58 protein-coding genes, 2 tRNA genes and 2 pseudogenes (2 of these 62 cut by a window edge) are annotated in these 54549 nt (G+C 66.8%); 30 read left to right on the plus strand and 32 right to left on the minus strand.

The window, feature by feature from the left end:
* The 4 genes from nudC to IMX13_RS05915 all read right to left on the minus strand — a co-directional run.
* On the minus strand, nucleotides 1-369 hold the 5' portion of the coding sequence (nudC, locus tag IMX13_RS05900; protein ID WP_164151968.1) for an NAD(+) diphosphatase. It extends 537 nt beyond the left edge of the window; only the first 369 of its 906 coding nucleotides appear in the window; its start codon is at nucleotides 367-369; its stop codon lies off the left edge, out of view.
* A gap of 118 nt (nucleotides 370-487) precedes the next feature.
* The gene (gene erpA, locus IMX13_RS05905; RefSeq protein ID WP_053515598.1) at nucleotides 488-880 is read right to left on the minus strand and encodes an iron-sulfur cluster insertion protein ErpA; all 393 of its coding nucleotides are present in this window, start codon (nucleotides 878-880) and stop codon (nucleotides 488-490) included.
* Nucleotides 881-911: 31 nt separating this feature from the next.
* On the minus strand, nucleotides 912-1376 hold the full coding sequence (locus IMX13_RS05910; protein WP_053515596.1) for a polymer-forming cytoskeletal protein: 465 nt from the start codon (nucleotides 1374-1376) through the stop codon (nucleotides 912-914).
* 4 nt (nucleotides 1377-1380) lie between these two features.
* Nucleotides 1381-2124 (minus strand): DUF6776 family protein, encoded by a 744-nt coding sequence (locus IMX13_RS05915; protein ID WP_053515594.1) that lies wholly within the window; start codon nucleotides 2122-2124, stop codon nucleotides 1381-1383.
* 179 nt (nucleotides 2125-2303) lie between these two features.
* Here IMX13_RS05915 and IMX13_RS05920 point away from each other — a divergent pair, with 179 nt between their 5' ends.
* Genes IMX13_RS05920 through IMX13_RS05930 form a run of 3 tightly spaced genes read left to right on the plus strand, consistent with a single transcriptional unit; the run spans nucleotide 2304 to nucleotide 7007 of the window.
* Nucleotides 2304-2921, plus strand: coding sequence for a DUF4126 domain-containing protein (locus IMX13_RS05920; protein ID WP_053515592.1), 618 nt, complete (start codon nucleotides 2304-2306; stop codon nucleotides 2919-2921).
* 44 nt (nucleotides 2922-2965) lie between these two features.
* Nucleotides 2966-4843: an EAL domain-containing protein gene (locus tag IMX13_RS05925; protein WP_128988417.1), complete on the plus strand. Its 1878-nt coding sequence runs from the start codon at nucleotides 2966-2968 to the stop codon at nucleotides 4841-4843.
* A 1-nt stretch (nucleotide 4844) separates the two neighbouring features.
* Nucleotides 4845-7007, plus strand: a complete 2163-nt coding sequence (locus IMX13_RS05930) for an ATP-binding protein (RefSeq protein WP_193396010.1) — start codon at nucleotides 4845-4847, stop codon at nucleotides 7005-7007.
* A gap of 1 nt (nucleotide 7008) precedes the next feature.
* Here the strand turns inward: IMX13_RS05930 and bfr are convergent, their stop codons facing one another.
* The 3 genes from bfr to IMX13_RS05945 all read right to left on the minus strand — a co-directional run bounded on the left by bfr (nucleotide 7009) and on the right by IMX13_RS05945 (nucleotide 8558).
* Nucleotides 7009-7479 carry a bacterioferritin gene (bfr, locus tag IMX13_RS05935; RefSeq protein WP_005414691.1) on the minus strand — a complete coding sequence of 157 codons (471 nt, stop codon included), beginning with the start codon at nucleotides 7477-7479 and terminating at the stop codon, nucleotides 7009-7011.
* 143 nt (nucleotides 7480-7622) lie between these two features.
* On the minus strand, nucleotides 7623-7832 hold the full coding sequence (locus IMX13_RS05940; protein ID WP_032951724.1) for a bacterioferritin-associated ferredoxin: 210 nt from the start codon (nucleotides 7830-7832) through the stop codon (nucleotides 7623-7625).
* Between the two features lie 108 nt (nucleotides 7833-7940).
* Nucleotides 7941-8558, minus strand: a complete 618-nt coding sequence (locus tag IMX13_RS05945) for an RNA pyrophosphohydrolase (RefSeq protein ID WP_053515586.1) — start codon at nucleotides 8556-8558, stop codon at nucleotides 7941-7943.
* A gap of 120 nt (nucleotides 8559-8678) precedes the next feature.
* On the opposite strand from IMX13_RS05945, the gene IMX13_RS05950 reads away from it, so the two are divergent.
* Together IMX13_RS05950 and IMX13_RS05955 are read left to right on the plus strand one after the other, a co-directional pair.
* A tRNA-Met gene (locus IMX13_RS05950) sits at nucleotides 8679-8755 on the plus strand.
* Between the two features lie 52 nt (nucleotides 8756-8807).
* Nucleotides 8808-8882 (plus strand) — tRNA-Gln (locus tag IMX13_RS05955).
* A 276-nt stretch (nucleotides 8883-9158) separates the two neighbouring features.
* Here the strand turns inward: IMX13_RS05955 and rpsI are convergent.
* Nucleotides 9159-9551, minus strand: a complete 393-nt coding sequence (rpsI, locus tag IMX13_RS05960; protein ID WP_053515585.1) for a 30S ribosomal protein S9 — start codon at nucleotides 9549-9551, stop codon at nucleotides 9159-9161.
* A 2-nt stretch (nucleotides 9552-9553) separates the two neighbouring features.
* On the minus strand, nucleotides 9554-9982 hold the full coding sequence (rplM, locus tag IMX13_RS05965; protein ID WP_005414692.1) for a 50S ribosomal protein L13: 429 nt from the start codon (nucleotides 9980-9982) through the stop codon (nucleotides 9554-9556).
* A 195-nt stretch (nucleotides 9983-10177) separates the two neighbouring features.
* Between rplM and coq7 the strand changes: the two genes are divergently transcribed.
* Entirely contained in the window at nucleotides 10178-10822 is a 645-nt protein-coding gene (gene coq7, locus IMX13_RS05970; protein ID WP_053515583.1) for a 2-polyprenyl-3-methyl-6-methoxy-1,4-benzoquinone monooxygenase, read from the plus strand.
* Between the two features lie 61 nt (nucleotides 10823-10883).
* Here the strand turns inward: coq7 and sugE are convergent, their stop codons facing one another.
* Both sugE and speD read right to left on the minus strand, forming a co-directional pair.
* Nucleotides 10884-11204, minus strand: a complete 321-nt coding sequence (sugE, locus tag IMX13_RS05975) for a quaternary ammonium compound efflux SMR transporter SugE (RefSeq protein WP_005411314.1) — start codon at nucleotides 11202-11204, stop codon at nucleotides 10884-10886.
* 167 nt (nucleotides 11205-11371) lie between these two features.
* Entirely contained in the window at nucleotides 11372-12166 is a 795-nt protein-coding gene (gene speD / locus IMX13_RS05980; protein ID WP_019661504.1) for an adenosylmethionine decarboxylase, read from the minus strand.
* 149 nt (nucleotides 12167-12315) lie between these two features.
* Between speD and crp the strand changes: the two genes are divergently transcribed.
* Complete coding sequence (gene crp / locus IMX13_RS05985) at nucleotides 12316-13005, plus strand: cAMP-activated global transcriptional regulator CRP (protein WP_010482649.1); 690 nt, start codon at nucleotides 12316-12318, stop codon at nucleotides 13003-13005.
* Between the two features lie 62 nt (nucleotides 13006-13067).
* Complete coding sequence (locus tag IMX13_RS05990) at nucleotides 13068-13829, plus strand: sulfite exporter TauE/SafE family protein (RefSeq protein ID WP_065181533.1); 762 nt, start codon at nucleotides 13068-13070, stop codon at nucleotides 13827-13829.
* Nucleotides 13830-13981: 152 nt separating this feature from the next.
* Here IMX13_RS05990 and IMX13_RS05995 read toward each other — a convergent pair whose 3' ends face one another.
* The 9 genes from IMX13_RS05995 to IMX13_RS06035 all read right to left on the minus strand — a co-directional run bounded on the left by IMX13_RS05995 (nucleotide 13982) and on the right by IMX13_RS06035 (nucleotide 21630).
* Nucleotides 13982-14698: a haloacid dehalogenase-like hydrolase gene (locus IMX13_RS05995; RefSeq protein WP_053515578.1), complete on the minus strand. Its 717-nt coding sequence runs from the start codon at nucleotides 14696-14698 to the stop codon at nucleotides 13982-13984.
* Complete coding sequence (trpC, locus tag IMX13_RS06000) at nucleotides 14695-15489, minus strand: indole-3-glycerol phosphate synthase TrpC (protein ID WP_065174378.1); 795 nt, start codon at nucleotides 15487-15489, stop codon at nucleotides 14695-14697. Before trpC ends, IMX13_RS05995 begins: the two co-directional genes overlap by 4 nt.
* Nucleotides 15490-15563: 74 nt before the next feature.
* Nucleotides 15564-16595 carry an anthranilate phosphoribosyltransferase gene (gene trpD, locus IMX13_RS06005; RefSeq protein ID WP_193396011.1) on the minus strand — a complete coding sequence of 344 codons (1032 nt, stop codon included), beginning with the start codon at nucleotides 16593-16595 and terminating at the stop codon, nucleotides 15564-15566.
* An 18-nt stretch (nucleotides 16596-16613) separates the two neighbouring features.
* Complete coding sequence (locus IMX13_RS06010; RefSeq protein WP_065181530.1) at nucleotides 16614-17201, minus strand: aminodeoxychorismate/anthranilate synthase component II; 588 nt, start codon at nucleotides 17199-17201, stop codon at nucleotides 16614-16616.
* 108 nt (nucleotides 17202-17309) lie between these two features.
* Entirely contained in the window at nucleotides 17310-18785 is a 1476-nt protein-coding gene (trpE, locus tag IMX13_RS06015; protein ID WP_065174375.1) for an anthranilate synthase component I, read from the minus strand.
* Nucleotides 18786-18960: 175 nt separating this feature from the next.
* Nucleotides 18961-19890, minus strand: a complete 930-nt coding sequence (yegS, locus tag IMX13_RS06020) for a lipid kinase YegS (protein WP_193396012.1) — start codon at nucleotides 19888-19890, stop codon at nucleotides 18961-18963.
* A 208-nt stretch (nucleotides 19891-20098) separates the two neighbouring features.
* Nucleotides 20099-20581: a GNAT family N-acetyltransferase gene (locus tag IMX13_RS06025; protein ID WP_065174518.1), complete on the minus strand. Its 483-nt coding sequence runs from the start codon at nucleotides 20579-20581 to the stop codon at nucleotides 20099-20101.
* Between the two features lie 12 nt (nucleotides 20582-20593).
* Nucleotides 20594-21271, minus strand: coding sequence for a ribulose-phosphate 3-epimerase (gene rpe / locus IMX13_RS06030; RefSeq protein WP_065174373.1), 678 nt, complete (start codon nucleotides 21269-21271; stop codon nucleotides 20594-20596).
* Nucleotides 21272-21300: 29 nt separating this feature from the next.
* On the minus strand, nucleotides 21301-21630 hold the full coding sequence (locus tag IMX13_RS06035) for a DnaJ domain-containing protein (RefSeq protein WP_005411327.1): 330 nt from the start codon (nucleotides 21628-21630) through the stop codon (nucleotides 21301-21303).
* Nucleotides 21631-21771: 141 nt separating this feature from the next.
* Here IMX13_RS06035 and IMX13_RS06040 point away from each other — a divergent pair, with 141 nt between their 5' ends.
* The 8 genes from IMX13_RS06040 (at nucleotide 21772) to IMX13_RS06075 (ending at nucleotide 29543) form a co-directional block, all read left to right on the plus strand.
* Complete coding sequence (locus IMX13_RS06040) at nucleotides 21772-22698, plus strand: phosphoribosylaminoimidazolesuccinocarboxamide synthase (RefSeq protein ID WP_053515559.1); 927 nt, start codon at nucleotides 21772-21774, stop codon at nucleotides 22696-22698.
* Nucleotides 22699-22816: 118 nt separating this feature from the next.
* The gene (locus IMX13_RS06045) at nucleotides 22817-23302 is read left to right on the plus strand and encodes an Mpo1-like protein (protein ID WP_053515557.1); all 486 of its coding nucleotides are present in this window, start codon (nucleotides 22817-22819) and stop codon (nucleotides 23300-23302) included.
* 333 nt (nucleotides 23303-23635) lie between these two features.
* Nucleotides 23636-26464, plus strand: coding sequence for a monovalent cation/H+ antiporter subunit A (locus IMX13_RS06050; RefSeq protein WP_065174372.1), 2829 nt, complete (start codon nucleotides 23636-23638; stop codon nucleotides 26462-26464).
* A complete protein-coding gene (locus IMX13_RS06055) occupies nucleotides 26464-26841 on the plus strand; it encodes a Na+/H+ antiporter subunit C (RefSeq protein ID WP_053515553.1) in 378 nt (125 codons plus the stop codon). Before IMX13_RS06050 ends, IMX13_RS06055 begins: the two co-directional genes overlap by 1 nt.
* The gene (locus IMX13_RS06060; protein ID WP_065174371.1) at nucleotides 26838-28373 is read left to right on the plus strand and encodes a monovalent cation/H+ antiporter subunit D; all 1536 of its coding nucleotides are present in this window, start codon (nucleotides 26838-26840) and stop codon (nucleotides 28371-28373) included. The genes IMX13_RS06055 and IMX13_RS06060 overlap by 4 nt, the downstream gene beginning before the upstream one ends.
* A complete protein-coding gene (locus IMX13_RS06065) occupies nucleotides 28370-28876 on the plus strand; it encodes a Na+/H+ antiporter subunit E (RefSeq protein ID WP_053515550.1) in 507 nt (168 codons plus the stop codon). The genes IMX13_RS06060 and IMX13_RS06065 overlap by 4 nt, the downstream gene beginning before the upstream one ends.
* Entirely contained in the window at nucleotides 28873-29157 is a 285-nt protein-coding gene (locus IMX13_RS06070; protein ID WP_053515548.1) for a K+/H+ antiporter subunit F, read from the plus strand. The genes IMX13_RS06065 and IMX13_RS06070 overlap by 4 nt, the downstream gene beginning before the upstream one ends.
* Complete coding sequence (locus IMX13_RS06075) at nucleotides 29154-29543, plus strand: Na+/H+ antiporter subunit G (protein ID WP_053515546.1); 390 nt, start codon at nucleotides 29154-29156, stop codon at nucleotides 29541-29543. The genes IMX13_RS06070 and IMX13_RS06075 overlap by 4 nt, the downstream gene beginning before the upstream one ends.
* Before the next feature lie 64 nt (nucleotides 29544-29607).
* Here the strand turns inward: IMX13_RS06075 and IMX13_RS06080 are convergent, their stop codons facing one another.
* Both IMX13_RS06080 and IMX13_RS06085 read right to left on the minus strand, forming a co-directional pair.
* Nucleotides 29608-30573, minus strand: coding sequence for a sodium:calcium antiporter (locus IMX13_RS06080; RefSeq protein WP_065181526.1), 966 nt, complete (start codon nucleotides 30571-30573; stop codon nucleotides 29608-29610).
* A 73-nt stretch (nucleotides 30574-30646) separates the two neighbouring features.
* A complete protein-coding gene (locus tag IMX13_RS06085; RefSeq protein WP_053515542.1) occupies nucleotides 30647-31303 on the minus strand; it encodes a hypothetical protein in 657 nt (218 codons plus the stop codon).
* 121 nt (nucleotides 31304-31424) lie between these two features.
* Between IMX13_RS06085 and IMX13_RS06090 the strand changes: the two genes are divergently transcribed.
* Nucleotides 31425-31949, plus strand: a complete 525-nt coding sequence (locus IMX13_RS06090; protein ID WP_065181524.1) for a hypothetical protein — start codon at nucleotides 31425-31427, stop codon at nucleotides 31947-31949.
* Between the two features lie 3 nt (nucleotides 31950-31952).
* Here the strand turns inward: IMX13_RS06090 and hmgA are convergent, their stop codons facing one another.
* Entirely contained in the window at nucleotides 31953-33251 is a 1299-nt protein-coding gene (gene hmgA / locus IMX13_RS06095; protein ID WP_065174368.1) for a homogentisate 1,2-dioxygenase, read from the minus strand.
* Nucleotides 33252-33334: 83 nt separating this feature from the next.
* Nucleotides 33335-34447 (minus strand): 4-hydroxyphenylpyruvate dioxygenase, encoded by a 1113-nt coding sequence (gene hppD / locus IMX13_RS06100; protein WP_227255313.1) that lies wholly within the window; start codon nucleotides 34445-34447, stop codon nucleotides 33335-33337.
* Between the two features lie 129 nt (nucleotides 34448-34576).
* Here hppD and IMX13_RS06105 point away from each other — a divergent pair, with 129 nt between their 5' ends.
* A complete protein-coding gene (locus tag IMX13_RS06105) occupies nucleotides 34577-35071 on the plus strand; it encodes a MarR family transcriptional regulator (protein ID WP_193396013.1) in 495 nt (164 codons plus the stop codon).
* A gap of 43 nt (nucleotides 35072-35114) precedes the next feature.
* Here IMX13_RS06105 and IMX13_RS06110 read toward each other — a convergent pair whose 3' ends face one another.
* From IMX13_RS06110 to IMX13_RS06125, 4 genes are all read right to left on the minus strand, one after another.
* Complete coding sequence (locus tag IMX13_RS06110) at nucleotides 35115-36254, minus strand: hypothetical protein (RefSeq protein WP_193396014.1); 1140 nt, start codon at nucleotides 36252-36254, stop codon at nucleotides 35115-35117.
* A 131-nt stretch (nucleotides 36255-36385) separates the two neighbouring features.
* Nucleotides 36386-36985 carry a thioredoxin family protein gene (locus IMX13_RS06115; protein ID WP_193396015.1) on the minus strand — a complete coding sequence of 200 codons (600 nt, stop codon included), beginning with the start codon at nucleotides 36983-36985 and terminating at the stop codon, nucleotides 36386-36388.
* A gap of 16 nt (nucleotides 36986-37001) precedes the next feature.
* On the minus strand, nucleotides 37002-38501 hold the full coding sequence (locus IMX13_RS06120) for an oligopeptide:H+ symporter (protein WP_053519850.1): 1500 nt from the start codon (nucleotides 38499-38501) through the stop codon (nucleotides 37002-37004).
* A 179-nt stretch (nucleotides 38502-38680) separates the two neighbouring features.
* Complete coding sequence (locus IMX13_RS06125) at nucleotides 38681-39556, minus strand: tryptophan 2,3-dioxygenase family protein (protein WP_053519851.1); 876 nt, start codon at nucleotides 39554-39556, stop codon at nucleotides 38681-38683.
* A 335-nt stretch (nucleotides 39557-39891) separates the two neighbouring features.
* Between IMX13_RS06125 and pdhA the strand changes: the two genes are divergently transcribed.
* The 5 genes and pseudogenes from pdhA to IMX13_RS18870 all read left to right on the plus strand — a co-directional run.
* Nucleotides 39892-40974, plus strand: a complete 1083-nt coding sequence (gene pdhA / locus IMX13_RS06130; protein ID WP_053519852.1) for a pyruvate dehydrogenase (acetyl-transferring) E1 component subunit alpha — start codon at nucleotides 39892-39894, stop codon at nucleotides 40972-40974.
* A complete protein-coding gene (locus IMX13_RS06135; RefSeq protein ID WP_053519853.1) occupies nucleotides 40967-42034 on the plus strand; it encodes an alpha-ketoacid dehydrogenase subunit beta in 1068 nt (355 codons plus the stop codon). The genes pdhA and IMX13_RS06135 overlap by 8 nt, the downstream gene beginning before the upstream one ends.
* A 1-nt stretch (nucleotide 42035) precedes the next feature.
* The gene (locus tag IMX13_RS06140; protein ID WP_193396016.1) at nucleotides 42036-42389 is read left to right on the plus strand and encodes an SH3 domain-containing protein; all 354 of its coding nucleotides are present in this window, start codon (nucleotides 42036-42038) and stop codon (nucleotides 42387-42389) included.
* Nucleotides 42386-43771 (plus strand): dihydrolipoamide acetyltransferase family protein, encoded by a 1386-nt coding sequence (locus IMX13_RS06145; protein ID WP_053519855.1) that lies wholly within the window; start codon nucleotides 42386-42388, stop codon nucleotides 43769-43771. The genes IMX13_RS06140 and IMX13_RS06145 overlap by 4 nt, the downstream gene beginning before the upstream one ends.
* A 121-nt stretch (nucleotides 43772-43892) precedes the next feature.
* Nucleotides 43893-44165, plus strand: a pseudogene (locus tag IMX13_RS18870) (Arm DNA-binding domain-containing protein); the annotation flags it as partial.
* A 138-nt stretch (nucleotides 44166-44303) separates the two neighbouring features.
* Here the strand turns inward: IMX13_RS18870 and IMX13_RS06150 are convergent.
* A complete protein-coding gene (locus IMX13_RS06150; RefSeq protein ID WP_227255314.1) occupies nucleotides 44304-45209 on the minus strand; it encodes a LysR family transcriptional regulator in 906 nt (301 codons plus the stop codon).
* 252 nt (nucleotides 45210-45461) lie between these two features.
* Between IMX13_RS06150 and IMX13_RS06155 the strand changes: the two genes are divergently transcribed.
* The 4 genes from IMX13_RS06155 to IMX13_RS18880 all read left to right on the plus strand — a co-directional run bounded on the left by IMX13_RS06155 (nucleotide 45462) and on the right by IMX13_RS18880 (nucleotide 48534).
* Nucleotides 45462-46259: an NAD(P)-binding domain-containing protein gene (locus tag IMX13_RS06155; RefSeq protein WP_193396017.1), complete on the plus strand. Its 798-nt coding sequence runs from the start codon at nucleotides 45462-45464 to the stop codon at nucleotides 46257-46259.
* 92 nt (nucleotides 46260-46351) lie between these two features.
* Nucleotides 46352-47224: an NADPH-dependent F420 reductase gene (locus IMX13_RS06160; RefSeq protein ID WP_227255315.1), complete on the plus strand. Its 873-nt coding sequence runs from the start codon at nucleotides 46352-46354 to the stop codon at nucleotides 47222-47224.
* A gap of 64 nt (nucleotides 47225-47288) precedes the next feature.
* Entirely contained in the window at nucleotides 47289-48056 is a 768-nt protein-coding gene (locus tag IMX13_RS06165; protein WP_193396018.1) for an SDR family oxidoreductase, read from the plus strand.
* A gap of 295 nt (nucleotides 48057-48351) precedes the next feature.
* On the plus strand, nucleotides 48352-48534 hold the full coding sequence (locus IMX13_RS18880) for a hypothetical protein (RefSeq protein ID WP_227255340.1): 183 nt from the start codon (nucleotides 48352-48354) through the stop codon (nucleotides 48532-48534).
* Here the strand turns inward: IMX13_RS18880 and IMX13_RS18885 are convergent.
* A pseudogene (locus IMX13_RS18885) lies at nucleotides 48516-48700 on the minus strand (HTH domain-containing protein); the annotation flags it as partial. The gene IMX13_RS18880 and the pseudogene IMX13_RS18885 sit on opposite strands and share 19 nt — an antisense overlap.
* Nucleotides 48700-49335 carry an NAD-dependent dehydratase gene (locus IMX13_RS06175; protein WP_053519858.1) on the minus strand — a complete coding sequence of 212 codons (636 nt, stop codon included), beginning with the start codon at nucleotides 49333-49335 and terminating at the stop codon, nucleotides 48700-48702. The gene IMX13_RS06175 and the pseudogene IMX13_RS18885, both read right to left, overlap by 1 nt.
* A gap of 105 nt (nucleotides 49336-49440) precedes the next feature.
* On the opposite strand from IMX13_RS06175, the gene IMX13_RS06180 reads away from it, so the two are divergent.
* On the plus strand, nucleotides 49441-50967 hold the full coding sequence (locus tag IMX13_RS06180) for a GGDEF domain-containing protein (RefSeq protein ID WP_193396019.1): 1527 nt from the start codon (nucleotides 49441-49443) through the stop codon (nucleotides 50965-50967).
* Nucleotides 50968-51019: 52 nt separating this feature from the next.
* Here IMX13_RS06180 and IMX13_RS06185 read toward each other — a convergent pair whose 3' ends face one another.
* Complete coding sequence (locus tag IMX13_RS06185; protein ID WP_193396020.1) at nucleotides 51020-51946, minus strand: DUF808 domain-containing protein; 927 nt, start codon at nucleotides 51944-51946, stop codon at nucleotides 51020-51022.
* Nucleotides 51947-52156: 210 nt separating this feature from the next.
* Between IMX13_RS06185 and IMX13_RS06190 the strand changes: the two genes are divergently transcribed.
* A complete protein-coding gene (locus IMX13_RS06190; protein ID WP_227255316.1) occupies nucleotides 52157-53800 on the plus strand; it encodes an AarF/UbiB family protein in 1644 nt (547 codons plus the stop codon).
* Nucleotides 53801-54083: 283 nt separating this feature from the next.
* Nucleotides 54084-54549, plus strand: partial view of a phosphoglycerol transferase I gene (locus IMX13_RS06195; protein WP_193396021.1) — the 5' end (the start) only. Its footprint extends 1640 nt past the window's final position; only the first 466 of its 2106 coding nucleotides appear in the window; the start codon lies at nucleotides 54084-54086; the stop codon falls past the right edge of the window.

Raw genomic sequence — 54549 nt, forward strand, 5'->3', positions numbered from 1 at the left:
GGACATGCCGCGCGCGTAGCTGAAAGCGGTCGCATCGGCCACCGGCCACAGCAGTGCCGCCTGGCGCAGGTCGAGCCGGCCAGGCGCAGTGACGGCAACCGCGGACGCTTCCACCGAGAACCAGGCCTGCTCACCCCGCAGACCCAGGAAGATCGCGGCACCGGGGCCGCCCCCGATGTCGGCGCCGGTCAGCGCCAGTGGCTGGTCATCAGCACCAGTGAAGGCACTGCCGTCCTGGTCAAGCACGAGAACCCGCGCATCCGGCCACAGGCGTGCCAGCACATCGGCATCTTCGCGCAGGGCATCGGCGCGCTCCAGCGGTTCGCCAATGAAGGCGAAACCGGACAGCGGCGAAAGAATATTGGACATCCAGCAAGCCTGCCGCCATTCGATGCGGGTGGCAAGGTCGGCGCTGTGCGCATTCTGCTGTGAGGTGTGGAGACCGCTCGACACACCTGGCGCGGAGCGCAGGCCCCGCGCCCTGCAATCACATGCTGAAGCTGCTGCCGCAACCGCAGGTGGTCTTCGCGTTCGGATTGCGGATCACGAACTGCGCGCCGGTCAGGCTCTCGGTGTAATCCACTTCAGCCCCCATCAGGTACTGCAGGCTGAGCGGGTCTACCAGCAGGGTCACCCCGCTGGTCTGTACCGCCAGATCGTCCTCGGCACGGTTCTCGTCGAACTCGAAACCGTACTGGAAGCCCGAACAGCCGCCACCCTCGATATACACACGCAGCGCCAGATCGGGGTTGCCCTCTTCCTGGATCAACGACTTGACCTTGGAGGCCGCTGCTTCGGTGAAGTTCAGCGGCCGCTCCAGCGACTGGTAATCGGGCGCGGCCGCCGTGGGGGCGCCGGGCAGGGAGACTAGCGTGCTCATGGCATCAGCATGGGGGCACCGGCGGTGGCTTTCAAGCCATCGCTTCGGCCAGCTTGCGTCGGGCCGCGGTGTCGCCCTTGCCACTGGCGGGATCCCCGCTTTCGGGTGCAGGCAGGGCCGCCAGCGGTGCGCTGGCATGGATCAGGCGTCCATTCAGCTGGGCCCCGGCGTTCATCTCCACCACCTCGTAGTGGACATTGCCGTTGACCCGCGCGCTCGGGGTCAGTTCGACCTTTTCGGTGGCGTGGACATCCCCCTCCAGGCGGCCGCTGATGACCACCACCTGGGCACGGATCTCCCCTTCGATCACGCCATGCTCGGCGAGCGTCAGGGTCGCGGTGCTGGCGCCTTCGGCGGCGATCACCTTGCCATGGATGCGACCTTCCACGTACAGGCCACCACTGAACTCCACATCACCGCGGATCACCACCTGGTTGCCGATCAGGGCATCCACCACCAGCTGGCCGTCACGGTTGGATTTGCTGTTTCCGAACATCTGCCTACTCCCCTTTGCTGGCCGGCGCGCCGGCCTGTTTCCAGTCGAATACCTGGGTGGCGCCCCCCGCACCACTCCCCAATGTCACCCGCACGCGTTGCGGAGTGAAGTCAGCCGGCAGCATCACGCTGCCGGTGAGCTGCTGGAAGTACCGGAACGAGTAGTCCTGTCCCGGCACCTTGCTGCGCTGGTGCAGATCATCCCAGCTGATCGTGGCCAGCTTGCCGTTCTTCACGCCTTCCACGGTGAAACGCATCTGCCCCTGGCTGATGGCCCCGCGGTTGAGGTTCTGGGTCAGCACGGCGGTGTACTGCCAGGTGCCGGCCGATTCCGGGCTGAACTCGATCGAGTGGGTGTTCAGGCCCTTGCGCTGGCTGGTCGAACCGACCAGGCGCTCATAGAAGGCGACGTCCGCGCGCAACCCGGCGATCTCTTCGTCGCGCTCGGCGAGCGAGGACTGCACTTCGTTGTTGGCGGCGCGGCTGATGCGGTCGGAGGCTTCCAGCGTGGCCTGCTTCTGGCGCAGTTCGGTCAGCTGCGCCTGCAGGCTCTCGGCACGCTTCTCGGCCGCCTGCAACCGTTGTCCCTGCTCGCCACGCGGCGCCCCCATCCAGCAGCCTCCGATCGTGGCCAGCACCAGGCTGAGCAGCCAGATGCCTCCAATCACCCACAGGCGACGGCGGTCCGCGGGCGGATGTGACGCGCCGGGCAGGCGGACCTGCACGCGCATGGGAGGACGGTTGGTCATGGGTAGATCCCGTGGCATCGCGGGCGCGACACCGGCACGGCCCGTGTGGCAAACGACGGGCTAGTGTATGACAGGATCGGCAGGATTCCTGCGCTGGAGGCGACCGAGGTCTGTGGCGTTCAGGCACGCCATCGTCGATAGTGTGGCCCCTCGCACAGTTCCGCCATCGGAGCATCGCCATGACCGAAGCCCACCTGTTCGTGATCGGCATCCTGCTGGCCTGGCTGGCCGGCATCCGTGTCTACCTCACCGTCTTCGGTGTCGGCCTGGCCGGCCTGCTCGGCTGGGTCGACCTGCCGCCCGCCCTGCAGGCGACCGAGTCGTGGTGGGTGCTGGGTACCTCAGCGGCGCTGGCCGTGACCGAGTTCTTTGCCGACAAGATTCCCGGCGTGGATTCGGTCTGGGACCTGGTGCAGACCCTTGCCCGGGTCCCCGCCGGCGCCTTCCTCGCCGCCGCCACCCTGTCGCCGGATGGGCAGCTGGGTACCGGTGCGCTCGCTGCCGGCGCCGGCGTAGCCCTGGCCAGCCATGGCCTGAAGGCGGGCACCCGTGCCCTGCTCAACACCTCGCCGGAGCCGGCCAGCAACTGGGTCGCCTCGATCGCCGAAGACACCGTGGTGGTTGGCGGCCTGGCATTGGCCCTGGCACACCCGTGGATCGCGCTGGTCGTGGTGCTGGCATGCAGCCTGGCCGGCGCATTGCTGGTCTGGCTGGCATGGCGCGCTCTGTGGCGCGGCGTGCGTTGGCTTGCCCGTGCCGGCAACGGCACTGACCGGCAACAGCCACGCACCGGATGAACGCCGGGCGTGTCGCATAATGGCTGCGATCATCAGGAGCCCCCATGGCCGCAATTGAATCCCCCGCAGGCGTCCGCCCGGGTCGCGCTGAAACGCCACCGGCCGATCATTGGCAACGCTGGGCCACTGCGGTGGTGGACGCGGGTGCCTCCCCATCGGTTCCGTCCAGCGTCGCTGACAGTGGGCCTGCCTCCGGCGGTGCTCCGCCGCCGCTGCCGGGCGTCACCTCACAGCCCGAGGCGGGCAACCACGACCCGGCACCGGCGCCGGCGGATTCACCCTACCGCGTGCTGATCGTCGAGGACGACCGTGCGCAGGCCCTTTTCGCGCAGAGCGTGCTGCACGGCGCCGGCATGCAGGCCATCGTGCTCAGCGATGCCGAAGGCGTCCAGCAATCGATCAAGGACCATCGCCCTGACCTGATCCTGATGGACCTGCACCTGCCCGGCCTGGACGGCATGCGGCTGACGGCGATGATTCGCCAGCAGCCCGGCCTGCAGTTGCTGCCCATCGTGTTCCTCAGCGGCGATCCCGATCCGGAGCGCCAGTTCGAAGTGCTCGACAGCGGTGCCGACGACTACCTGAGCAAGCCGATCCGGCCGCGGCACCTGATCGCGGCGGTCGCCAACCGCATCCGCCGTGCCCGCGCGCAGGCGGCAACCTTGCCCGGCGCCGCCGGCACGCCGGCCACCAGCAATCCTGAAACCGGCCTGCCGACGCGCCATCATGTGCTGCAGCAGCTCAATGCCGCCCTGGCCCACCATGATCGTGGCGGCCTGTTCTTCATCGAGGTGGCCAGCGCGCTGGGCCTGCGCGAGCGCTATGGCTACGCTGCGTTCGAACGGCTGATGGTGCAGGCCGGACAGCGCTTGGCCGAAGCCGGCCATCCGCACCTGCTGGCGCGCCTGAACGACAACAGTTTCCTGCTGCTGGCGCGTGATGCCGATGAGGACAGGCTGGAGAGCGTGGCCGCCACCCTGCGCGAGCAGCTCTCCGCGAGGGCCTTCGTGATCCGCGATGACGAATCGGTGCACCTGCGTGGCGTGGTCGGCTATGCACCGCTGTCGCCCGGCTTCGAGGATGCCGCCAGTGCGCTGGAAGCCGTCGAGCGCACGACCCTGCAGGCGCGCCTGCTCAGTGCCGGCGTGGCCGGCCACGTGCATCGGCAGGCCATCAGCGAACAGGAGCATCTGGCCCTGCTGGAAGGCCAGCTGGAACTGGCTTACCAACCCATCGTCGCCGTCGCCGGTGGAGGCAGCGCGCAGTACCAGGTCCTGCTGCGGCTGCGCCAGGCCGACGGCACCGTGCTGACCGCCGGCCAGGTGATTCCGGCCGCCGAAGCCGCCGGCCGCATCGCCGACCTCGACCAGCAGGTGCTCGATCATGCGCTGGGCCTGCTGGATCTGTACCGGCATGCCACCCAGCCGCTCAATCTGTTCGTCTCGCAGTCGCTGCGTACCCTGCAGCGCGACGCCTTCGCCGACTGGCTGCTGGAGTCGCTGCAGCAGCGCGACCTGCCAGGCAGTGCGCTGGTCATCGACGTGCGCCTGCCTGATGCGCTGATCCACACCGTGCCGCTGCAGCAGTTCTGTCAGCGCATGGCGCAGGCCGGCGTGCGCTTCTGCCTGAGCCAGTTCGAGCCCGGCAACGATGCCGACGCGCTGCTGGGCCAGCTGCCGCTTTCGTTCGTACGCATGGCTGCACGCTTCTCCAGCAGCCACGCCAATCCAGGCACGCGCGAAGAACTGCGCAGGGCGATCGAGCGGGCGCACGGCGCCGGTCTGCAGATCATCGGGCAGCAGATCGAAGATCCGCAGGCAGCGGCCGCGATGTGGGTGGGAGGGGTCGACTACATCCAGGGCAACATGGTGCAGTCCGCCGGCAGCGACCTGAACTTCGACTTCCACAACGCGGTGCTCTGACATGCCGCTGTGGGCGGTGCTGCTGGTGGCCCTGGCCGTGGCGGCCATCGCGCTGCTGCTGGCGGGGCTGCGCCTGCGCACGCGCAGCCAGGCGCTGGCCGCACTGCAACGGGATCGTGCCGCGCTGGCCAGCGAGCGCGACCAGCTGCGCCACACCACCGAGCGCCAGGGCCAGCTCGAACAGCAGTTGCTGCAGGCCAAGCAGGCGGCCGAGGCGGCGGTGCTGGCCAAGGGCGAGTTCCTGGCCACGATGAGCCACGAGATCCGCACGCCGCTCAACGGCATCCTGCCGATGCTGGAGCTGATCGCGCGTGGCCCGCTGGGCGAGGATCAGCGGCAGATGCTGGCCACCGCATCGGCCAGCTCGCAGCAGCTGCTGCGTATCGTCGACGACATCCTCGATTACTCGCGGTTGGAAGCACAGGCACTGGAGCTGGAGATCACCAGCTTCAATCTGCGCGAGCTGCTCGACGCCGTGGTGCAGCTGATGCAGCGCGCTGCCGACGCCAAGGGACTGGCACTGGTGCTGCAACTGGATCCCACGGTCCGCCTTCCCGTGCGCGGCGATCCGGTGCGCCTGCGCCAGGTGCTGAGCAACCTTCTGGCCAATGCCATCAAGTTCACGGCACGCGGCCAGGTGCAGCTGCGCGTGCAACGGCTGGGCGAAGGTCCGGCCCAGCACCAGTTGCGCTTCGAAGTGATCGACACCGGCATCGGCATCGACGAGGCCCAGCAGGCACGCCTGTTCCAGTCCTTCAGCCAGGCCGATGCGTCGACCACCCGCATCTATGGTGGCACCGGCCTGGGCCTGGCCATCTGCAAACGCATCATCGACCTGATGCACGGCCACATCGGCGTCCAGTCGACCCCCGGCCAGGGCGCCCGCTTCTGGTTCGAGATTCCGTTGTTGAAGGTTCCCGGCGACCTGCCGGCGATGGCACGCGCACCGGCCACCCTGCTGCTGTTCAGTGCCGACAGCCACCTGCAGGCGCGCATCGAACGCATTGCCGCCCATCACGAGCTGCAGGTGCAGGTCATCGACGGGATGGACGCGCTGGCCGAGCGGCTGCGAGCCGTGCCCCGCCCCGGGCACGCTGCGCCGGCCTGGCTGCTGATCGATGCGCCTGCGCGCCGCAGCGGCGGAACCCGCCTGCGGCAGGCGCTGGCTGCGCGCGGTGAGGACGACACGCTGCAGGTGCTGTGGCTGCAGGACGAGCCGCTGCCCGCGCAGGAGCGCCATCGCCAGCTGCCGGTCGCCTTCGAGGATGCCGCCCTGCACGCCCTGCTTGCCACGCCCACCGCCAGCGCGCGCCCGTCCGCCTGGCTGGCTGCCGCCGAAGAGGGCCAGGCACCGGCTGCCCTGCCAGCGCTCGGTCTACGCGTGCTGCTGGTGGAGGACAACACGGTCAACCGCATGGTGGCCGAACACCTGCTGCGGGTATTCCAGTGCGAGGTCCGCAACGCCGCCGATGGCGAGCAGGCACTGGTCGCGCTGCGCGAAGGCGGTGTGGACGTGGTGCTGATGGACTGCCAGATGCCGGTGCTGGACGGTTACGCCGCGACGCGCCAGTGGCGCGAGGAAGAGATCGCAGCCGGAGGCCGGCGCCTGCCGATCATCGCCATGACCGCCAATGCCATGGCCGGTGATCGCGAACGCTGCCTGCGAGCAGGCATGGACGATTACCTGTCCAAACCGATCGCGCGCGACACGCTGCACGCGCTGCTGCTGCGCTGGGGCCCCAAAGCCCTCCCCACGCCGGCAGTTCCGGCGGCGGCAGCGAAGGCCGGTCCAGAACCTGTCGCCCACCCGGTTCTGGACCGGAACGTGCTGGACGAGCTGCAGGCGGTCATCGGTGATGCCGCCACGCAGATCGTATCGGTGTACCTGGAAGACGCACCGGCGATGGTGCAGGCGCTGCAGCAGGCGGCGCAGGACCACGATGGCCAGCGCCTGCAGGCAGTCGCGCACAGCCTGAAGTCCTCCAGCGCGAATGTCGGCGCGATGTCGCTGTCGGCGGTCGCACAGCGGATCGAGCACGAGGCCCGCGCCGGCAGTCTGCAGCGCCCCGCCGTTGCGGTTGCGCTGCTGGTGGCCGAATTCGCCCGGGCACGGGTGGCGCTGGGCGGGTACCTGGCACAGCATCGCGCCGGCCAGGCGGGCTGACTCACTCTTCGAGCTTGCTCAGCAGGTACTTCGGTTCGCCGATGCGCTCGATCAGGTCCAGCTGCGTTTCCAGCCAGTCGATATGCTCTTCCTCCGAATCGAGGATCTTCACGAACAGCTGGCGGCTCACATAGTCGCCGACCGAATCGGCATAGGCCACCGCCTCGCGCAGGGTGACCACGCCATCACGCTCGAGCGAGAGGTCACACTGCAGGATCTCGGTCGGGTTCTCGCCGATGCGCAGCTTGCCCAGCGCCTGGAAGTTCGGCAGTCCTTCAAGGAACAGGATGCGGTCGGCGAGCATGTCGGCATGCTTCATCTCGTCGATCGATTCCTTGTACTCATGCTCGGCGAGTTCCTTGATGCCCCAGTTCTTCAGCATCTTGGCGTGCAGGAAATACTGGTTGATCGCGGTCAGCTCGTTGTAGAGGACCTTGTTGAGGAATTCGATGACCTTGGTGTCGCCCTTCATGGGGATACTCCTGCACGCTGAAAACGCAGGCACTTTACCGCCTTGCGTGCGGTCGTGAAGGAACGCGAATCGTGCGCATTGGCCTGTGCGGCCGCACGTGAGGGATGCGCAGGCGCGGTATCAACGCACCGCGGAAAAGACAGTCAGGCGACCTGGGCGAGACCGAGTACCGGCAGCGGCAGATCGTGGGTGGCGCGTGCCTTGGCCAGCAGCTCGCCGGCCATGTCCAGGCAGGACCCGCAGGTAGCGCCGCATCCGGTGCGCATGGTCAGCTCGGCCACCGACGTCACGCCATGGCTGGCGGCTTCGCGGATCTGGTGGTCGGTGACTCCGTTGCAGATGCAGACGTACACAGGCGGGAACCGGGCTGACAGGCCAGAAGCGGCCTGGTCGCTATTCCAATGGAAACGAGAATGGTTGTCAATCAGAGACCTGAACCATTCTCGATACCGTTCAGGCGGTCAGCTCGTCGGTCCTTCCTGCGCCTTTTTTGGCCAGTAGCCCCTGCTGCGCGGCCGCTTGCGCGGACGGTCGTGGCCCGCGGTGTTGCCGGGCATCCACGCTTCCGCTGCGCTCTTCGGCATGGCCGTGACGCCCTGCCCCGCCACCCCGCGCGCGAGCGGCGCCAGGTGTCGCAGCGCGCGCGCGTAGACGCCGCGCTTGAACATCACCACATGCTCCACCGGATACCAGAAATCCACCCAGCGCCAGTGGTCGAACTCCGGCGAATCGGTATGGTCCAGGCACACATGGGATTCGTCACCGGTCAGGCGCAGCAGGAACCAGACCTGCTTCTGGCCGATGCAGACCTGCCGTTCATTGCGGCGGACCGCCCGCGCCGGCAGCTTGTAGCGCAGCCAGCCGGGCGTTGCCCCCAGCACTTCCACGTGCTCAGGCAGCAGGCCGGTCTCTTCCTGCAGTTCGCGATACATGGCCTCGACGGGCGTCTCGTCGGTGTTCATCCCACCCTGCGGGAACTGCCAGCCATCCCGGCGCACGCGTCGTGCCCAGAACACCTGCCCGTCCTGCCGCATCAGCACGATGCCGACGTTCGGTCGATAGCCGTCCGGATCGATCACGATGCGGACTCCTAAAAAATCTACTGGTCAGGACTATCCCACGCCGCCTGTCAGGCGACAAGCGCGGCACAAATGTGTTGACAGTCCCACGGCGTATCAGCAGAATAGCGGGCTCACCAAGGCTATGTAGCTCAGCCGGTTAGAGCACAGCACTCATAATGCTGGGGTCGGTGGTTCGAGTCCACCCATAGCCACCATGCTGAAGTTGTTTTTCAGCGTGAAAAGTGAGAAAATAGTTACACGATACATTGCCCCGTCGCCAAGCGGTAAGGCACCTGACTCTGACTCAGGCATTCGGTGGTTCGAATCCATCCGGGGCAGCCAAATTAAACGCAGAAGGCCAGATCGAAAGATCTGGCCTTCTGCGTTTAATTTGGTCGCGCATTCCACCTTATCCCCGCGCCTGTCGGCGCACCCCCTTGAACATCAAGGGGGCTCCCCTCCAGAGAGAACCCTGGGGTCGGATCCTTCTCGCAGGCAAAAGCTCTGACCCTACCCTCTCCAATGCACAACCCCGAAACGGCAAAAGCCCGGCCAAAGCCGGGCTTCTGCTTTTTCCAACCAGCGGGCTCCCGGAGGAGCCCAGCCAGGCGCAGTGGATCAGCGCTTGGAGAACTGGGTGGCGCGACGGGCCTTGTGCAGACCGACCTTCTTACGCTCGACTTCACGGGCGTCACGGGTCATGAAGCCAGCCTTGCGCAGCTCGGACTTCAGGGTTTCGTCATACTCGACCAGCGCACGGGCGATGCCCAGACGGATCGCACCGGCCTGGCCGGTGGTGCCGCCGCCGGTGGCGGTGACCAGGATGTCGAAGCTTTCGGTGTTCTTGGTCAGCTCGAGCGGCTGGCGCACGATCATGCGCGCGGTCTCACGACCGAAGAACTCGTCCAGCGGACGGCCATTGACGGTGATGTTGCCCGAACCCTTGCGCAGGAACACGCGAGCGGTGGAGGACTTGCGGCGGCCAGTGCCGTAGTTTTGAGTGATAGCCATGATTAGATATCCAGAACCTGCGGCTGCTGTGCGGCGTGCGGATGCTCAGTGCCGGCGTAGACCTTGAGCTTGCGGTACATCTGGCGACCCAGCGGGCCCTTCGGCAGCATGCCCTTCACGGCGATCTCGATCACGCGCTCCGGGTGGCGCTCCAGCGCCTGGGCCAGGGACTCGGTCTTCAGGTTGCCGATGTAACCGGTGAAACGGTGATACATCTTGTCCTGCAGCTTCTTGCCGGTGACGGCAATCTTTTCTGCATTGATGACGACCAGGTAGTCGCCGGTATCAACGTGCGGGGTGTAGACCGGCTTGTGCTTGCCACGCAGACGGCGGGCCAGCTCGGTGGCGAGACGGCCCAGGGTCTTGCCCTCGGCGTCGACGAGGTACCAGTCGCGCTGGACGGTCTCGTTCTTGGCAGTGAAAGTGCTCATGAAGAACTCTAGGTTAGGTCGGGCTCATTGCGGCGAAGGACTCGCCGGAACTCTGCCACGCGTTGTGAAAGGTGAAGCGCAAGAGGCGGGATTGTACGCAGGTCCAGGCCCCGGCGCAAGCCGCCCCCTGTCCCGGGTTGGCAGGGGCGCGGGCGCGGGCGAGAATCGGCGGGTCTCCCGCCCCACCGTATCGCCATGACCGTGCTCCGCCAGACCACCCCGCTGGACCACCTGCTGACCGAAGCCCAGCGCGCCCTGGACACGGTGTTCGGCAACCCGCCGGCCAGCCGCCCCTATCCGGCGGTGGACACCGACGAGCCGGGCATGGACGCCCGCCAGCGCCGCCATGCGGCCGGGCTGATGCGGATCAACCACGTCGGCGAGGTCTGCGCGCAGGGCCTGTATTTCGGCCAGGCCGCCGTGGCCCGCGACCCGGCCACCCGCGAGCATCTGCTGGAGGCAGCGCAGGAGGAAACCGACCACCTGGCGTGGTGTGCCACCCGCCTGGCCGAACTGGACAGCCGGCCGAGCCTGTTCAACCCGCTCTGGTACGCAGGCAGTTACACCATCGGCACCCTGGCCGGGCTGCGCGGTGATGGCTGGAACCTGGGTTTTGTGGTCGAGACCGAACGCCAGGTCGAGGCCCACCTGGATGAGCATCTGGTCGATCTCCCGGCCGCCGACCTGCGCAGCCGCGCGGTCATCGAAGTGATGAAGCAGGACGAGGCCCGGCATGCGGACCATGCCGAGCAGGCCGGCGCCCGCCGCCTGCCCTTCCCGATTCCGGGGGCGATGGCGCTGGCCTCGAAGGTGATGAAGACCATCGCGTACCGCCTCTGAACGGCCGCCGCGCATGGCCCGGCGCTGCCGGCAACGCGGCATCGGACGCCTCAGCGCCGGCTCAGTTCGGCGACACCAGCTTCAGGCCGATCACACCGGCGACGATCAGGCCCACGCAGGCCAGGCGGGCCGGTGAAGCACTGTCGTTGAACAGGTAGATGCCCAGCACTGCCACGCCCATGGCCCCGATGCCGGTCCAGATGGCATAGGCCGTGCCGACCGGAATGCTCTTCATGGCCTGGCTCATCAGGTACAGGCTGATCAGCGCGGAAACGACCGTGGCGGCCGTGGGCAGTGGCTTGCTGAAGCCTTCGGAGTACTTCATTCCAAGCGCGAAGCCGATCTCGAACAGGCCGGCCAGCAGCAGGTAGATCCAGGGCATGGGTGGGGGTCCTTACCTAGTGGTTGAAAAACGAAACGGCCCGGTGTCTTCACACCGGGCCGTAGGTCGGTACATCGCCGTGGAACTATGAATTGCGCAGCACGCAGGTTCCACGGGGCGGGTCGTCCCGCCTGGGTGACGATGCCTGCCGGCATCGCACAGGGGTATTACTCGGACAGGTTGCGACCGTGGAACAGCTCTTCGATCTCGCGCTTGAGCAGCGCCTCGATCTTCATGCGTTCCTTGAACGACAGGTTCCTGGCCTTTTCCTCGAACAGGTACTGATCCAGGTCGAAGTCCTTCAGGTGCATCTTCGTGTGGAAGATGTTCTCCTGGTAGACGTTGACGTCGAACATCTCGTAACGCGACTTGATGTTCTTGGCCAGGAAGTTCTGGATCGAATTGATCTTGTGATCGATGAAGTGCTTCTTGCCCTTCACATCGCGGGTGAAGCCACGGACGCGGTAGTCCATGATCACGATGTCCGATTCCAGGCTCTCGATCAGGTAGTTCAGGGCCTTCAGCGGCGAAATGACGCCACAGGTGGCCACGTCGATGTCCGCGCGGAACGTCGCGATGCCTTCCTGCGGATGGGTTTCCGGGTAGGTATGGACGGTGATGTGGCTCTTGTCCATGTGCGCGACCACGGCGTCGGAGATCAGCTCCTTGCCCGCCAGCTTCTTGTCGATCACCGGCTCTTCGGAGATCAGGATGGTCACCGAGGCACCCTGCGGATCGTAGTCCTGGCGGGCCACGTTCAGGATGTTGGCGCCGATGATCTCGGCGACATCGGTCAAGATTTGAGTCAGCCTGTCGGCGTTGTACTCTTCATCGATGTATTCAATGTAACGCTGACGCTCCTCTTCGGTGCGCGCGTAACACACGTCATAGATGTTGAAGCTCAGCGCCTTGGTGAGGTTGTTGAAACCCTGCAACCTCAGGCGAGGCAACGGCTTGACCACGGCGGTCGATTCCTGTGTAAGAAGAGAAAGGGTGAATTATGGGGCAAACCGCCCCCGGGGGGAACGTGAAGACGCAAGAGTTCTGGCACACTGTTTGCCCTTAACAATTGCGCTGGTTAAGCTCCGCTATCGACCCCGTGAATCCGTTCATGCGCAGAGGGAGCGCCCCTATCGTGTCAACCGTGCGCCTAGCTAGCAGTCCACTGGCCCTGGATATCGCAACAATCGATCGTTTCCTGGCGCACAGCCACAGGCGGCGATATCCCACCCGGACCGACGTCTTCCGACCTGGAGACCCGGCGGGAACCCTGTATTACGTCATCAGCGGCTCGGTTTCGATCATGGCCGAGGAAGATGACGATCGTGAGCTGGTGCTGGGCTACTTCGGCGCCGGCGAGTTCGTCGGCGAGATGGGCCTGTTCGTGGAATCGGACCGCCGCGAAGTGATCCTGCGGACCCGCACCGCCTGCGAGCTGGCCGAGATCAGCTACGAGCGCCTGCATCAGCTGTTCCTTGGCCCGCTGTCGGCCGACGCGCCGCGCCTGCTGTACGCGCTGGGCCAGCAGATCTCCAAGCGTCTGCTCGACACCAGCCGCAAGGCCAGCCGCCTGGCGTTCCTGGACGTCACCGACCGCATCGTGCGCACCCTGCACGATCTGGCCCAGGAGCCGGAGGCGATGAGCCACCCGCAGGGCAGCCAGCTGCGCGTCTCGCGGCAGGAACTGGCGCGCCTGGTCGGCTGCTCGCGTGAGATGGCCGGCCGCGTGCTGAAGAAGCTGCAGACCGACGGGCTGCTGCATGCCCGCGGCAAGACCGTGGTGCTTTACGGCACCCGTTGAACGTTCAGCACCCGGTGGGTGCGGACCTTGGTCCGCACTCCTTCGCGCGCTAGGCTCGGTGCATGGAACTGAGCAGCGAATTCTGGTGGTTCATTCTCATCGGCCTCGGTGCGCAGCTGGTCGATGGCGCGCTGGGCATGGCCTTCGGCCTGGTCTCCTCGTCGGTGATGCTGAGCATGGGACTGCCGCCGGCCCAGGTCAGCGCCAGCATCCACACCGCCGAAGTGTTCACCACCGGCGCCTCCGGTGTGTCGCATCTTGCGGCTGGCAATGTCGATAAGCGCCTGTTCGTGCGCCTGGCGCTGCCCGGCGCGATCGGGGGTGCGATCGGTGCCTATGTACTCGCCCAACTGCCCGGCGATTTCATCCGCCCGTTGATCTACCTGTACCTGCTGGTGCTTGCCATCGTCATCCTGGCCCGTGCTGCCGGGCGCTGGATGCCCAGCGGCGAGATCCGCCGCGTGCCGGTTCTGGGCTTCTTCGCCGGCCTTCTGGACGCCAGCGGCGGCGGTGGCTGGGGCCCGATCGCCACGTCCACCCTGCTGGCGCGTGGTGGCCAGGCCCGTACCACCATCGGCACGGTCAACGCGGCCGAGTTCGTGGTCACCCTGACCATCTCGGCCACCTTCCTGCTGTCGATGGGGGTGCAGCACCTGCAGATCGTCGCCGGGCTGCTGATCGGCGGCATGATGGCCGCGCCGGTGGCCGCGATCCTGGTCAAGCGGGTCAAGGAACGCTGGGTACTGGTCGCGGTTGGCGTGCTGGTACTGGGCATCAGCCTGTTCCAGATCGGCCACGCGGTGACCGGGTACCTGGCGCGCTGACCGCGCTCCGCGCTCGCCGGGCATGGCCCGGCGCTACCGGATGGCGTGCGGATTCGCCGGGCATGGCCCGGCGCTGCGGGATGGCGTGCAATGGCACGGCGCCATCGGGCGGCAAGGGGTAGCACCGGGCCATGCCCGGCGGGCCCGGTGGATCAGGCCTTGTCGCCGCCGCGGTCGACGCAGCCCCAGTTGAGGATGCGGGTGCCCGCCGGCAGTACGCTGCGGAAGAACGCCACCTTGCCCGGCTTCGGGTTGACCACTACCGGCGCCTTCGCCGCCAGCAGCAGCGGCAGATCCGCAGTGCTGTCGGAGTAGGCAATGTCGATGTCGCCATAGCCACGTTCACGCAGCATGCGCATCTTCTCTTCGTTGTGGCAGTGACGGGTCGGCCCCACCCCTCCCAGGCGCGGCCCGACCTCCGTGCCGATGACCGGCACGTCCTGGTGCGCAACGAAGGCCAGGATCGCGCGGGCCAGTTCGGGCGGGGCGCCCGTGGCCACCACCACGCGATCCCCCTTTGCACGGTGCGCGGCGAACACCTCCAGCGCCTGCGGCAGCAGCTTGGCGCGCATCTGCGCCTCGTTCCTGATCACGTAGGCGTCGATCACCCGGTTGAACTCGCGCGCACGATGCAGGCCGAAGCTGCCGATCCACACGTAGATCGAAATGCCGGCACGGCGGGTCGGCAGCATCGCCACCATCGGCCCGGCGATCGGGGTGACCAGCAGCGCCGCGAGCATGCGCAACGGGTTGCGCTTGATCAGCGAGGCGAACAGGTGCGTGCCCGAATCACCGTCGTACAGGGTGTGATCGAAGTCGAAGACCACCAGCGGCGCATCCGCGCGTGGCGTCGGGTAATGCGTTTTCATGCCGCGAAGAATAGCTGACGCAGGCCCTCGCCCGGCTCTTCCACGCGCATGAAGGCCTCGCCGACCAGGAACGCGTGGATGCCGGCATCACGCATCAGCGCCACGTCCTGGGGCCCGAGGATGCCGCTCTCGGTCACCAGCAGGCGGTCGCGCGGCACGGCCAGGCGCATGTCCAGGGTGGTCTGCAGCGAGACCTCGAAGGTGCGCAGGTTGCGGTTGTTGATGCCGATCATCGGCGCCGGCACCTGCAGCGCACGCTCCAGCTCGTCGATGTCGTGCACTTCCACCAGCACGTCCATGCCCAGCGACAGTGCCAGTTCCGACAGCGTGGCCAGCTGGGTATCGTCCAGCGCCGCCACGATCAGCAGGATGCAGTCAGCGCCCAGCACGCGCGCCTCGTACACCTGGTAGGCATCGATCACGAAGTCCTTGCGCAGCACCGGCAGCGTGCAGGCCTCGCGGGCCTGCTGCAGGTAGGCGTCGGCGCCCTGGAAGAAATCCACGTCGGTCAGCACCGACAGGCAGCTGGCGCCGCCGAACTCGTAGCTGACCGCAATGTCGGCCGGACGGAAGTCCGGACGGATCACGCCCTTGGAGGGGCTGGCCTTCTTCACTTCGGCGATCACCGCGGGGTCGCCGTTGGCCACGGCGGCCTGCAGCGCACGCACGAAACCACGCACCGGCGGGGCGCCGGCCAGGGCGGCCTGCAGCTCCTCGAGCGGGCGCTGGGCGCGGCGCTGGGCTACTTCTTCGGCCTTGCGGGCCAGGATCGTCTGCAGGATGTCGCTCATCGTCTTCGGTTCGGTGCGGGGGCGGTGAGGACGGCCATTATCGGCCATCGACGGGGTCAGGCTGAACCACGCGCTCAGGCAACCAGCGCGCGGGTGGTCTCGATGTACTGGTGCAGGCGCTGGCGGGCGCTGCCATTGGCGATGGCGGCGCGGGCACGGGCCAGGCCGTCACCGATGTCACTGGCCACGCCGGCCACGTACAGCGCGGCGCCGGCATTGAGCGCGACGATGTCCAGCGCGGGGCCGGGCGCGTTGTCCAGCACCGCGCGCAGCAGGGCGATGGACTGCTCCGGGCCATCCACGCGCAGGTTGCGGCTGGCCGACATGGCGATGCCGAAGTCCTCCGGGTGGATCTCGTACTCGCGCACCCTGCCGTCGCGCAGTTCACCCACCAGGGTGCCGGCGCCCAGCGAGATCTCGTCCATGTTGTCGCGGCCCCAGACCACCATGGCGCGCTCGGTACCCAGTTCGCGCAGCACGCGCGCCTGGATACCCACCAGATCGGGGTGGAACACGCCCATCAGCACCGACGGTGCGCTGGCCGGATTGGTGAGCGGGCCGAGGATGTTGAAGATGGTGCGCACGCCCATCTCGCGGCGCACCGGCGCCACCACCTTCATCGACGGGTGGTGGATCGGCGCGAACATGAAGCCGATGCCGGTCCGCTCGATGGCCGCGGCCACCTGCTCCGGCTGCAGCTCGATCACCGCGCCCAGCGCCTCCAGCGCGTCGGCGCTGCCGGACTTGGACGACACGCTGCGGTTGCCATGCTTGGCCACGCGCGCGCCGGCAGCCGCCGCGACGAACATCGCGCAGGTGGAGATGTTGAAGGTATGCGAACCATCGCCCCCCGTGCCGACGATATCGACCAGGTTGGAGGTATCGGCCACCGGCACCGGCCGGGCGAATTCACGCATCACGGTGGCCGCCGCGGCGATTTCGTCCACGGTCTCCTTCTTCACGCGCAGGCCGGTGAGGATGGCTGCCGTCATCATCGGCGAAACATCGCCACGCATGATCTGCCGCATCAGGTCGACCATCTCGTCGAAGAAGATCTCGCGGTGCTCGATGGTGCGGTGCAGGGCTTCCTGGGGGGAGAAGCTCATCGGGATTGCTCCTTGGACTCAGGCGGCCGGTCGCTGCAGGAAATTGCGCAGCAGGGCGTGGCCGTGTTCGGTGAGGATGGATTCGGGATGGAACTGCACGCCTTCCACCGGGAAGTGGCGATGGCGCAGGCCCATGATCTCTTCGATCGAGCCGTCGTCGTTCTCCGTCCAAGCGGTCACTTCCAGCACATCGGGCAGGCTGTTCTTGTCCACCACCAGCGAGTGGTAACGGGTAGCCTGGTAGCGGTCCGGCAGGCCGGCGAAGACGCCCTTGCCTTCATGGCGGATCGGCGAAGTCTTGCCGTGCATGATGTTGCCCGCGCGGATCACCGTGCCGCCGTAGACCTGGCCAATGCCCTGGTGGCCCAGGCAGACACCGAGAATCGGCGTGGTCGGGCCCAGGCGTTCGATCAGCTGCAGCGACACACCCGCCTCGTTGGGCGTGCACGGGCCGGGCGAGATGACGATGCGTTCGGGCTTCTGCGCGGCGATCTCATCCACGCTCATTGCATCGTTGCGCACCACCTTCACCTCGGCACCCAGCGTCTGCAGGTACTGCACGAGGTTGTAGGTGAAGCTGTCGTAGTTGTCGATCATCCACAACATGGTCAGGTTCCGTCGCTTATCGGGAGTGGGCGTACACGTGGGTGCCGCACAGGGAGAGGGCCAGGTACAGCAGAAGGTGCCGCAGCGCAGGCCACGGCGCAGGGCGCCTTACAGGCCCTTGGCAGCCTGGGCGACGGCGCGGAACAGCGCGCGGCCCTTGTTCATCGTCTCGTCCCATTCCTTGTCCGGGTCCGAGTCGTAGACGATGCCGGCGCCGGCCTGCACGTACAGGCGGCCGTCCTTGATCACCGCAGTGCGGATCGCGATCGCGGTATCGGCATCGCCGTGCCAACCGATGTAGCCGATGCTGCCGGCGTACACATTGCGCTTGATCGGCTCCAGTTCGCGGATCACTTCCAGCGCGCGGATCTTCGGTGCGCCGCTGACGGTGCCGGCCGGGAAGGTGGCGCGCAGCACGTCGGCATAGCTCAAGCCCGGCTGCAGCTGCCCGGTCACCTCGCTGACGATGTGCATGACGTGGCTGTAGCGTTCAATCACGAACTGCTCGCCCACTTCCACCGTGCCGGCCTTTGATACGCGACCGGCATCGTTGCGGCCGAGATCGATCAGCATCAGGTGCTCGGCACGTTCTTTCGGATCGGCCAGCAGCTCGGCTTCCAGTGCCAGGTCCTGCTCGACGGTGGCGCCGCGCGGACGCGTGCCGGCGATCGGGCGTACGGTGACTTCGCCGTCCTGCAGCCGCACCAGGATTTCCGGCGAGGAGCCCACCACCTGCAGGTCGCCGACATCGAGGAAATACATGTACGGCGACGGGTTCAATGCGCGCAGCGCGCGGTACACGTCCACCGGGCGTGCCTTGAACGGCACGCTCAGGCGCTGGCTGAGCACCACCTGGAAGATGTCGCCGGCGCGGATGTATTCCTTGCTGCGCTGGACCGCATCGACGAAGCCATCGCGGGTGAAACCGGAGACGAAATCGGATTCGTCCAGCACATCGCTGTTGAGCGGTGCGGGATAGCCGGCACCCGGTGCACGCAGCTTTGCGGTGAGCGCATCAAGGCGCGCCTGCGCCTGCTCGAACGCGCCGTGGACGCGCGGGTCCGCGTGCACGATCAGGTACAGGCGGCCCTTGAGATTGTCGAATACCGCAAGCTCGTTGGAGTGCAGCAGCAGGATGTCCGGCGTGCCCAGTTCATCGCGGCCGGCCGGCGGTGCCAGGCGCGGCTCGATATAGCCGATGCACTCGAAACCGAACCAGCCGACCAGGCCACCGGTGAAGCCCGGCAGGCCCTCCAGCTTCGGCACCGAGTGGGCGCTGCGCAGCGCCTCGACTTCGGCAAACGGGTCGGCCACCTCGCGGGTTTCCACCACCTGGCCGTCTTCGCGCACGGTCAGCGTATGGCCATGGAAGGCATACACGCGGCGCGCCGGCAGGCCAATGATCGAGTAACGACCAAAGCGTTCGCCGCCTTCGACGGATTCAAACAGGTAGGTATTGGGGCCGTCGGCGAGCTTCAGGTAGACCGAAAGCGGCGTGTCCAGGTCGGACAGCACTTCGCGAACAACGGGAATGTGGGTGTGGCCTTCAGCGGCCTGCAGCTGAAACTGAGCGTGCGAGTTCAAGACGACTTTCCTTCCGGGACACAGCGTTATGGGGGCGGACGACGGCAACGGGCCACCATCGCCACCAACGGCGTGCGGAAGAAAGGGTATGCGGGGTCGTCAGGCTGGACACCCCTTGACTGTATCGCAGCTTGGACGGGAGTGGAACCCCGCAGCGCCAGGCGTGGCAGCCACCTTACGTGGCCAGCAGCGGGCAATCGGCCGGCAGATGCATGCGCACCCGGCCAGCCACGCAGTCGATGCGGAACCGCCGCGCCTGCACCGGCTCACCGTCCAGGTTCAGGGTCAGTGGCTGCGCCGACTCGAGCTGCAGCCAGGGCAGCCGGACGCGGGTGGCCACCCGTTCCAGCGCCGCTTCCTTGCCACCGGTCAGCATCTGCCCCAGCGTCGACGCCACCTCCCCCTCCAGTTCGGGTACGACGGTGACATCCAGCAGGCCGTCATCGATCAGTGCCTGTGGGCACAGCTGCTGGCCACCACCGGCCTGCCGGCCGTTGCCGATCCCCAGCGCGATGAAGCCGCCTTCCCAGGCGAAGTCCGGACCGTGCAGACGCGCGGTAATCGGCTCTATCCGCCCCAGCTTGGCGATGCCGGTGATCACGTAGGCCAGGCCACCGAGCATCTTCTTCAGGCCGGCATCGGTTTCCACGGTGACCTGCGTGCCGAAACCGCCACTGGCCAGGTTGGCGCACCACCAGGGCGTGCCATCGGCATCCACGCGCAGCAGATCGATGGCATGTGCCGTGGTCTGCCCGATCAGCGCGAGCGCGGCCTCCGGCTCGGTCGGAAGGTTCGCCGAGGTGGCAAAGTCATTGGCCGTGCCCATCGGGACCAATGCCAGCGAAGGCAGGGCATCGGCGGATTCATCGCGGTGGGCCAGCGTTTCGGCCACCGCACTGAGCGTGCCGTCGCCGCCTGCCGCCACGATCACGTCTACCCCGTGGTCGATGGCCTCAGCCACGTAACGCTCGGCGTCACCTTCTTCCCAGGTGACACGTACCTCCAGCTGCACGCCCCGCTCCCGCCAATGGTGCACCGCGTCGCGCAGCTCGTCATTGCCTGCGGACTTGCCGTTGAGGATCAGGCGCCAGCGCGGTGCGGTCATGCGGGGATTCCGGTGTGGGGGGGGCACAGGCTAGCAACGCACCGTTTGCCGGCAGTGAATGTCACACGCGTGTCATTCAGCTCCCGGAGAATGGAAGGCCATAGCAGGGACGACGGATGGAGGCAGGATCAGCCTCCCACGCATGCAGCAAGGCCACGCCAACGATGGGCGTGGCCTTTTTTTTTGAAGTCGCACCCGGGCGCGATCGTCAGCCGTTGGCGAAATCGTGCAGCGCCTGGCCCTGCAGCCGGTATACGGTCCACTCATCCTGCGGTTTCGCGCCCGCTGCGGTGTAGAACTCGATGGCCGGCGTGTTCCAGTCCAGTACCGACCATTCGAAGCGACCGCAGCCTTCGGCGACCGCCTGCCGCGCGATGTATTTCAGCAGCGCCTTGCCAGCGCCCGCGCCTCGCTGCTGCGGGCTGACATACAGGTCTTCCAGGTAGATGCCCTTGCGGCCCAGCCAGGTGGAGTAGTTGTAGAAATACACCGCATAGCCGATGGCCTCGCCATCGGCTTCACAGATCAGCGCGCGGGCAGTTGCGTCGGGACCGAACAGGCTTTCGGCGATGCCGATCTCGTCGGTCTGCACCGAATGCTCGGCCCGCTCATAGATGGCCAGCTCACGGATGAAGCGCAGGATCAGGCCCGCGTCGGCGGCAGTGGCCGGGCGGATGTTCAACACGGCCACCGTGCTCATGCCTCAGCCCCGCGCCGCAGCGACGTTGGCGCGCATCTGCGCGATCACGTCCTGGTAAGGGGTCTTGGCATTGAAGATGGCCGAGCCGGCGACGAAGGTGTCGGCGCCCGCAGCCGCGATCTCGCCGATGTTGTCGGCCTTCACGCCACCGTCGATTTCCAGGCGGATGTCCTTGCCGCTGGCATCGATCTTCTGGCGGACCACGCGCAGCTTGTCCAGCGCCGAAGGAATGAAGGCCTGGCCGCCGAATCCCGGGTTGACCGACATCAGCAGCACCAGGTCCAGGTCATCCAGCACCCAGTCGAGGATGTCCACCGGCGTGGCCGGGTTCAGCACGATGCCCGGCTTGCAGCCCAGCGAACGGATCAGCTGGATCGTGCGGTGCACGTGGCGGCTGGCCTCCGGATGGAAGCTGATGTAGGTGGCACCGGCTTCGGCGAAGTCCGGGATGATGCGGTCCACCGGCTCGACCATCAGGTGCACGTCGATCGGCGCGGTCACGCCGTGCTTGCGCAGTGCCTGGCAGACCATCGGGCCGATGGTCAGGTTGGGTACGTAATGGTTGTCCATCACGTCGAAGTGGACCCAGTCCGCACCGGCGGCCAGGACGTTGTCGACTTCCTCGCCGAGGCGGGCGAAATCGGCGGACAGGATGGAGGGGGCGATGAGGCAGTGGGACATGGCCGGGCCTTGCAACGAGGGGAAAGGGGTCAGCGCTTGCGCAGGGTCTTGATGCGGTCGTAGGCGGCGTTGATGCGCCGCGACTTCTGCTCGGCCTGCTGCTGCAGCTCGGGGGCGGCGCCGCCAAGCTTGTCCGGGTGATACTGGGAGATCAGCTTGCGGTAGGCGCGCTCGACCTCGGCATCGGTGGCCTCGGAGGTCAGCCCCAGCTCCCGGTACGGGTTCTCCTTGTTCAGGCGGAACCAATCCGAATCAAAGGCATGGCCGATCAGCAGGCCGACCACCGCGCCGAACAGCGGATTGGGCCGGAACAGCAGGGCGCCGGCGATGAATCCGAGCAGTTTTCCGTACCAGCGCATGGCGCTCCGGGGTCGACCGACGAAATGGACGCTCATTTTACGTCACAGCGGGCCCGGACGGCTTTACACTAGGCCGCCCGCTGGTCAGCGGGCCCGCCGGGTCCGTTGGGCAGCCGTATCGACAACGCCCCAGGAGTGCCCGTGCCAACCACGCTGTTGCAATCCGATCTCCCCGGCCTGCCCTTGCGCCACCGCGGCAAGGTGCGTGATGTGTTCGATATCCCGCGCGAGCGGCTGCCTGCAGGGACCCCGCCGGGCGACTACCTGCTGATGGTCGCCACCGATCGCCTGTCGGCGTTCGACGTAGTGCTGCCCGACCCGATCCCCGGCAAGGGCGAGATGCTCTGCCAGGTCTCCAATTTCTGGTTCGCCAAGACCGCGCACCTGATGCCCAATCACCTGACCGGCATCGACGTGGCCAGCGTGCTGCCTGAAGGCGTGGACCCGGCGCTGTACGCCCGGCGCGCCGTGGTCACCCGCAAGCTGAAGCCGGTGCCGGTGGAAGCGATCGCCCGCGGCTACCTGATCGGCAGCGGCTGGAAGGACTACCAGCGCACCGGCAAGGTCAGCGGCATCGACCTGCCCGATGGGCTGCGCCAGGCCGAGCAGCTGCCCGAACCGATCTTCACCCCCTCGACCAAGGCCGCGGTGGGCGACCATGACGAGAACATCGATTTCGATGCGATGGTGCGGCAGGTCGGCGCCGAACTGGCCGAGCGCGTGCGCGATGCCACCCTGCGCATCTACAAGTTCGCCGCCGATTACGCCCGCGAGCGCGGCATCATCCTGGCCGACACCAAGTTCGAGTTCGGCACCGATGCCGACGGCCGCCTGTACATCATGGACGAGATGCTGACGCCGGATTCATCGCGTTACTGGCCGGCCGACGAGTACGAAGTGGGCACCAGCCCGCCCAGCTACGACAAGCAGTTCGTGCGCGATTACCTGGAGACGCTGGACTGGGGCAAGACCGCCCCGGGCCCGAACATCCCGGCGGAGATCATCGAGCGCACCCGCGCCAAGTACGCCGAAGCGCTGCAGCGTTTGGCCGGGATCAGCGTCGACTGATCCCCTGCGCCCCCCGGTCGCAGCGACCGGGGGCGTCGCGCCCGGCAGCGCCCAGGGTGGCGCTGTGCGAAGGCGCCCGGGAGTATGCTGTCGGCCTCACCGGAGGAAGCGAAGAAGCATGCAGACCACCACCGAGCTCGCGCGGCCGATCGACCGCTACTTCGCCAGCTACTCCGACGATCACCGCAATACGATCAACCAGCGCATCCACGTGGTCGCGGTACCGGCCATCCTGTGGTCGGCCGTGGCCCTGCTGTGGTGCCTGCCCCCCCTGATCACCTGGTTCCAGTACGGCATCTGGTCGGCGTTCGCGATGTTCAGTGCCTGGTGCTTCTACAACAAGCTGTCGCGTCCGCTGGGCATCGGCATGCTCATCCAGTTCTTCGTGTTCGGCTGCCTGTGCCGCCTGCTGGAGGCCGAGATCGGCCTGCACAACCTGTTCTGGCTGGCGGTGACGGTGTTCGTCGTGGCCTGGATCGCGCAGTTCATCGGGCACAAGTTCGAGGGCCGCAAGCCCAGCTTCCTGACCGACCTGACTTACCTGCTGATCGGCCCGGCCTGGGTGATGGCCAAGCTCTATCGCAGGCTCGACTGGCGTTACTGACGCGCCTCCGGGCGAGCGTCACCCTCGCTTCCTGAACGGGCGGGTTTCCTCACTTGCAGCCCACCGCCGGTCTGCCAGCCTGCACGCTCTGCCCCTCTGCCGGGGCCTCTGTCGCAGCGGCAGCCCCTGTGCGACAGGGCCTGCGGTCGCCGTGCGCGGGCGTAGGGTGCAGCTGGCCGCAGCCCCTGGCCGGCACCGCGGAGCAGATGCTGCACTGCAAAAAAAAATGAATCAGCGAACGTTACAGGCAATTGATCGCCGTTCGATGGCTTTCGGCGACATTTCGCAGCCTGTTATCCTCACTGACCTGCTCGTGAATCATGGATTCCCTGCATGCTCCCCAGCCTGCCTCTGCTGCTGGCCCTGCCGTTCCTGATGGCAGCGGCTGTTGCGGCCTTCCCCCGTAGTTCGCGCTCGACTGCTGCCTGGCTGGCGGCGCTGGCGCCGTTGGGCGGCTTGGCCATTCTCGGCTGGCTGACCCCGGCGGTGCTCGACGGCCAGATCGTCCGCACCCTGCTGCCCTGGCTGCCGCAGATCGGCCTGGACTTCCATCTGCGGCTGGACGGCCTGGCCTGGATGTTTGCCGGCCTGGTGCTGGGCATCGGCGCGCTGGTGGTGCTGTACGCGCGGTACTACCTCAGTGCGCAGGACAACGCCCACCGCTTCTACTGCTACCTGCTGCTGTTCATGGGCGCCATGCTCGGCATGGTGCTGTCGGGCAACCTGCTGTTGCTGATGATCTTCTGGGAAATGACCAGCATCAGCTCGTTCCTGCTGATCGGCTTCTGGTCGCATCGCCAGGACGCGCGCGAGGGCGCACGCATGGCGCTGGTGATCACCGGCGGCGGCGGGCTGGCCCTGCTGGGTGGCGTGCTGCTGATCGGGCGCATCGTCGGCAGCTTCGACCTGGATGTGGTGCTGGCGGCCGGTGAACAGATCCGCGCCAGCGCGCTGTATCCCTATGCCCTGTTCCTGGTGCTGGCCGGCATCTTCACCAAGAGCGCGCAGTTCCCGTTCCATTTCTGGTTGCCGCATGCGATGGCCGCGCCGACACCGGTCTCGGCCTACCTGCACTCGGCCACCATGGTCAAAGCAGGCGTGTTCCTGCTGGCGCGCCTGCATCCGGCACTGGCCGGCAGTGACCTGTTCTTCTATACGGTGAGCGGCATCGGCGCGCTGACCCTGCTGATCGGCGCCTGGAACGCGATCTTCCAGCACGACCTGAAAGGGCTGCTGGCGTATTCGACGATCTCCCACCTGGGCCTGATCACCCTGCTGTTCGGCCTGTCCACGCCGATGGCGGTGGTCGCCGGCGTGTTCCACATCCTCAACCACGCCACCTTCAAGGCCTCGCTGTTCATGGCCGCCGGCATCATCGACCATGAGACCGGCACCCGCGACATGCGCAAGCTGGGCGGACTGCGGAAACTGATGCCCTTCACCAGCGCACTGGCGATCATCGCCTCGCTGGCCATGGCCGGCATTCCGCTGCTCAACGGCTTCCTGTCCAAGGAAATGCTGTTCGCCGAGGCGATCAGCGCCGGCGGCACCGAGACCATGCGCATGGCGGTGTCGATTGCGGCGTTGCTGGCCGGCGTGTTCGGCGTGGCCTACAGCCTGCGCTTCGTGCACGACACCTTCTTCGGCCCCGGCCCGCACGGGCTGGACCGCGTTCCCCATGAACCGCCGCGCTGGATGAAGGTACCGGTGGAACTGCTGGTGGTGGTCTGCGTGGCAGTCGGCATCGCGCCCGCGCTGACGGTGGCGCCGGTCCTGCATGCCGCTGCCGCCTCCATCCTCGGCAGCGCCATGCCCGAGTACAGCCTGTCGGTATGGCATGGCTTCAACCTGCCGCTGGCGATGAGCGCGATCGGCGTGGTGGGCGGTATCGCCCTGTACTTCGGCCTGCGCAAGCTGATCAACCTGCATGCCGTGACCAATACCACCACCGGCCGCAACGTGTTCCATGCGCAGCTGGATGCGGTTTCCGCACTGGCCATGCGCCTGACCAACGGCATTGCCAACGGCAGCCTGCAGCGGATGCTGCTGGGCCTGGTGCTGGTCGCGATCGTGGTGGCCGCCGCGCCGTTCGTGGCGAACCCGGCGTCCCCGAACTGGACCGCGCCGCAGCCGATTCCACTGCTGGGCTGGGCGTTGTGGCTGGTGATGATGGGCTGCGCGATCGCCACGCTGCGTGTGTACAAGCAGCGCCTGCTGGCGGTGCTGCTGGTGGGCGGCGTCGGCCTGATGGTGGCGCTGACCTTCGTGTTCCTGTCGGCACCGGATCTGGCACTGACCCAGCTGCTGGTGGAGATGGTGACCCTGGTCCTGATGCTGCTGGGGATGAACTATCTGCCCGCGCAGTCCGGACCGGAGCGGCCGCGCTGGCGCAAGCGCCGCGACGCGCTGATCGCGGTCATCGCCGGTTCCGGTCTCGGCGCGCTGGCCTATACCGCGATGACCCTGCCGCCGAACACCATGGCCGGTGAGCTGGTGGCGCGTGCCCTGCCCGAAGCGTATGGCCAGAACGTGGTCAACGTGATCCTGGTCGACTTCCGCGGCTTTGATACCTTCGGCGAGATCACCGTGTTCGGCATCGCCGCGCTGGTGGTGCACGCGCTGCTGCGCCGCACGCGGATGGCCCCGGAGCAGATCATGCCCGGGCCGCCGATCAAGCTGCCGGTACCGGCCGACCTGGCGCAGATCATGTTCCCGCTGACGCTGACGGTCTCCATCTTCCTGTTCCTGCGCGGTCACAACGCCCCGGGCGGCGGGTTCATCGCCGGCCTGGTACTGGCGGTGCCGCTGCTGATCCAGTACGTGATCCAGGGTACGGCATCGGTGGAGTCGCGCTTCGGCTTCGACTACATCCGGTGCATCGGCACCGGCCTGCTGATCGCCCTGCTCAGTGGCAGTGCTTCGATGCTGTTCGGCGTGCCGTTCCTGACCAGCGGGCACCTCGACCTGCACCTGCCGCTGATCGGCGACGTGCCGCTGGCCAGCGCGATCGGCTTCGACATCGGCGTGTACCTGGTGGTGTTCGGTGGCGCCATGCTGATGCTGTCGATGATGGGCACGGTCAAGCCCTCTCGAACCCGCACCGCCCGCAAGGGCGAGATCGATCTGCAACGCCGTTCGGCCCGCACCGGGGAGATGCACTGATGGAACTGGCCCTGGCCACCGCGATCGGCGTGCTGACCGCCATCGGCGTGTACCTGCTGCTGCGGGCGCGCAGCTTCGACGTGATCCTTGGCATGACCTTCCTGTCCTACGCCACCAACCTGCTGATCTTTGCCGGTGGGCGCCTGGTGCAGGGCAAGGCACCGGTGCTGCAGGAAGGCGTGGAGAGCCACCTGGGCAACTACACCGACCCGTTGCCGCAGGCGCTGGTACTGACGGCCATCGTGATCGCCTTCGCGATGACCGCAGTGAGCATCGTGCTGGCCATGCGCAGCCGCAGCGACAACCACAGCGACCACGTGGACGCGCACGAGCCCGATGACGATGCGCCGCCGCGCCAGGGCGAGGACCGCGCATGAACCATCTGGTGATCCTGCCGATCCTGGTCCCCCTGCTCGGCGCCGCACTGTCGCTGTTCGTCGAGCATCGCCGCTATGGTCCGAAGGTACAGCGGACCGTGGCCTGGACGGCACTGGCGGCCCTGGCCGTGGTGGTCGGGCTGCTGTTCGCCGATACGGCAGGCGGTGACATCCGCGTCTACCTGCTGGGTGACTGGCCCTCGCGCCTGGGCATCGCGCTGGTGGCCGACCGGCTGTCGGCGTGGATGCTGCTGACCACCCTGCTGCTGGCCATCCCCTGCCTGCTGCATGCCTGCTCGGGCTGGGACCGGCGCGCGCCGCACTTCCATGCGCTGTTCCAGTTCCAGTTGGTCGGCCTCAACGGTGCGTTCCTCACCGGCGACATCTTCAACCTGTTCGTGTTCTTCGAGGTGATGCTGATCGCTTCCTACGGCCTGCTGCTGAGCGGCGGCCGTGGCCTGCGCATGCGCATCGGCCTGCACTACGTGGTGTTCAATGTCACCGCATCGACGCTGTTCCTGATCGCACTCGGCCTGCTGTACGCCTCGCTCGGCTCGTTGAACATGGCGGAGCTGTCGCAGCGCATCGCCGAGGTTCCGCCGGCACAGCTGACCCTGGTGAAGGCCACTATGGGCCTGCTGCTGCTGGTGTTCTGCGCCAAGGCCGCCCTGATGCCGCTGTACCTTTGGCTGCCCGAATCGTACGCGCGCGCACCTGCTGCGGTCGCTGCGCTGTTTGCGATCATGACCAAGGTCGGCCTGTACGCCGTGCTGCGCGTGCAGATGCTGTGGTTCGGCGAGGACGCCGGCGCGATGGCCGGATACGGACGCGACTGGCTGCTGTGGGCCGGCGTGGCCACGCTGGTACTGGGCGGCCTGGGCGCGCTGGCCGCCGCGCGCCTGCGCGTGCTGATCTCCTACCTGGTGATCGTCTCGGCCGCGACCCTGTTCATTGCCTTCTCGGTGGGCACGCCGAAGGTGCTCTCCGCCGGTCTGTACTATCTGCCACACAGCAGTTTCGTCGCTGCCGCGCTGTTCCTGGTGGCCGACCTGATCCGACGCCGACGCGGCGGTGCCAGCGACCGCAAGGAAGTGATCGCACCGATGCCGGGCAAGGAAACGCCGGCGGTACTGTTCCTGATCGGCGCCGTGTCGGTCGCCGGACTTCCGCCGCTGTCGGGCTTCCTGGCCAAGGCCGCCCTGCTGGCCGGGATGCCGGCGCAGTACACCGGCGCGGTATGGACGGCCGTGCTGGTCAGCAGCCTGCTGGTCATCATGGGCCTGACCCGAGGGGGCATCCGCCTGTTCTGGCGCGTGCCGCTGCCCGAGCCGGAGGCGCCGCCGCCCCGCAAGGCCAAGCTGCGCAGGGTCGAGCTGTTCGCTGCCTGCATCCTGCTGGCCTACGGCATCGGCATGACCCTGGCCGCCGCCCCGCTGATGCGCCATACCGACGCCACCGCCGCCCAGCTGCTGCAGCCGGGCGAGTACGTGCAGCAGTTGCGCGCGACCACACCGGAGATCCGCCAGCCATGACCGCGCAACGCCCCCTGTTCCGCCGCCTGGTACCGTCCCCCGCACTGAGCATGATGGTGGTGGCGTTCTGGCTGCTGATGTCCGACAGCTTCAACCTTGGCCAGATCCTGCTGGGCCTTCTGCTGGGCGTGGTCGTGCCGCTGTTCGCCGCGCGCCTGGATCGCGAGTTCGCCCGCATCGGTACGTTGCGCCCGGTACCGAAGCTGCTGTGCGTCACCCTGTGGGACATCCTGATGTCCAACATCCGGGTGGCCCTGCAGGTGCTCGGCCCGGAGAAGAACATCCATCCGGGCTTCATCTGGCTGCCGCTGGACATCGCCAACATCCACGGCATCGCCGCGCTGACCAGCATGATCACCCTGACCCCGGGTACGGTGTCGGCGGCACTCAGCGACGACCGCAGGTTCCTGCTGGTGCACGTGCTGCACCTGGAGGATCCACAGGCGCTGATCGACACGATCAAGCAACGATACGAAGCCCCGTTGATGGAGATCTTCCCATGACCGGTTTTGAAGTCATCCAGACCACCCTGGTGGTATGCATGCACGTGGTCGGACTGGCCATGCTGCTGGCGACCTGGCGCCTGCTGCGCGGCCCGAGCGTGCCTGACCGCATCCTCGCCCTGGACACCCTTTCAGTGACTGCCATCGCCGAACTGATGCTGTTCGGCATGTACCTCAACTCGCCGATCTACTTCGAGGCCGCACTGGTGATCGCCATGCTCGGCTTCGGCAGCACCGTGGTGCTGAGCAAGTTCGTGCTGCGCCGGGACATCGTCGAATGATCACCGCGATCCAGATCGGCCTGTCGGTCCTGCTGCTGTTCGGCTGCTTCTTCATCCTGGTCGGTGCGCTGGGCCTGGTGAAGCTGTCGACCTTCTTCAAGCGGCTGCATGCGCCGACCAAGGCCAGCACGCTGGGCGTGGGCTGCGTGCTGGTGTGTTCGGTCTGCTACCACATCTTCCTCGGCCAGGATCCGCAGCCGCGCGAGCTGCTGATCACCGTCTTCCTGTTCATCACCGCGCCGATCAGCGCGCACATGATGGCCAAGGCCGCGTTGTCGCTGCTGATGGAAACCCGTCCTACCCTGCCCGGCAACGAACGGGCTGCCGAAGAGCAGCTGCCGCCGCCGGAGCCGGCGCGGAAAGAAGAGCAGAGCCCGACACGCTGATCACACGACTCCCCGCATCCACTCAGGGCGGGGATCTGCTGCCGAGCCGTGCATGGGCTCGGCGCTACAGTGCCGGTGCACCCACCAGCAGCAGTTCCAATACGAACCAGCCGACGAACGCCACCAGCAGGATCACGCCTTCGCCACGGCTGATCTTCAGGTCGCCACGCAGCATTGGATACAGCACCAGGGCAAAGGCCAGCAGCGCGGGCAGTTCCAGGCGCACGAACGATGCCGGCAGGGCCAGCGGCTGCAGCGCCGCCATCGCGCCGATCACCAGCAGCAGATTGACCGCGCTGGAGCCGAGCACGTGGCCCAGCACCATGTCGCCATGGCCACGCCGCGCGGCGGCGATGGCGGTGGCCACCTCCGGCAAGGCCGTGCCGATCGCAAGCGGCAGCAGGCCGACCAGCAGCGGCGTCCATCCAAGTGCGACGCCGAAGTCGGCCGCCGCGCCAACGACCAGCCGCGCCCCCCAGTAGAGGGCCACCACGGCCACCAGCACACGCAGCACATTCAACGGCAGGCTGGTGCGGCTCAGCGCCGATCGTGCGATGGCCGCCTGCACATCGGCGGTCTCACTGCGGCCACGGCGCATCAGCACGGCCTGCATGACGACGAAGCCGGCCAGCAGCACGACACCTTCCCAGCGCGCGAGGCGGCCATCCAGCCCGAACAGGATCAACAGAACGCCGGCCCCCAGCAGCGACCACCAGAGCACGGTCTGAAGGCGTGCGCGCAGCAGCAACGGGGCCGCGATCGCCGCGATCGCCAGGGTCAGGCCCAGGTTGGCGATGCTGCTGCCCACCGCGTTGCCCAGCGCCAGTTCCGGCTGGCCCACGGCCAGCGCGCGGGCGTTGACCACCAGCTCCGGCATCGACGTCGCCACGCCGAGCAGCAGCAGACCCGCCGTGAACGGGCGGGCACCGAAACGCTGGGCAAGGCCGGAAACGGCCTTGACGATGGAGTCTCCGCCGAGCCCCAGCAGCAGCAGGCCAAGCAGAAACCAGGCGATGGCAATGGCGATCATCGAGCACTCCCCCAGCGGTCGTCGCGCGATTCTACGCTTGGCCCGGCCGCGAGGCTGGGCGCTGCATCAAGGATCAGCCACAACCTTCGGTGTAATCGACCTGCGGGGTCTGGCCGACCCGCCACGCGCTGACCCGGCCGTCGGGCCCCAGGGCGAAATCGATCACCGCCGCACCTTCCTGTGCCGGACGCACGCGCAGGTGCTGGGCCTTGTCGTCGTACTTGTCGGGACCGACATCGGCACGCTCCGGATACAGCACCTGCAACTCGCCCAGGGTCATGCCGACCCTGCCGCCGCCCGGCGCGGTGATGGCGGCGCTGCGCACGTCATAGCGGACCAGCTTGCGGCCTTCGATCATCAGGCGTGGGTCATCTGCCTGCTGCGGACGCAGGAAATAGCAGTCCTCGTTGCCGTCGTCGGCCGGCAATGGCCTGCCTGCCGCATCACTGCCCAGCCCCTGCAGCGGCGCGCCGAAGCCGCTGCGCACCTCGGCGATGCCCGCACCCAGCGCCACCCCGCCGAAACCGTCCAGGCGCGCGGGGCTGTCGGCGCGGGCATCGTTGGCCGGCCGTGACGCCAGGTCCGGATCGGCCGATTGTGCCGGGCCGGTGGCACTGGCGGTCTCGGCCGGCGAGTCGCTGCCGCTGCCGGCCGCTCCCTGTTTGTCCGAACCACCGCCACAGGCGGTCAGGGACAGCAGCATCAGACCAGCCAATGGCAGCAGCTTCATCGGTATCGCTCCAGGAGGGATGGGCGGACGCTACCGCAGGCCGCGTGCAGGCGCTGCATTGTCATCGCTGTTTCATCGCCTTCGTTCAGGCTCGGCGTGCACCGTCCTGGCTGTCCCATCCATGCAACCGCGCAAGACCGATCTCGCCCGAACCGCGCTGCAGGCGCACCGCGCGCCGCTGGACATGCGCCAGCGCCGGTTGCTGATCCTGTGCGATGGCCAGCGCAGCGTCACCGAGCTGAGCGGGCTGATGGGCCAGGAGACGCCGGCCATGCTGATCCAGCTGATCCATGCCGGCTATCTGGAAACCGACGCCCCGCCTCCCGCGGTGGCGGTATCCGGGCCCACCCCTGCCCGGCCGCAGGCACCCGCGACCGCGGCCACGCCGATCGAGCGGCGTCGCTCGCTGGTCGCCTCACGGATCTATGTACTGGGCATCCTGGAGCTGCAGCGGCATCCGCAGGCAGCGGCGCTGTTCCGCGACCTGCAGCAGGCACGTGCGCAGACCGATGTGCTGCGGGTGCTGCACTCGGCGTTGCAGGTACTGCCCGCGCTGACCTCCGAAGGCTACTGCGAACGCGTACGGCAGCGGCTGCTGGAAGTCCTGCCGCTGGAGCACTGCGACGCCTTCACCGATGCCGCATGAGGCTCATCGGAAGTTGTTGCGCAGCCCTGCCCAGCACTGCTGGTAATCGGCCTGCCGGTGCCCGGCATCAAGCGCCTGGGCGGTCGGGCGGATCACCGCGCGGGTCTCGAACATGAAGGCCATGGTGTCCTTGACCACGTCGGGCCTGGACAGATCGGCACTGGAGGCCCTGTCGAAGGTCGGTGCATCCGGTCCGTGGCCGCTCATGCAGTTGTGCAGGGAGGCGCCGCCCGGCACGAAGCCTTCGGCCTTGGCATCGTAGGCACCGTGCACCAGGCCCATGAACTCGCTGGCGATGTTGCGGTGGAACCACGGTGGCCGGAAGGTGTTCTGCGCCACCAGCCAGCGCGGCGGGAAGATGGCGAAATCCATGTTGCTGGTCCCTGCTGTGTCGCTGGGCGAATGCAGTACCAGGAAGATCGACGGGTCCGGGTGGTCGTAGCTGATCGAACCGAGGGTGTTGAAGCGGCGCAGATCGTAGCGGTACGGCGCGTAATTGCCGTGCCAGGCGACCACGTCCAGCGGCGAATGGTCGATCGGCGCGCGCCACAGGCGTCCTTCGAACTTGGCGATGAGTTCGAACTCACCGTCGAGGTCCTCGAAGGCCGCATGCGGGGTTTCAAAGTCGCGCGGATTGGCCAGGCCGTTGGCGCCGATCGGCCCCAGATCGGGCAGCTTCAGCAGGGCGCCGTAGTTCTCGCAGATGTAGCCCCGGCTCGGGCCATCAGGCAGCTCGACGCGGAAGCGCACGCCACGCGGAATCACCGCGATCTGCTGCGGTTCGATCTCGATCACGCCCAGCTCGGTCAGCAGGCGCAGCCCACCCAGCTGGGGCACGATCAGCAGTTCGCCGTCGGCATCGTAGAAGTAGCGGCCAACCATGTCCCGGTTCGCGGCATACAGATGGATGCCGACGCCGGCGTGGGCATCCGGCGAACCATTGCCGCCCATGGTGTACAGCCCTTCAACGAAGTCGGTGGGCAGTTCCGGCAGCGGCAGCGGGCTCCAGCGCAGCTGGTTCGGCGAGGCCGGCTGCGAGCCGAAATCGCACTGCAGGCGCGATTGCGCGAACGGGGTGAACTCACCATGGGTCACCGCCGGGCGGATCCGGTACAGCCAGCTGCGCCGGTTGCTGCCGCGCGGCGCGGTGAAGGCGGTGCCGGACAGCTGCTCGGCATACAGGCCATGGGCCACCTTCTGCGGCGAGTTCTGCCCGACCGGCAGCGCGCCGGCCACGGCTTCGGTGGCGAATTCGTTGCCGAAACCGGACTGGTAGCCACGGGCGGTGATGGAGGTGGACATGGGGGCTCCTGGAACGGCAAGGCCGGAAGGGAAAGCCGCCGGGCATGGCCCGGCGCTACCGCTGAGGGTGCAGGTCTGAAACGTTACAGCACGCCGCGGCGGATCTGGTCGCGCTCGATGCTCTCGAACAGCGCAGTGAAGTTGCCTTCGCCGAAACCTTCATTGCCCTTGCGCTGGATGATCTCGAAGAAGATCGGGCCGATGCAGTTCTGGGTGAAGATCTGCAGCAGCTTGCGCTGGTGGGTTTCCGGATCGGCGTCGATCAGGATCTTGTTCTTCGCCAGGCGCGGCACGTCCTCGCCATGGTTCGGCACGCGCTGGTCGATCACGTCGAAGTAGGTGTCCGGTGTGTCGAGGAAATCCACACCCTGCGCACGCATCGCCTCGACGGTCTCGTAGATGTTCTCGGTGAAGCAGGCGATGTGCTGGATGCCCTCGCCCTTGTAGGCATCCAGGTATTCGTTGATCTGGCTCTTCGGATCGGACGATTCGTTGAGCGGAATGCGCACGATGCCGTCCGGCGCGGTCATGGCCTTGGACACCAGGCCGGTCTTCAGGCCCTTGATGTCGAAGTAGCGGATCTCGCGGAAGTTGAACAGCCGCTCGTAGTAGTCCGACCACTGCTGCATGTTGCCGAAGTACAGGTTGTGGGTCAGGTGGTCGATGAAGGTCAGGCCGAAGCCCACCGGATGCTGATCGACGCCGGCGATCGGCTCGTAGTCGCCGTCGTAGATGCTGCCGGCGCTGCCATAGCGGTCGACCAGGTACAGCATGCAGTCACCGATGCCCTTGATGACCGGCGCGCCGACCGCCTTGCTGTCCGGCTTGAAGCCGATGGCCTCGGCACCGTTGCCCAGCGCGGTCTGGTAGACCTCCTGGCCCGGCTTCTTGAAGCGGATGGCGAAGCCGCAGGCGCACGGACCATGCTTTTCGGCGAAGTCGGCAGCGAACGAATCCGGGTCTTCATTGACCAGGAAGTTGACGTCGCCCTGGCGATAGACGGTAATCGGACGCTGCTTGTGCCTGAGCACCGCCGTGAAGCCCATCCTGCGGAAGTAGTCGTGCAGCTCCTGGCCGCGGCCGGCCGGGGCAGCAAACTCGACGAACTCGAAACCATCGATGCCCATCGGGTTCTCGAAGGTGGTGACCTGCATGCCCGGATTGGGATGCGAGGAGGGCTGGACTGCGGTATTCATGGCGGGGCTCCGAATCGGTACCGCATCGGTACAAACCAGGTGCGGGCAGGTAACGACCCGGCGAGAATGCAGGGTCTGGACCCAACCCTTATAGTTACACTTGAAACCACCAGCAAGGTGCACCGCAACATGAGCCCCGCCGATCCCGCTTCGACACGCCTGCGTGCATCGCACGTCCTGCTCGACCTGGAACAGTTCCTGCCCTACCGGCTGAGCGTGCTGTCCAACCGGGTCAGCGGCAACATCGCCAAGCTGTACGGTGATCGCTACGGTCTGGCCATTCCGGAATGGCGGGTCATCACCATCCTGGCGCTGTATCCCGGGTCGTCGGCCAGCGAGGTCTCCGACCGCACGGCGATGGACAAGGTGGCGGTCAGCCGCGCGGTGGCGCGCCTGCTCGAGCGTGGCTTCATCAAGCGCGAGACCCATGGCGACGACCGTCGCCGCTCGGTCCTGGCCCTGTCGGCAGCGGGCTTCGAGGTGTACGAGACCATCGCCCCGCTGGTGATCGAGATCACCCGCAAGCTGATGTCGGTGCTGAGCGAGGAGGAGGAACAGCTGCTGGAAAGGCTGATCCTGCGCCTGGCGGGCGATGGCCTGGAGCGGATGGGCGAAGGCGTCTGAGGCATGCCGCCGGGGCTCGGCGCCGGTCTCGGGACAGCACGGTTCAGCTCAGGTGCTTGCGCCGCGCATGGATCCACGGCACTGCGAGTGCACCGATCGCGCCACCGGCAAAGCCCAGCGACGCGGCAACCGTGGCCGCTTCGACCGCACCCGGCAGGGCCAGCGCGGCAGCCACCAGCAGCAGCGACGGCACGCCGACGAAGGTGCCGAGGAAGAAATGCCAGCGCGGCGACCACGTGTTGAGCTGCAGCAGGCTGACCGGTTGCCATGCTTCGCCGGCTGCGTCTTCGGCCATCTTCGCCACCACCTTGCCCAGATCCACCTCGGGCAGCGCGCGTCCCTGGCGCGCGGTCGCCAGCGCCTCGGCAACGGCGTCCACGGGCGGGAACGCGGACGGCCATGGCACCGGTGCGGGCACGCCGTAGGCCGTCAACAGCGGCACGCTCAGCCACGGTGCGACCAGTGGACGCATGCGACGGCGACCATGCACGCACCAGACCTGCGACTGGCCATGCGCGACCACGCTGTACAGCGCCAGCTCGGTGGCCGCCGGATAGCCCAGCATGGTCACCCGCGCGGCCAGGCTGTCCTGCCCCACCGCACGCAGGAAGCCCGGGCGGCTGCGCCCCTCCTGCATCCACGCCACGCCCAGTGCCCCGACCAGAAAGGCTTCGGCCACGTCCCTGCCGCCGGCAGTGGCGCGTTCGTCACTGGCCAGGTACCACGCCAGCGACTTCGGTTCGGCCACATCCGGCAGGCCCCAACGGCTGTCGTCGCCCAGCACATGACGTACCGGCAGGCGCGCGGCCGCGGTCTCGCCACGCTCTCCCGGCTGCAGGAACGGCAGCACGCCCTGGATGAAGGTGGACAGCTCGATGGCGCGTACGCCGTTGCCCTGCCATTCCGGCGGCAGCAGGCCGGCCAGCTGGCCCTGCGACGCCAGCGCATCGAGCCGCGATTTCTGTTCCACCAGCGTCTGCACCGCGCCCTTCAGCACGACGTTGTCAGGCAGTGCGATCTGCGGCAGGCGATGGTGCGGCGGGGCCGCTTCGGGGGCACTGTCGCCGATGCCGACGTCATCCAGCAGTGCGTCCTGCGCCGGCAGGGTCACGCCCTCGCCAGCACCACCCTCGCCCAGGCTGCTGGCAGGATCGGGCAATCGTTCGGCGTGGTCGCTGTGCATGGGCGTTCCGGTAGGGTGCGTCGACGTCGGGTCGACCGGGAGCCTTGCCGGTAACGGCGTGCGTGCGATGAAATTGAGGCGGCGATGCTCGGAATGTGACGGCGCGCGCATCCACCGGGCATGGCCCGGCGTTATCGATCAGGCGCCCACTGCTTGAGGAAGGCCATCACCTGCGCCGGCAGGTAGGTCTCGCCCCTGCGCATTGCCGCCGTTGCCTGCGGTGCCAGCAGGGTGCCGTCGGCATCGAGCACCAGCAGGTAGGGGTAGTCGCGGCTCATCTCCGGGAACTGGCCGAGGAAAGCGCTGTTGGGCTTCTCGTCGCTCTCGTTGACCTTCACCCACACGTAGTGGGCATCGCGGAAACGGCGCAGGTCGCCATCCCCCTCCACGACCTGGTCCAGCGCATGACAGCGGTCGCAGCCGGCGTTGCCGACCTCGAGGATGATGCGCTTCTTGCCACGCTGGGCTTCCACCTTGGCGGTGGCCAGATCGTCGGCGGGGTCGCGGGCCGGGTCGAACTGTGCACTGAGCCCGGCGATGGCGGCGATATCCGCCGCCACCGGGGTGTTGCCCGAGGCCACCGGTTCGCTGGGGTCAGCGACCGGTGGCTCGGTGGGACGGGTATCCAGTGGCTGCGTCTGCCCGGTGGCGGCGGGTGGCGGGGGTTGCGAACACGCGCCGATCAGCGCCGCACAGACCATCCCCATCGCACCACCGAGCTTCGTACGCATGCCAGCTACCCTCTCATCACTTGACGCCGTGCATCAGCTTGTTGATCAGCGGGGCGATCAGGAACAGCACCACGCCGGAGCCGATCAGGGCCCAGAAGCCGAAGGTATACCCCTTCAGTGCCGAATCGATCGTCATGCCGCCTTCACCGCTGACGGCGCCGGCGAAGATGCCCGACAGGTTGTTGCCGATGCCGGTGGACAGGAACCAGCCACCCATGCCGAAGCCGACCAGGCGGACCGGGGCCAGCTTGGTCACCATCGACAGGCCGATCGGCGACAGGCACAGCTCACCGACGGACTGGATGACGTAGACCATGAACAGGGTCCAGAACGGGATCTTGCCGTCCACGACCATCTGCGACAGGGCAAACATCAGCAGGGCGAAGGCCGCGCCGTTGAACAGCAGGCCCAGGCCGAACTTGCGCGGGATGGACGGATTGGCGCGACCCAGGGCCACCCAGATCCAGGCGATCAGCGGCGCCAGGGTGATGATGGCCACCGAGTTCACCGACTGGAACCACGCGGTCGGGAAGGTCCAGTTGCCGAAGTCACGGTTGACGATGTTCTCGGCCAGGAAGGTGAACGAGCTGCCGGCCTGTTCGAAGAACATCCAGAACATGACGTTGAACGCGAAGATGATCAGCATGGCGATCACGCGGTCGCGCTGCACCTTGCCCTCGCGGATGCCTTCGACCAGCAGCAGCACGGCCAGCGCAGCGAACATCACGCCCAGGATCCAGGCCAGCGCGGTGGCGCCGGTCGCCAGCAGGAAGTAGGCGACCGGGATGGCCACCAGCGCGCCCACCAGCACCATCACGATGCGACCGAAGCCTTCGGCACCGGCCGGCGGTGCGCCGATGCCCTTCAGGCCGGCCCGGCCGATGTAGAACCACACCAGCGAGATCAGCATGCCCACGCCGGAGGCGATGAACACGACCTTGTACGACGGCATTTCCGAAGTGCCGAACACCTTGCGGGCCAGGTATTCGGTCAGCACCGGGGCGATCATCGCGCCGATGTTGATGCCCATGTAGAAGATGGTGAAGCCCGAATCGCGGCGCTCGTCCTTCAGGCCATACAGCTTGCCGACCATGGTGGAGATGTTCGGCTTGAACAGGCCGTTGCCCACGATGATCGTGGCCAGGCCGAGCTTGAACAGATGCTCTTCCGGCAGCGAGATCATGAACAGGCCGGCCGCCATGATGATCGCGCCGGTCAGGATCGAGCGCTGGTAGCCCAGCACCCGGTCGGCCACGTAGCCGCCGAAGATCGCCGCCGCGTACACCAGCGCCAGATAGGCACCGTAGATGCGGCTGGCATCGCCCTCGCCGGCGGCGTTGCCGTTGTAGAACTGGGCGACGATGTACAGCACCAAGGCCCAGCGGATGCCGTAGAACGCAAAGCGTTCCCAGAACTCGGTCATGAACAGCATCCACAGCGGGCGCGGGTGGCCCAGCGTGGTCTTGAAGTCCGGCAGCGCCGGCTCCGGGGTGTTCGCAGTGGCGTTTACGCTCATGCGGGATTCCTGGTTCGGTGGATGACGAGCACGTCCGATGTGCAATGGAGCAACGCGCGAGGATCACCGACTTGTGGCGTTCACGTCAAATACACGCCGTTTGAGGCAGGTGGCCGCCTGCTCGCTGAACTTGCATCTGAAACGATCCAGCCGCCGGCCGGGATCCGGATGAATGGGGATCAGCCCAGCTCCGGCGGGGGCGCGGCCTGCAGCGTGGTCCGCACCTGGAACAGCTCGGGGAAGAAGGTCAGCTCCAGCGCCTGGCGCAGGAAGCCGACCCCGGACGAGCCTCCGGTACCACGCTTGAAGCCGATCACCCGCATCACCGTACGCATGTGGCGGAACCGCCAGAGCTGGAAGGCCGTCTCCAGGTCCACCAGGTCCTCGCACAGCGAATACTCGCGCCAGTAGCGGTCGGTGTCCTGGTAGATGCGCTCGAAGACCGGCTGCAGGGCGTCGTCGGCCACATGCGGCTGGGTCCAGTCGTGGGTCTCGTACATCGCCGGCACGGCGTGGCCGAAGCGGGCCAGGTACTTCAGGAATTCCTCGTACAGGCTGGGTGCCTCCAGCACGCTCCGCAGCTGCGCCTGCCCGGCCGGATCATGCTCGAACACCTGCAGCATCTGCGCGTTCTTGTTGCCCAGCAGGAACTCGATGTAGCGGTACTGCAGCGACTGGAATCCCGAGGAAGGCCCCAGCACGTCGCGGAAGCCCATGTATTCGGACGGGGTCAGGGTTTCCAGCACCGACCACTGCTCGGTGAGCTGGCGCAGCACCTGCTTGCTGCGGGCCAGCACCTTGCGGCACTGCCAGACTTCATCGCGCTGCAGGAAGCCGATGGCCGCGCCAAGCTCGTGCCCCAGCAGCTTCAACCACAGCTCCGACGTCTGGTGCTGGATGATGAAGAGCATCTCGTCATGGTGCGGCGGGTTGGACAGCGGCTGCTGGGCACTGAGCAGCTGGTCCAGCCGCAGGTAGCCGCCGTAGGTCAGCCGGCCGTGCAGGTCGGTGTGGATGCCGGCTTCGAGATCGCGTTGGTTGTTGTCGACGGACATGGGCGGGACCAGATCGGGGGCGGCAAGGGTAGCGCGTTGCCGCCGCGCTGGCAGCGGGAGGATCCATACCGGGCCGTGCGGTAAACCGTGGATCACCCGGCAATGGCGCGCCCGCGCGTGGAACCGTTTGCGACGTTGCGCGGGCAGTCAGCCGGAGGCGTATTCTGATGCTATGCAGCAACGACTGAATACGTTGTTGTTATTGGCCCTCCACCCGCCGGCAGGGGTACAACGGGGAATCGCCGTGTTGCGCCGCAGGAAGGCTATTTCGTACGCGTTCCTTAACATGGCGATTCATATCATTTGTAACTTCTCTGTCGAAGGTGCAGTACGCGATGACGGTTGCCGCTGAATTCAAGATCGAATACCTGCAGTATCTGGATGCGGACGGCACGCTCGTCCGCGACGACCTGCCCGAATCCCTGAAGGATCCGCGCGTCCTGGTGCCGCTGTTCAAGCAGATGCTGTACGTACGCACGTTCGACAGCAAATCCATCGCCCTGCAGCGCACCGGCAAGCTGGGTACCTATGCCGCCTGCCTGGGTCATGAGGCGGCGCACGTGGGCATCGGCGCCGGCATGCGCGAAGGCGACGTGCTCGGCCCGAGCTACCGCGAGTACGGCGCGATGTTCATGCGTGGCGTGCGCCCGTACGACGTGCTGATGTACTGGGGCGGCGACGAGCGCGGCAACGACTTCACCGGCAATGCGGTGAAGGACTTCCCGTTCTGCGTGCCGATTTCCACACAGTGCCTGCACGCTGCGGGCGCCGCGCTGAAGTTCAAGCTCAACAACGAGCAGCAGGTCGCGGTGGCGGTGTGTGGCGATGGCGGCAGCTCGAAGACCGACTTCTATGCCGCACTGAACTCTGCCGGTGCCTACAAGCTGCCGCTGATCCTGTGCATCGTCAACAACGGCTGGGCCATCTCGGTGCCGCGCTCGGCGCAGACCGGCGCCGAAACGCTGGCACAGAAGGGCCTGGCTGGCGGCCTGCACTGCCTGCAGGTGGACGGCAACGATCTGATCGCGGTGCTGGCGGCGATGGAACAGGCGCGCGAGCGCGGCCTCGCCGGCGAAGGCGGCACCGTGCTGGAACTGATGACCTACCGCCTGTCCGACCACACCACCGCCGACGACGCGCGCCGCTACCGCGACGACGCCGAAGTGAAGGATGCCTGGACCCGTGAGCCGATGCTGCGCCTGCGCAAGTACCTCACCGCCCAGGGCGTGTGGAGCGAGGACGAAGAAAAGGCCTGGGTGGAGCAGTGCGGCGCCAGGGTCGACGAGGAAGTGAACCAGTACCTCAATACCCCGGTGCAGCCGGTCGAGGCGATGTTCGACTACCTGTATGCCGATCCGCCGCCGGATCTTCTGGCCCAGCGCGCGGCCGCCATTGCCCTGGAGCAGCGCCATGGATGACATCAAGACGGGCGCTTCCGCTTCCCAGGCCAATGCCGCCGACAGCGCTGCTGTCGCCGGTGGAGACATCGCAATGACCGCTACCCCCATCACCCTGATCGAAGCCATCACCCAGGCGCTGGCCTGGGAGCTGGAACACGACCCGTCGGTGCTGGTGCTGGGCGAGGACGTGGGCGTCAACGGCGGCGTGTTCCGCGCCACCGCCGGCCTGCAGCAGCGCTTCGGTGCGCAGCGCATCCTCGACACCCCGCTGGATGAAACGACCATCGCCGGCCTCACCGTCGGCCTGGCCGCGCAGGGCATGAAGCCGGTGGCCGAAGCCCAGTTCGATGGCTTCGTCTACCCGATGGTCGACCACATCATCTGCCACGCCGCGCGCCTGCGCACCCGTACCCGTGGCCGCCTGCACTGCCCGATGGTGCTGCGCGTGCCGTGGGGCGGTGGCATCCGTGCGCCGGAACACCACAGCGAAGCCAACGAATCGATCTTCACCAACGTGCCGGGCCTGCGCGTGGTGCTGCCGTCCAGCCCGCAGCGCGCCTATGGCCTGCTGCTGGCCGCCATGCGCGATCCCGATCCGGTGATCTACATGGAGCCCAAGCGCATCTACCGCCAGTACAAGGAAGTGGTCGTCAACGACGGCGAAGCCCTGCCGCTGGACGTGTGCTTCGTGCTGCGCGACGGCACCGACGTGACCCTGGTCGCCTGGGGTGCGCAGGTGAAGGAAGCGCTGGAAGCGGCCGACAAGCTGGCTGGCGAGGGCATCAGTGCCGAAGTCATCGACGTGGCCACGCTGCGTCCGCTGGACTTCGCCACCATCGCCGAGTCGGTGTCCAAGACCGGCCGCTGCGTGATCGTGCAGGAGGCCCCGAAGACCGCGGGCTTCGGTGCGGAAATCGCCGCGCGCCTGGCCGAGGAATCGATGTACGACCTGCTGGCCCCGGTCGAGCGCGTTACCGGCTACGACACCCACATTCCGCTGTTCCGCCTGGAGATGAAGTACCTGCCGAGCGTGGACCGGATCGTGACCGCGGCCAAGCGCGCGGTGGCGGCAGGCTGACATGCGGGCCCGCCTCCTTGGGGCTTACCGCAGCCAGTATCCCACCCCGCTCCGGTTCCGCACCGGCCAGATCGTCGAAGTAGGCGTACGTGACGAGGAATGGCCGGCGTTTGCCTGGGTACGCACCAGCGATGGACGCGCCGGCTGGGCGCCCGTCGCCTGGCTGCAACTGCTGGACGACGGTCGCGCCGAAGCCCTGCGCGATTACGACGCCCGCGAGCTGGATGTGGAAAGCGGCGAGATGGTCAAGCTGCATCACGAACACGGCGGATGGTGGTGGTCCGAGCGCGCCAATGGTGCGACGGGCTGGCTGCCGGCCCGCGAACTGGAACTGCTGGAAGAGAACTGCAAATGAGCCAGACCAAGAATTTCAACCTGCCCGACCTGGGCGAAGGCCTGCCGGACGCGACCATCGTCGAGTGGTTCGTGAAGGAAGGCGATGTGATCAAGCTGGACGAGCCGCTGGTGTCGATGGAGACCGCCAAGGCCGTGGTGGAAGTGCCGTCGCCGGTCTCCGGCAAGGTGCTGAAGCTGTCCGGTGCGGCCGGTGACATCATTCCGACCGGCTCGGTGCTGGCCAGCTTCGAGATCGACCCGAACCTGCCGCAGCGTGCCGATGGCCAGGACACCGGCCACAGCCACGGCCATGCGCCGGCACCGGCTGCGGCCGCAGCACCGACCCCGCCGCCGCTGCCGACTCCGGCACCGGCCGCCGCCGAGGACGCCAAGGCCGAGCGCGATGACGCCGGCACGGTGGTCGGCGCGATGCAGAGCTCCAATGCCGTGCACACCGAGCAGGCGCTGGCCGTCGGTGGCGTCAAGGCCGTACCGGCGGTGCGTGCGATGGCCCGCAAGCTGGGCGTGGACCTGAGCCGCGTGCGCGCCACCGGCAGCGATGGCGCGGTGACCATGGCCGACGTCAAGCAGGCCGCCGCCAACGGCACCGCCAAGCTCGGCGCCGCGCCGGCCCCGGCTGCCGCTGCGGCCTATGCCGCGCCGGCCCCGGCGCAGGTGTCTGCGCCGGTACAGAACGAAACCCGCACCCCCTTGTCTGCGGCGGGCAAGCCGATGCGCACGCAACCGCCGGGCGTGGTCGCCAAGGGCCAGCCGGAACCGCTGAAGGGCGTGCGCCGCAACATGGCGCGGGTGATGGCCGATGCGCACAGCAAGGTCGTACCGACCACGCTCAACGACGACGCCGACATCCATGCCTGGCTGCCCGGCAACGACGTCACCGCCCGCCTGGTGCGTGCCATCGTGGTTGCCGCGCAGAAGGTGCCGGCGATGAACGCCTGGTTCGATGGCGAAGCGCTGACCCGCACCCTGCACGCGCAGGTGGACATCGGCATCGCCGTGGACACCGACGACGGCCTGTTCGTGCCGGCCCTGCGCAACGCCGACATGCTGGACGCCCGTGGCATCCGCGAGGGCGTGAACCGCCTGCGCGAGCAGGTGGAAGCGCGCTCGATCGCGGCCTCGGAACTGAGTGGCTACACCATCTCGCTGTCCAACTTCGGCATGTTCGCCGGCCGCTACGCGACCCCGGTCGTGGTGCCGCCGTGCGTGGCCATCGTCGGTGCCGGCCGTGCCCGCCATCAGATGACCCCGGTGATGGGCGGCGTGGAAGCGCACAAGGTCATCCCGCTGTCGGTCACCTTCGACCACCGCGCAGCCACCGGCGGCGAAGCTGCCCGCTTCCTGCGCGCGATGATGGACGACCTGGCCCTGGCCAGCTGATGGGATGGGTGCCAACTGTTGGTTGGCACATCATTGGACGAAGCGCCGGGCACTGCCCGGCGTTTTTTTGTTTCACGATGCCCCCAGCTCAGCACTTCGCTGGACTACGCCAAGGCTCCAAATCCGCAGTGATGCGGCGAAGCTCCAGGCGCTGACCGTCCAACTCCGGGACACCGTGGTACCCGGCCTTCTTCGCAAGATTACCCGACAGGCCGCCGGGTGTTCATGTTTCAGTACCGCTCGAACGCCGGCGAGCGGCGCAAAACCCGCCCTGCCCTGATACTGGGAACTGACCGTCGAACAGGCCCGTGCCTTGGCGCAGGAGTGGTTAGCAGAGGTTCGCTGGGGAAGCGATTCGAGCGCAGCCAAGAACGCCGCCCGCAAGGCACCGACTCCGCAATCGGGAACTGGCGCAAGCCGCCAATGACATTGCCGCCGACACCGGACTGACGCATCGGCCCGTCACCGACGGTCGCGGTGGCGTATCGTGAGAGCGTGGGCGGCAATGCGGGCCAGCCATCTGATCTGCCACTCACTGTGCGCCGCCACCCTCCTTGAACGCACTTAGGCAGAGATCCACGAAGCTACGCACTTTGGGATCCATATAGCGGCTCGACGCGAATACGGCGTGGACAGGCGCCGGAACCTCTGCCCAGCCGGGAAGCACGCAAGACAGCGTGCCAGCTGCCACATAGGGTTCAGCCATGAAACGCGGCAAGTGCGTGATCCCGAGTCCTGCAAGCGCGAGGTTCTTCGCGGCGATCGTGCTGTTGACTGCACAGCGCGGGGATGCCGTGACCTTCTCGGTGTTCTCACCATTTACCAGGGCCCAATTGGAGCGCCCCCGCGTCGTCTTCATGATCAGGTTGTGGCGCTTCAGGTCGCCGACGGCGGAAAGCACCGGCCCGCGCTTCAGATAGCCAGGGGCCGCATACAGCCCGTAAGACACCTCGCCGAGTTTGCGCGCCGAGAGCCCCGAATCCTCAAGCGCGCCAACACGGATGGCGACGTCGAAGCCTTCATGGATGATATCGACCAGACGGTTCGTGTATTCCGCTTCCACCGTCACTTTCGGGGCCGTTCGCAGAAACGCTGCGATCCATCCGTCCACGATCATCGTTCCGAACTCGGATCCAGCCGTGAGCTTGAGCAGTCCTTTGGGCTCCCTGGACTGCTGCGCTACCGCCGCCTCCGCTGCTTCGGCGGCGGTCAGGATGCACATGGCGCGCTCGAAGTAATCGCGCCCGACCTCGGTCACACTGAGGCGCCGTGTCGAGCGGGTGAGGAGCTGTGCGCCGAGCTTCTTCTCCATGCGACTGACGATGCGGCTGATACGCGCCTTGTCGGTGCCCAGCCGATCCGCAGCCGTCGTGAAAGAGCCGTCGGTCACAACCGCCACGAAGACGCGCATCTCGGGCAGATCGATTGATGTATTCATGGACAACAGTATTTGACTTATCCATATATTTATCAATCAAAAGCGTAAGTCCATAGTCCGATTCATGCAACACGTCGCACTCAATGAAATCAGCGGCGGCACTGACTCGCTGCGGTTGTGAGCGTCACGGCGATCGAGACGCTCACCGCCCTGACGTTCGAACGACTTGCTTGCATCGCGGCGCGCTCAGGCGTGCGTCCCATGAAACCTGTCGGCGGATTCCCGCCGTTCTCCCATAGAAGGAATGCGAAGATGACTCAAACAATCGGAATCATTGGCTCCGGCCTCGTCGGAAAGGCCGTTGCGCGCCTCGCGATCGCAGCGGGCTACAAGGTGGTGATCAGCAACTCCCGCGGCGCGGACACCCTCAAGGAGCTGATCGAGGAACTTGGTCCGCTGGCGAGCGCCGGCACCACCGAGGAGGCCATCGCGGCGGGTGACATCGTCACGCTCTCGATCCCGATCGCCGCCTCCGAGCAGCTGCCCGTCGGCAAGTTCGCGGGCAAAGTCGTACTCGACCAGACGAACTACTATCCCGCGTTCGGCAACAACGACGTTCTCGACAAGGGGGAGCTGACCTCAAGTGGGCTGATCCAGCGGCGTTTGCCGGGAGCAAAGGTCGTCAAGGGCCTTCACAACCTCAGCTGGCTCCACATGAAGGCCAACGCGACGCCGAAGGGATCGGCGAGCCGCACGACGCTGCCGATCGCAGGTGACGACGCCGGAGCGAAGCAGGCGGTGACCGAGTTCTTCGACAACATCGGCTTCGATACCATCGATGCGGGCTCGCTCGCAGACAGCTGGCGCATTGAACCGAGCACGCCCATCTACTTCTGGCGCTATGCTCCGACGGTAGATCTGAAAGCGACGGGCGAAGAAGCCGAGCGCGCCTACACGCAGCCCGGCACGCCCGTGTCGCGCGAAGATGCTCAGCGCTTGATCAACGAGGCAAAGCGCCCGTCACCGATCGGCGGCACGTTCGAGGGCATGCCGCAGGTCCACGTCGACCTCTTCATGGCCCAGGCAAGCGCCGCGACCGTCAAGAAGTAAAGCCTCTACATCGGGCGCCCTTGCGGGCGCCCGATGACCGTTCACAGCCTCTGGCCGATACGGTGCGCCTGGCCCGACAGACAAGTGGAACCATGCAACTGGCGCCTCTCGCCGTGCCGATGATTGCCACTCGTGTGGCCTCGTTCCAATCGTTTATTGATGCGCATAAAGACAACTGTCTGTCGTTTTGTCTGCCATTTATCTATTTTTCAATCATCCCTAGAGTAGTGCTTTCAACGCGCTACCGGGAAGCTCGAAAGCAGATGAAGATAGGAATCTTGAATGCTGGCAATGTCGGCAGTCGCCTAGCGCGAGCCTGGGCAACCGCAGGTCATGACCTCGTCATTGCGAAGGACGGCGAGGATCGCAAGATCGCACCGCTGCTGGCAGAACTGGGCGATCAGGCCCGGCTCGGCACGATCCGGGAGGCCGCCGAGTTCGGCGAGGCCGTTCTGTTCTCCGTCTACTGGCCGCGGGTCGACGCGATCGTCAGCGAAGTGGGCGACGCGCTCGATGGCAAGACCGTCATCGACACCATGAATCCGCTCGGCGTCACCGCTGAGTTCCAGCATTTCCACGAGCTGGACTTCATGCGCGACAACTCGACCTCCGAGGTTCTGCAACAACGCTTGCCGAAGGCTCGTATCGTCAAGGCGTTCAATCTGCTGGGATCGCCATTGCTCGAGGCCGCAGCGTGGTCGAAGTCGCCGGTGCAGCCCAACGTCTTCTATGTCAGCGACGACGCTTCGGCCGGGCAGGTGACGCGCGGTCTGATCGCTGATGCCGGTTTCAAACCCATCAACGCCGGCCGCCTCAAAGGCGCCCGGCAACTGGAGCAGGCCGGCGTCCTGCTGCACCACATTGCCGAGCATGAATATGCCGGGGACGCGGAGGGTCTTGTCCGGCTGGCGCTGTCGGTCATCGAGGCAAACCCCGGCCCGATCGCACGCGAACGGATCACCTGAGCCACCTCGCAATCCGATCCGCCAGGCCACTGAAATCACACTTTGCTTTACCCAGGAGAATCTCATGTCCCAGTCCCTCAATGGCAAAACCGCACTCGTCACTGGCGGATCGCGCGGCATCGGTCGCGCGATTGCCGAGCGGCTTGCGGCCAACGGTGCGACCGTTGCCATCACCTACAACACAAGCAGCGCAGGCGCGGAAGAAGTGGTTGCGACCATCGAGAAAGCGCGCGGCAACGCCTTCGCACTTCACGCCGACCTGGTTGATGCCGCGGCGATCCCGGCACTGTTCGAGGCGCTCGACCACGAGTTCACTGCAAGGAAGGGCAGCAAGGCGCTCGACATTCTGGTCAACAACGCCGGCAACCCAGGCTGGGGCGGTCTTGCCGATGCGACGCCGGACGCTTGGAACACGATGTTCGCGGTTCACGCCCGCGCACCGTTCTTCGTCGTTCAATCCGCGCTGAGCCGTCTCTCCGATGGTGGTCGGATCATCAATATGTCCTCCGGACTGGCCACGCGCCCATTGCCGGCCGTCCCCATCTACTCCATGGCCAAGGCGGCCATCAGCAACCTGACCCATGCGCTGGCGATGGAACTGGGGCCGCGCGGAATCACGGTGAACGCCGTGGCGCCGGGTTGGACGCGAACAGACATGAACGCCACTGTCCGCGAAAACGCCGACATGGTGAAGGCCATCGAAGCCGATACCGCGCTGGGACGCTTTGGCGAAACCTCGGACATCGCCGCAGTCGTGGCCTTCCTTGCCTCCGATGAAGGTCGTTGGGTGACTGCCCAGGTGATCGAGGCGAGCGGCGGCTACAAGCTCTGATTCCGCCTGGGCGGATAAGGCGTGACGCTGCCGGCGCTTGTCGCGGGCAAGTCAAACTGACCTCCGTCAAAACCGACCAGCGAAATGCGAGTTCCCTCATGGATATCGGAATCATAGGAGCCGGGGAGATCGGAGGCTCGCTGACGCGCCGGCTGTCGAAACTGGGCCACAAGGTGTCCGTCGCCAACTCGCGCGGCCCGGATTCGCTTGCCGAGCTTGCCGCCGAAACCGGCGCCACGGCGGTCACCGTCTCCGAGGCAGCCCGTAACGGCGAGATCGTTTTCGTCGCCATACCGTGTGGAAGATCGCCGAACTGCCTAAGGATCTCTTCGACGGGATCGGCCCCGACACCGTCGTCGTCGATGCCGTCAACTACTATCCCCGGGAACGTGATGGCCGGATCGATGACATCGAAACGGGTATGGCTGAAAGTCGCTGGGTGGCAAATCAATTGGGACGGCCAGGCGCCAGCAGGTAGCCGACACCACTTCGCTATGCGGGTCAGAGCCCTGCGCGCGTCCCTTTGCGCGATACAACATGCGCAGACCGATACCCAGCGCATCGGCCAGCACCTGCCCGGCCACCGGCCGTCGATGGCGGCGCAGCAGCTGCAGCAGCTGGGTCAGGCGCAGCGCACGCGACATCAGCCGACCAGTGCGCTTGATGTCACCACGTGCTCACCCGGTTGCGGGGCCAGCGCGGCTCCGGTCAGTGCCTTGGCGATCTCGGCGGCTGGATTGATCCGCCATGCCCGCGGCAGTGCCGGCCCCAGGGCACCGAGCACCGCCAGTGCGAAACGCTCGCCACGACGGACCTCGGTGCGCTCGCCGCCGATCAGTCCAGGCCGCACCAGGGTCAGCGAGGCGAAGCCCAGCGCGCGCAGGTCACGCTCCAGCTCGCCCTTCACCCGGCTGTAGAAGATCGACGACTGCGGGTTGGCACCGGCGGCGGAATTCAATACATAGGTCTTCGCGCCCTGTGCCTGTGCGAGGCGGGCGAACGCCAGCGGATAGTCATGGTCGATGCGGTGGAAGGCCGCGCGGCTGCCGGCCTGGGCGATGGTGCTGCCCAGCGCGCAGATGACCGCGTCCACGCGCGCCCACTCAGGCGAGGCCGGCAGCGCGTCAAAGGCCAGCACCGGGTTCTCCAGCTTCCCATGGGTCAACGCCAGCGGACGCCGGGTGGGCGCGATCACGGCGCTGCAGCGCGGGTCGTCCAGCAACCCGGGCAGGGTCAGCCCGCCGACCAGGCCGGTCGCCCCCAGCAACATCACGCGCATCACCACCTCCCGTGCGGCATCCTGTCGCCCATCCTAGCCGTTCAAGCCATCGGCAGCCGCGCCGATATGCTGGAACCAGACCCTGCCAGCCCCAGGATTCGCTCCATGACGGACCACCCCGACCCGCGCCCCGCCCCCGGCACCGCCCTCGGTCCGCCGGCACGCGTGCGCGCGGGTGAGGGCGAGCGCGTGGTCCTGCAGGGCGGCAGCAGCGCAAGCCTGCAACGGCTCTTTGCCGGTGCCGATGCGCCGGAGCCGCTGCTGGCCGCGTTCGCCAATGGCATGGCGACGCTGCCGGGCGAACTGGGCGACATGGGTGATCGCCTGCAGTCCGCGCAGGCCAGCGCCGACTGGCCACGCTACGGGCGGGCGATGCGGCAACTGATCGACAAGTACATCCGCACCATCGATCAGCATTCGCCGGATGGGCAGCCCGACAGCCTGCGCCTGTCCGAACAGCTGCGCATGCTGCTGGGCGGCGCGGTAGTGGCGCTGCTGCAGCACGACCCGGACCTGCGCGAGCAGGCGCAGGCGCTGTCCCTTCGCCTGCGCCACTGGCAGCCGGGCAGCGCCCTGGAGCCGATCGAGCAGGGTGTGCGCGAGCTCGGCCATCAGATCGGCGTGCGTGCTGGCAGCTGGCAGGAACAGCAGGCGCTGCTGCTGGAGCTGTTCGCACTGCTGCTGGAGAATGTGAGCGAACTGCTGGACGATCGCAGCTGGCTGCAGGGCCAGATCGCGGCGGTGCGGCAACTGCTGTCCGGCCCGCTGCAGGCCGAGGCCGTTGAACGAACGCGTGCCGAGCTGCGCGAGGTGATCTACCGGCAGGGCCTGCTGCGCCAGGGCATCGACGACTCCAAGGCGGCGATGCGCGGACTGATGGGGGATTTCATCGAACGCATGGATGGCATGGCCACCAGCACCGGTGAATACCATGACCGTATCGGTAGCTACGCACTGCAGCTTCGCGAGGCGCGCAGCATCGCCGATCTGAACCAGCTGCTGCAGGAGGTGATGCGCGATACCGGCAAAGTGCAGCAGCAGGCCGCGCAGGCACGCGACCACCTGGCCGCCGCACGGCTGGATGTGGAGCGCGCTGAACAACGCATCGCCGAGCTGGAACAGGAACTGCGCATGGCCGGCGACCTCGCGCGCATCGATCCGCTGACCCAGGCACTGAACCGCCGGGGCCTGGACGAACTGCTGCAGCGCGAGCTGGCGCGCGCCGAACGCAACAACACGCCGCTGGGCGTGGCGGTGATCGATCTGGATGACTTCCACCAGACCAACAACGCGCATGGTCACGCCGGCGGTGACGCGCTGCTGCAGCACATGGTGGCGGTGTGCAGGCTGCTGCTGCGCGCCACCGATGGCATCGCGCGGCTGGGCGGCGACGAGTTCGTGCTGGTGCTGCCGGAGACCCCCGGTGCGGACAGCATGGCCACCGTGCAGCGCCTGCAGCGCTCACTGGCGCATCGGGTACTGACCGTGCAGGACCGGCGCGTGCCGGTGCATTTCAGTGCCGGACTGGCGCAATGGCAGCCCGGCGATGACAGCGAGGCGCTGCTGCGACGGGCCGACGAGGCGCTGTACGCGGCCAAGCGGCAGGGCAAGAACCGCGTGCAGGCGGGCTGAAGCGCTCCGCCGGGCATGGCCCGGCGCTACCGCCGCCCGTCCGGCGACGCGGCTACTTCCCGCGCAGCTTCTGGATGCCGGTCACCGCCGCCAGCACGATGGCGCCAGCGACGATACCCACCACCATGTTGGCAACCGCGCCGATCAGCCAGCCCCACTGGCCCTGGCCACCGAGCGCCTGCACCGCGTGGTGCAGCGCCGGCACGTTGTGCACCAGAATGCCGCCGCCGACCAGAAACATGGCCACGGTGCCGGCGATCGACAGGAACTTCATCAACCACGGCGCCGATGCGACCAGGCCGCGTCCGAACGCTGCGACCGCTCCGCCCTTGCCCGAGAGGTACAGGCCCGCGTCGTCCAGCTTGACGATGCCGGCAACCAGTCCGTAGACGAACACCGTCATCGCCAATGCGACCACCACCAGGGTGAGCACCTGCTGGGAGAACGAGGCGGCGGCAACCACGCCCAGTGTCAGGACGATGATCTCGGCAGAGAGGATGAAGTCGGTACGGATCGCACCTTTCACCTTGTCCTTCTCCCACGCCACCATGTCCACCTGCGCATCGGCCAGTGCCTTGCGCCGCTCGGCCTGGTGCTCGGCGTCCTCGTCCGCCGAATGCAGGAAACGGTGCGCCAGCTTTTCCACGCCCTCGAAGCAAAGGAATGCGCCACCGATCATCATCAGGGGCACGATCAGCGGCACGTTCCAGCCACGACCATGCAGCCAGGCTTCCAGGGCGCTGATCGCCAGCGCGGCCGGAACCAGGATCACCTTGTTGAGCAGCGAGCCTTTGGCCACCGCCCAGACCACAGGCAGTTCACGGTTGGCAGAAACACCGGTTACCTGCTGCGCGTTCAGCGCCAGGTCGTCGCCAAGCACACCGGCCGTCTTCTTCGCGGCCACCTTGGTCAGGATCGAGACGTCATCGAGCAGCGTCGCGATATCGTCGAGCAGGGCAAACAGGCTGGCACCGGCCATGGGGGTTCCAGGAGGGAGGATGGACGGATTCTGACCGATCCAACGGCCCGGGAGGAAGTGGATTCACCGCTTGCCTACCCTGCCCCGGCCAGACTGGCGAGGTGATCCCGTTCCGCCGGGCATGGCCCGGCACTACCGGTCGTTGTCCACAAGGAGTGCCGTTTGAACAATCCGCCCACCGCCACTGGCAATCCACCGCTGGTAAAAGGCATGAGCCGACGCAGCCAGATCCTGCGCCTGCTGATGCGCTACCGTCATTCGGGGGTGTTCTCCGGCATGAACCTGGACGCAGCCGGCAGCCAGGCCGAGGTGCCGGCCGACGGCAATCCCGAGCAGTTCGTCAGTGACCTGGAAGCGCTGGGGCCGACGTTCGTCAAGCTGGGCCAGATGCTGTCCACACGTCCAGACATGGTGCCGGTGGAGTTCGCCACGGCACTGGAGCGCATGCAGGAGAAGGTGGCCGAGATTCCGGTCGAACGCATCCATGCCATCGTCGAGCAGGAGCTGGGGGCACCGGTGAGCAAGCTGTTCGCGGCCTTCGACCCCGAGCCGCTGGGCTGCGCCTCGATCGCCCAGGTCCATCGTGCGGTGATGCATGACGGCCGGCAGGTCGCGGTGAAGGTGCAGAAGCCGGAGGTCGCCGCGCAGCTGCGTTCGGACCTGGAAGCGTTGCGCAGCTTCGCTCTGGCCGCCGATCACCTGACCCAGGTCGGCCGCCGGGTCCGCCTGCGCGACTGGCTCAACGAGTTCGCCAAGACCCTGATGCAGGAGCTGGATTACCACGCCGAGGCCGAGAACCTGGCCCGCTTCGGCCGCCATCTGCGGCCCTTCCGGCGCCTGTGGGTCCCGCAGCCGATCTGGGATTACAGCAGCCAGCGCGTGCTGACCATGGAGCTGGCCACCGGCGTTCGCGTGGACGCGATACCCGGCGTACGCCGTACCGAGCAGTCGATGGACCCGTTGGCAGCCGCGCTGATCCGGGGCTACCTGGACCAGATCTTCGTGCATGGCGAGATCCACGCCGATCCCCATCCGGGCAACCTGCGGGTGATGCCCGATGGTCGCCTCGCCATCTTCGATCTGGGCATGGTCGCGCACATGCCACCGCGGCTGCGCGAGCGCCTGCTGAAGATCCTGTTCGCCGCCGTCGATGGCCGCGGCGAAGAAGTGGCGGACGATCTGATCAGCATCAGCACCCGGCTGGAAGCCTTCGACGAGGAGCGTTACCTGCGCGAGACCGGCCAGTTGATCGCGCGCTATGCCGCCAGCGGCAATTTCTCCGAGGGACGCGTGGTGCTGGACATGGTGCGCATCGCCACGGCCTGTGGATTGCGTACGCCGCCGGAACTGAGCCTGCTGGGCAAGGCGCTGCTGAACCTGGAGACGGTCTGCCGCCTGCTCGCGCCCGAACTGGACACGCGCCGCATCGTCGAACGCCAGCTGCAGCATGTGATGCGCGCGCGCCTGAAGAAGTCGCTGTCGGCCGCCAACCTCGCCAGCGAGGCGATGGAGCTGCAGCAGCTGCTGCGCGATGGGCCGCGCAAGCTGTCGGACATCATGGCCCTGCTGGCCGAGAACCGCCTGCAGATGAAGGTGACCGGGCTGGAGGAATCACGGCTGATGGAGAACCTGCAGAAGATCGCCAACCGCGTGGCGGCGGGCATCATCAGCGCAGCGCTGATTCTCGCCGCATCGCTGATGATGAAGCTCGATACCGGCTGGCATGTGTTCGGTTACCCGGCGATCGCGCTGGTGCTGATGCTGATCGGCGTGGCGTTGGGGCTGGGCATCGTCACCAGCGCGCTGTTGTTCGATCGGCGCGCGCGGGCACGCGAGGAACGCGGCCATCGATGAGCGGAGTGCGTGGTGCGCGACATGTGCACCTGCGCCATACGTCCATCTCCGAAGTGCCGCATTCATGCGGTTCTTAATGCAATCCAACGCGCGTTTTCACGCTCGTTTTACTTGATCGCGCTGTTACCGCACGCGGTCGATCAACAAACATTTCAGTCAGGTTCGTGCATGCACTATCGGGTCATCGGCCTGTCATGCACACATGCTAGCGGCAGCGCCGGTCGGATGGACACGCGTCGGTACGACGTCCATCGCACCACCCCGTTCACTGCCGAAGCCGCCTATGCTCTGGATCCTTCTGCTGTCGTTGTTGCTGCTGGCCTGGCTGTTCCTCGCTTCCGACAAATGGATGTGGTGGAAGGCCGGTTCGTTCTCACTGCTGTTGCTGGCGCTCAGCACGTGGTGGCTGATCGACAAGCTCTCCGGTGACGGACTCAACGCCGCCACGCTGTACCACCTGGGTGCGGACATGGAGGGTGCCGGCGTCGCCGACTTCAAGGGCTACATCGCCGGCTTCATCGTGCTGGCCCTGGTTTCGCTGCTGCCGCTGTTCGCCACGCGGGTCCGCCGCTGGCATCGGCCCGGACGGGGTGCGGCCTGGTTCGCCGGCTTCGCCGTCGCATGGGTGGTCACGCTCATGGTCAGTCCGCTGGCGCGCGACGGCCAGCGTCTTTACCAGCAGCTGCGACCGGTGGATTTCGCGCGCATCGCGCCGGAATACCAGGTGCCTACCCAGCCGTTGCAGCGGC

The organism is Stenotrophomonas sp. B2, assembly GCF_014947095.1.
GTDB lineage: Bacteria > Pseudomonadota > Gammaproteobacteria > Xanthomonadales > Xanthomonadaceae > Stenotrophomonas > Stenotrophomonas maltophilia_P.

Coding starts and splice junctions, on each gene's coding strand:
- erpA (WP_053515598.1), bottom strand. CDS start 880: ATGAGCACGCTAGTCTCCCTGCCCGGCGCCCCCACGGCGGCCGCGCCC.
- IMX13_RS05910 (WP_053515596.1), bottom strand. CDS start 1,376: ATGTTCGGAAACAGCAAATCCAACCGTGACGGCCAGCTGGTGGTGGAT.
- IMX13_RS05915 (WP_053515594.1), bottom strand. CDS start 2,124: ATGACCAACCGTCCTCCCATGCGCGTGCAGGTCCGCCTGCCCGGCGCG.
- IMX13_RS05920 (WP_053515592.1), top strand. CDS start 2,304: ATGACCGAAGCCCACCTGTTCGTGATCGGCATCCTGCTGGCCTGGCTG.
- IMX13_RS05925 (WP_128988417.1), top strand. CDS start 2,966: ATGGCCGCAATTGAATCCCCCGCAGGCGTCCGCCCGGGTCGCGCTGAA.
- IMX13_RS05930 (WP_193396010.1), top strand. CDS start 4,845: ATGCCGCTGTGGGCGGTGCTGCTGGTGGCCCTGGCCGTGGCGGCCATC.
- bfr (WP_005414691.1), bottom strand. CDS start 7,479: ATGAAGGGCGACACCAAGGTCATCGAATTCCTCAACAAGGTCCTCTAC.
- rpsI (WP_053515585.1), bottom strand. CDS start 9,551: ATGGCTATCACTCAAAACTACGGCACTGGCCGCCGCAAGTCCTCCACC.
- rplM (WP_005414692.1), bottom strand. CDS start 9,982: ATGAGCACTTTCACTGCCAAGAACGAGACCGTCCAGCGCGACTGGTAC.
- coq7 (WP_053515583.1), top strand. CDS start 10,178: ATGACCGTGCTCCGCCAGACCACCCCGCTGGACCACCTGCTGACCGAA.
- sugE (WP_005411314.1), bottom strand. CDS start 11,204: ATGCCCTGGATCTACCTGCTGCTGGCCGGCCTGTTCGAGATCGGCTTC.
- crp (WP_010482649.1), top strand. CDS start 12,316: ATGCGCAGAGGGAGCGCCCCTATCGTGTCAACCGTGCGCCTAGCTAGC.
- IMX13_RS05990 (WP_065181533.1), top strand. CDS start 13,068: ATGGAACTGAGCAGCGAATTCTGGTGGTTCATTCTCATCGGCCTCGGT.
- IMX13_RS05995 (WP_053515578.1), bottom strand. CDS start 14,698: ATGAAAACGCATTACCCGACGCCACGCGCGGATGCGCCGCTGGTGGTC.
- trpC (WP_065174378.1), bottom strand. CDS start 15,489: ATGAGCGACATCCTGCAGACGATCCTGGCCCGCAAGGCCGAAGAAGTA.
- trpD (WP_193396011.1), bottom strand. CDS start 16,595: ATGAGCTTCTCCCCCCAGGAAGCCCTGCACCGCACCATCGAGCACCGC.
- IMX13_RS06010 (WP_065181530.1), bottom strand. CDS start 17,201: ATGTTGTGGATGATCGACAACTACGACAGCTTCACCTACAACCTCGTG.
- yegS (WP_193396012.1), bottom strand. CDS start 19,890: ATGACCGCACCGCGCTGGCGCCTGATCCTCAACGGCAAGTCCGCAGGC.
- rpe (WP_065174373.1), bottom strand. CDS start 21,271: ATGTCCCACTGCCTCATCGCCCCCTCCATCCTGTCCGCCGATTTCGCC.
- IMX13_RS06035 (WP_005411327.1), bottom strand. CDS start 21,630: ATGCGCTGGTACGGAAAACTGCTCGGATTCATCGCCGGCGCCCTGCTG.
- IMX13_RS06045 (WP_053515557.1), top strand. CDS start 22,817: ATGCAGACCACCACCGAGCTCGCGCGGCCGATCGACCGCTACTTCGCC.
- IMX13_RS06050 (WP_065174372.1), top strand. CDS start 23,636: ATGCTCCCCAGCCTGCCTCTGCTGCTGGCCCTGCCGTTCCTGATGGCA.
- IMX13_RS06055 (WP_053515553.1), top strand. CDS start 26,464: ATGGAACTGGCCCTGGCCACCGCGATCGGCGTGCTGACCGCCATCGGC.
- IMX13_RS06060 (WP_065174371.1), top strand. CDS start 26,838: ATGAACCATCTGGTGATCCTGCCGATCCTGGTCCCCCTGCTCGGCGCC.
- IMX13_RS06065 (WP_053515550.1), top strand. CDS start 28,370: ATGACCGCGCAACGCCCCCTGTTCCGCCGCCTGGTACCGTCCCCCGCA.
- IMX13_RS06070 (WP_053515548.1), top strand. CDS start 28,873: ATGACCGGTTTTGAAGTCATCCAGACCACCCTGGTGGTATGCATGCAC.
- IMX13_RS06075 (WP_053515546.1), top strand. CDS start 29,154: ATGATCACCGCGATCCAGATCGGCCTGTCGGTCCTGCTGCTGTTCGGC.
- IMX13_RS06080 (WP_065181526.1), bottom strand. CDS start 30,573: ATGATCGCCATTGCCATCGCCTGGTTTCTGCTTGGCCTGCTGCTGCTG.
- IMX13_RS06085 (WP_053515542.1), bottom strand. CDS start 31,303: ATGAAGCTGCTGCCATTGGCTGGTCTGATGCTGCTGTCCCTGACCGCC.
- IMX13_RS06090 (WP_065181524.1), top strand. CDS start 31,425: ATGCAACCGCGCAAGACCGATCTCGCCCGAACCGCGCTGCAGGCGCAC.
- hmgA (WP_065174368.1), bottom strand. CDS start 33,251: ATGTCCACCTCCATCACCGCCCGTGGCTACCAGTCCGGTTTCGGCAAC.
- hppD (WP_227255313.1), bottom strand. CDS start 34,447: ATGAATACCGCAGTCCAGCCCTCCTCGCATCCCAATCCGGGCATGCAG.
- IMX13_RS06105 (WP_193396013.1), top strand. CDS start 34,577: ATGAGCCCCGCCGATCCCGCTTCGACACGCCTGCGTGCATCGCACGTC.
- IMX13_RS06110 (WP_193396014.1), bottom strand. CDS start 36,254: ATGCACAGCGACCACGCCGAACGATTGCCCGATCCTGCCAGCAGCCTG.
- IMX13_RS06115 (WP_193396015.1), bottom strand. CDS start 36,985: ATGCGTACGAAGCTCGGTGGTGCGATGGGGATGGTCTGTGCGGCGCTG.
- IMX13_RS06120 (WP_053519850.1), bottom strand. CDS start 38,501: ATGAGCGTAAACGCCACTGCGAACACCCCGGAGCCGGCGCTGCCGGAC.
- IMX13_RS06125 (WP_053519851.1), bottom strand. CDS start 39,556: ATGTCCGTCGACAACAACCAACGCGATCTCGAAGCCGGCATCCACACC.
- pdhA (WP_053519852.1), top strand. CDS start 39,892: ATGACGGTTGCCGCTGAATTCAAGATCGAATACCTGCAGTATCTGGAT.
- IMX13_RS06135 (WP_053519853.1), top strand. CDS start 40,967: ATGGATGACATCAAGACGGGCGCTTCCGCTTCCCAGGCCAATGCCGCC.
- IMX13_RS06140 (WP_193396016.1), top strand. CDS start 42,036: ATGCGGGCCCGCCTCCTTGGGGCTTACCGCAGCCAGTATCCCACCCCG.
- IMX13_RS06145 (WP_053519855.1), top strand. CDS start 42,386: ATGAGCCAGACCAAGAATTTCAACCTGCCCGACCTGGGCGAAGGCCTG.
- IMX13_RS06150 (WP_227255314.1), bottom strand. CDS start 45,209: ATGAATACATCAATCGATCTGCCCGAGATGCGCGTCTTCGTGGCGGTT.
- IMX13_RS06155 (WP_193396017.1), top strand. CDS start 45,462: ATGACTCAAACAATCGGAATCATTGGCTCCGGCCTCGTCGGAAAGGCC.
- IMX13_RS06160 (WP_227255315.1), top strand. CDS start 46,352: ATGCAACTGGCGCCTCTCGCCGTGCCGATGATTGCCACTCGTGTGGCC.
- IMX13_RS06165 (WP_193396018.1), top strand. CDS start 47,289: ATGTCCCAGTCCCTCAATGGCAAAACCGCACTCGTCACTGGCGGATCG.
- IMX13_RS06175 (WP_053519858.1), bottom strand. CDS start 49,335: ATGCGCGTGATGTTGCTGGGGGCGACCGGCCTGGTCGGCGGGCTGACC.
- IMX13_RS06180 (WP_193396019.1), top strand. CDS start 49,441: ATGACGGACCACCCCGACCCGCGCCCCGCCCCCGGCACCGCCCTCGGT.
- IMX13_RS06185 (WP_193396020.1), bottom strand. CDS start 51,946: ATGGCCGGTGCCAGCCTGTTTGCCCTGCTCGACGATATCGCGACGCTG.
- IMX13_RS06190 (WP_227255316.1), top strand. CDS start 52,157: ATGAGCCGACGCAGCCAGATCCTGCGCCTGCTGATGCGCTACCGTCAT.